The 57671-nt window shown below is 72.6% G+C and carries 48 protein-coding genes and 1 pseudogene (2 of these 49 running past the window's edge); 19 read left to right on the forward strand and 30 right to left on the reverse strand.

Features of this window, described 5'->3' with window-relative positions; translation table 11 throughout:
- Positions 1-445, forward strand: partial view of a molybdopterin-dependent oxidoreductase gene (locus OOK07_RS33795; RefSeq protein ID WP_266685610.1) — the 3' end only. It extends 788 nt beyond the left edge of the window; only the last 445 of its 1233 coding nucleotides appear in the window; its start codon lies off the left edge, out of view; it ends in the stop codon at positions 443-445.
- 316 nt (positions 446-761) lie between these two features.
- On the opposite strand, the gene OOK07_RS33800 is transcribed toward OOK07_RS33795, so the two are convergent.
- From OOK07_RS33800 to OOK07_RS33810, 3 genes are read right to left on the reverse strand one after another with little or no spacing between them, the layout of a single operon-like run.
- Positions 762-1592, reverse strand: coding sequence for a class I SAM-dependent methyltransferase (locus OOK07_RS33800; protein WP_266685611.1), 831 nt, complete (start codon positions 1590-1592; stop codon positions 762-764).
- Between the two features lie 26 nt (positions 1593-1618).
- Entirely contained in the window at positions 1619-2227 is a 609-nt protein-coding gene (locus OOK07_RS33805) for a TIGR04282 family arsenosugar biosynthesis glycosyltransferase (RefSeq protein WP_266685612.1), read from the reverse strand.
- Positions 2224-2967, reverse strand: a complete 744-nt coding sequence (locus tag OOK07_RS33810; protein ID WP_266685613.1) for a glycosyltransferase family 2 protein — start codon at positions 2965-2967, stop codon at positions 2224-2226. Before OOK07_RS33810 ends, OOK07_RS33805 begins: the two co-directional genes overlap by 4 nt.
- 112 nt (positions 2968-3079) lie before the next feature.
- Here OOK07_RS33810 and OOK07_RS33815 point away from each other — a divergent pair, with 112 nt between their 5' ends.
- Together OOK07_RS33815 and OOK07_RS33820 are read left to right on the forward strand one after the other, a co-directional pair.
- Complete coding sequence (locus OOK07_RS33815) at positions 3080-3838, forward strand: response regulator (RefSeq protein ID WP_266800253.1); 759 nt, start codon at positions 3080-3082, stop codon at positions 3836-3838.
- Positions 3839-3843: 5 nt separating this feature from the next.
- Positions 3844-4956 (forward strand): sensor histidine kinase, encoded by a 1113-nt coding sequence (locus OOK07_RS33820; protein ID WP_266685616.1) that lies wholly within the window; start codon positions 3844-3846, stop codon positions 4954-4956.
- Positions 4957-5373: 417 nt separating this feature from the next.
- Here the strand turns inward: OOK07_RS33820 and OOK07_RS33825 are convergent, their stop codons facing one another.
- From OOK07_RS33825 to OOK07_RS33835, 3 genes are all read right to left on the reverse strand, one after another.
- Positions 5374-6375: an NAD-dependent epimerase/dehydratase family protein gene (locus OOK07_RS33825; protein ID WP_266800255.1), complete on the reverse strand. Its 1002-nt coding sequence runs from the start codon at positions 6373-6375 to the stop codon at positions 5374-5376.
- A gap of 94 nt (positions 6376-6469) precedes the next feature.
- Positions 6470-7924 (reverse strand): sensor histidine kinase, encoded by a 1455-nt coding sequence (locus tag OOK07_RS33830; protein ID WP_266800257.1) that lies wholly within the window; start codon positions 7922-7924, stop codon positions 6470-6472.
- Positions 7921-8679, reverse strand: coding sequence for a response regulator transcription factor (locus OOK07_RS33835; protein WP_266685619.1), 759 nt, complete (start codon positions 8677-8679; stop codon positions 7921-7923). Before OOK07_RS33835 ends, OOK07_RS33830 begins: the two co-directional genes overlap by 4 nt.
- 92 nt (positions 8680-8771) lie before the next feature.
- Here OOK07_RS33835 and OOK07_RS33840 point away from each other — a divergent pair, with 92 nt between their 5' ends.
- The 6 genes from OOK07_RS33840 (at position 8772) to OOK07_RS33865 (ending at position 14386) form a co-directional block, all read left to right on the forward strand.
- Positions 8772-10109 carry a ferredoxin reductase family protein gene (locus tag OOK07_RS33840; RefSeq protein WP_266685621.1) on the forward strand — a complete coding sequence of 446 codons (1338 nt, stop codon included), beginning with the start codon at positions 8772-8774 and terminating at the stop codon, positions 10107-10109.
- Between the two features lie 10 nt (positions 10110-10119).
- Positions 10120-10806 carry an FMN-binding protein gene (locus tag OOK07_RS33845; RefSeq protein ID WP_266685622.1) on the forward strand — a complete coding sequence of 229 codons (687 nt, stop codon included), beginning with the start codon at positions 10120-10122 and terminating at the stop codon, positions 10804-10806.
- 4 nt (positions 10807-10810) lie between these two features.
- Positions 10811-11551 (forward strand): FAD:protein FMN transferase, encoded by a 741-nt coding sequence (locus OOK07_RS33850; protein WP_266800258.1) that lies wholly within the window; start codon positions 10811-10813, stop codon positions 11549-11551.
- Between the two features lie 320 nt (positions 11552-11871).
- The gene (locus tag OOK07_RS33855; protein ID WP_266800260.1) at positions 11872-13002 is read left to right on the forward strand and encodes an ABC transporter ATP-binding protein; all 1131 of its coding nucleotides are present in this window, start codon (positions 11872-11874) and stop codon (positions 13000-13002) included.
- Positions 12999-13721: an ABC transporter permease gene (locus OOK07_RS33860; RefSeq protein ID WP_266685626.1), complete on the forward strand. Its 723-nt coding sequence runs from the start codon at positions 12999-13001 to the stop codon at positions 13719-13721. The genes OOK07_RS33855 and OOK07_RS33860 overlap by 4 nt, the downstream gene beginning before the upstream one ends.
- The gene (locus OOK07_RS33865; protein ID WP_266523097.1) at positions 13718-14386 is read left to right on the forward strand and encodes an ABC transporter permease; all 669 of its coding nucleotides are present in this window, start codon (positions 13718-13720) and stop codon (positions 14384-14386) included. Before OOK07_RS33860 ends, OOK07_RS33865 begins: the two co-directional genes overlap by 4 nt.
- Before the next feature lie 70 nt (positions 14387-14456).
- Here OOK07_RS33865 and OOK07_RS33870 read toward each other — a convergent pair whose 3' ends face one another.
- The 4 genes from OOK07_RS33870 to OOK07_RS33885 are packed head-to-tail and all read right to left on the reverse strand — an operon-like array spanning position 14457 to position 19000.
- The gene (locus OOK07_RS33870) at positions 14457-15095 is read right to left on the reverse strand and encodes a GTP-binding protein (protein ID WP_405670520.1); all 639 of its coding nucleotides are present in this window, start codon (positions 15093-15095) and stop codon (positions 14457-14459) included.
- Positions 15082-15498, reverse strand: a complete 417-nt coding sequence (locus OOK07_RS33875) for a DUF742 domain-containing protein (RefSeq protein WP_266685627.1) — start codon at positions 15496-15498, stop codon at positions 15082-15084. The genes OOK07_RS33870 and OOK07_RS33875 overlap by 14 nt, the downstream gene beginning before the upstream one ends.
- 44 nt (positions 15499-15542) lie before the next feature.
- The gene (locus OOK07_RS33880; RefSeq protein WP_266685628.1) at positions 15543-16022 is read right to left on the reverse strand and encodes a roadblock/LC7 domain-containing protein; all 480 of its coding nucleotides are present in this window, start codon (positions 16020-16022) and stop codon (positions 15543-15545) included.
- Positions 16019-19000, reverse strand: coding sequence for an ATP-binding protein (locus OOK07_RS33885; protein ID WP_266800262.1), 2982 nt, complete (start codon positions 18998-19000; stop codon positions 16019-16021). The genes OOK07_RS33880 and OOK07_RS33885 overlap by 4 nt, the downstream gene beginning before the upstream one ends.
- Before the next feature lie 349 nt (positions 19001-19349).
- Here OOK07_RS33885 and OOK07_RS33890 point away from each other — a divergent pair, with 349 nt between their 5' ends.
- Complete coding sequence (locus OOK07_RS33890) at positions 19350-20309, forward strand: ABC transporter substrate-binding protein (protein ID WP_266800263.1); 960 nt, start codon at positions 19350-19352, stop codon at positions 20307-20309.
- A gap of 101 nt (positions 20310-20410) precedes the next feature.
- On the opposite strand, the gene OOK07_RS33895 is transcribed toward OOK07_RS33890, so the two are convergent.
- From OOK07_RS33895 to OOK07_RS33915, 5 genes are all read right to left on the reverse strand, one after another.
- The gene (locus OOK07_RS33895; protein ID WP_266685631.1) at positions 20411-20986 is read right to left on the reverse strand and encodes a GTP-binding protein; all 576 of its coding nucleotides are present in this window, start codon (positions 20984-20986) and stop codon (positions 20411-20413) included.
- Entirely contained in the window at positions 20973-21329 is a 357-nt protein-coding gene (locus tag OOK07_RS33900; RefSeq protein ID WP_266685632.1) for a DUF742 domain-containing protein, read from the reverse strand. Before OOK07_RS33900 ends, OOK07_RS33895 begins: the two co-directional genes overlap by 14 nt.
- Position 21330: 1 nt before the next feature.
- A complete protein-coding gene (locus OOK07_RS33905; protein WP_266685633.1) occupies positions 21331-21762 on the reverse strand; it encodes a roadblock/LC7 domain-containing protein in 432 nt (143 codons plus the stop codon).
- Positions 21763-21777: 15 nt separating this feature from the next.
- Entirely contained in the window at positions 21778-24168 is a 2391-nt protein-coding gene (locus OOK07_RS33910; RefSeq protein ID WP_266800265.1) for a sensor histidine kinase, read from the reverse strand.
- Positions 24169-24329: 161 nt separating this feature from the next.
- Positions 24330-25337 (reverse strand): substrate-binding domain-containing protein, encoded by a 1008-nt coding sequence (locus OOK07_RS33915; RefSeq protein WP_266800267.1) that lies wholly within the window; start codon positions 25335-25337, stop codon positions 24330-24332.
- Between the two features lie 414 nt (positions 25338-25751).
- On the opposite strand from OOK07_RS33915, the gene OOK07_RS33920 reads away from it, so the two are divergent.
- Entirely contained in the window at positions 25752-26375 is a 624-nt protein-coding gene (locus OOK07_RS33920; RefSeq protein WP_266800269.1) for an MFS transporter, read from the forward strand.
- A 270-nt stretch (positions 26376-26645) separates the two neighbouring features.
- On the opposite strand, the gene OOK07_RS33925 is transcribed toward OOK07_RS33920, so the two are convergent.
- From OOK07_RS33925 to OOK07_RS33935, 3 genes are read right to left on the reverse strand one after another with little or no spacing between them, the layout of a single operon-like run.
- Positions 26646-26918, reverse strand: a complete 273-nt coding sequence (locus OOK07_RS33925) for an Lrp/AsnC family transcriptional regulator (RefSeq protein WP_266800271.1) — start codon at positions 26916-26918, stop codon at positions 26646-26648.
- Positions 26919-26961: 43 nt separating this feature from the next.
- Positions 26962-27402 carry a DUF6114 domain-containing protein gene (locus tag OOK07_RS33930; protein ID WP_266800273.1) on the reverse strand — a complete coding sequence of 147 codons (441 nt, stop codon included), beginning with the start codon at positions 27400-27402 and terminating at the stop codon, positions 26962-26964.
- Positions 27402-28073 (reverse strand): DUF6230 family protein, encoded by a 672-nt coding sequence (locus OOK07_RS33935; protein WP_266800275.1) that lies wholly within the window; start codon positions 28071-28073, stop codon positions 27402-27404. The genes OOK07_RS33930 and OOK07_RS33935 overlap by 1 nt, the downstream gene beginning before the upstream one ends.
- Positions 28074-28704: 631 nt before the next feature.
- Here OOK07_RS33935 and OOK07_RS33940 point away from each other — a divergent pair.
- Positions 28705-29358 carry a Tat pathway signal sequence domain protein gene (locus OOK07_RS33940; protein ID WP_266800276.1) on the forward strand — a complete coding sequence of 218 codons (654 nt, stop codon included), beginning with the start codon at positions 28705-28707 and terminating at the stop codon, positions 29356-29358.
- A gap of 18 nt (positions 29359-29376) precedes the next feature.
- Here OOK07_RS33940 and OOK07_RS33945 read toward each other — a convergent pair whose 3' ends face one another.
- Positions 29377-30306, reverse strand: coding sequence for a lytic polysaccharide monooxygenase auxiliary activity family 9 protein (locus OOK07_RS33945; RefSeq protein ID WP_266800278.1), 930 nt, complete (start codon positions 30304-30306; stop codon positions 29377-29379).
- Positions 30307-30592: 286 nt separating this feature from the next.
- Between OOK07_RS33945 and OOK07_RS33950 the strand changes: the two genes are divergently transcribed.
- From OOK07_RS33950 to OOK07_RS33960, 3 genes are all read left to right on the forward strand, one after another.
- On the forward strand, positions 30593-31474 hold the full coding sequence (locus OOK07_RS33950; protein WP_266800280.1) for a ScbA/BarX family gamma-butyrolactone biosynthesis protein: 882 nt from the start codon (positions 30593-30595) through the stop codon (positions 31472-31474).
- Between the two features lie 70 nt (positions 31475-31544).
- Positions 31545-32192 carry a ScbR family autoregulator-binding transcription factor gene (locus tag OOK07_RS33955; protein WP_266800282.1) on the forward strand — a complete coding sequence of 216 codons (648 nt, stop codon included), beginning with the start codon at positions 31545-31547 and terminating at the stop codon, positions 32190-32192.
- Between the two features lie 45 nt (positions 32193-32237).
- A complete protein-coding gene (locus OOK07_RS33960; protein ID WP_266800284.1) occupies positions 32238-33413 on the forward strand; it encodes a damage-control phosphatase ARMT1 family protein in 1176 nt (391 codons plus the stop codon).
- Between the two features lie 91 nt (positions 33414-33504).
- Here the strand turns inward: OOK07_RS33960 and OOK07_RS33965 are convergent.
- A pseudogene (locus OOK07_RS33965) lies at positions 33505-33810 on the reverse strand (cytochrome P450); the annotation flags it as partial.
- A 247-nt stretch (positions 33811-34057) separates the two neighbouring features.
- On the opposite strand from OOK07_RS33965, the gene OOK07_RS33970 reads away from it, so the two are divergent.
- From OOK07_RS33970 to OOK07_RS33985, 4 genes are all read left to right on the forward strand, one after another.
- Positions 34058-36442 (forward strand): GTPase-associated protein 1-related protein, encoded by a 2385-nt coding sequence (locus OOK07_RS33970; protein WP_266800286.1) that lies wholly within the window; start codon positions 34058-34060, stop codon positions 36440-36442.
- Between the two features lie 196 nt (positions 36443-36638).
- Positions 36639-37298, forward strand: a complete 660-nt coding sequence (locus OOK07_RS33975) for a vWA domain-containing protein (RefSeq protein WP_266523837.1) — start codon at positions 36639-36641, stop codon at positions 37296-37298.
- Positions 37295-38188 (forward strand): protein phosphatase 2C domain-containing protein, encoded by an 894-nt coding sequence (locus OOK07_RS33980; protein ID WP_266800288.1) that lies wholly within the window; start codon positions 37295-37297, stop codon positions 38186-38188. Before OOK07_RS33975 ends, OOK07_RS33980 begins: the two co-directional genes overlap by 4 nt.
- A gap of 17 nt (positions 38189-38205) precedes the next feature.
- Positions 38206-39558, forward strand: a complete 1353-nt coding sequence (locus tag OOK07_RS33985) for a protein kinase domain-containing protein (protein WP_266802119.1) — start codon at positions 38206-38208, stop codon at positions 39556-39558.
- 13 nt (positions 39559-39571) lie between these two features.
- Here the strand turns inward: OOK07_RS33985 and OOK07_RS33990 are convergent, their stop codons facing one another.
- From OOK07_RS33990 to OOK07_RS34035, 10 genes are all read right to left on the reverse strand, one after another.
- A complete protein-coding gene (locus OOK07_RS33990; RefSeq protein WP_266800289.1) occupies positions 39572-41668 on the reverse strand; it encodes a hypothetical protein in 2097 nt (698 codons plus the stop codon).
- 53 nt (positions 41669-41721) lie between these two features.
- A complete protein-coding gene (locus OOK07_RS33995; RefSeq protein ID WP_266685642.1) occupies positions 41722-42219 on the reverse strand; it encodes a hypothetical protein in 498 nt (165 codons plus the stop codon).
- On the reverse strand, positions 42216-43505 hold the full coding sequence (locus tag OOK07_RS34000; protein ID WP_266800290.1) for a hypothetical protein: 1290 nt from the start codon (positions 43503-43505) through the stop codon (positions 42216-42218). The genes OOK07_RS33995 and OOK07_RS34000 overlap by 4 nt, the downstream gene beginning before the upstream one ends.
- A 58-nt stretch (positions 43506-43563) precedes the next feature.
- On the reverse strand, positions 43564-45780 hold the full coding sequence (locus tag OOK07_RS34005) for an Hsp70 family protein (protein ID WP_266800292.1): 2217 nt from the start codon (positions 45778-45780) through the stop codon (positions 43564-43566).
- Positions 45777-47921, reverse strand: coding sequence for an Hsp70 family protein (locus OOK07_RS34010; protein ID WP_266685647.1), 2145 nt, complete (start codon positions 47919-47921; stop codon positions 45777-45779). The genes OOK07_RS34005 and OOK07_RS34010 overlap by 4 nt, the downstream gene beginning before the upstream one ends.
- Complete coding sequence (locus tag OOK07_RS34015; RefSeq protein WP_266685648.1) at positions 47918-48388, reverse strand: nucleotide exchange factor GrpE; 471 nt, start codon at positions 48386-48388, stop codon at positions 47918-47920. Before OOK07_RS34015 ends, OOK07_RS34010 begins: the two co-directional genes overlap by 4 nt.
- A gap of 151 nt (positions 48389-48539) precedes the next feature.
- Positions 48540-48878, reverse strand: coding sequence for a hypothetical protein (locus OOK07_RS34020; RefSeq protein WP_266685650.1), 339 nt, complete (start codon positions 48876-48878; stop codon positions 48540-48542).
- Entirely contained in the window at positions 48872-54595 is a 5724-nt protein-coding gene (locus OOK07_RS34025; protein ID WP_266800293.1) for a CHAT domain-containing protein, read from the reverse strand. The genes OOK07_RS34020 and OOK07_RS34025 overlap by 7 nt, the downstream gene beginning before the upstream one ends.
- Entirely contained in the window at positions 54595-57399 is a 2805-nt protein-coding gene (locus OOK07_RS34030; RefSeq protein ID WP_266800294.1) for a hypothetical protein, read from the reverse strand. The genes OOK07_RS34025 and OOK07_RS34030 overlap by 1 nt, the downstream gene beginning before the upstream one ends.
- A gap of 14 nt (positions 57400-57413) precedes the next feature.
- Positions 57414-57671: the 3' portion of a hypothetical protein gene (locus tag OOK07_RS34035; protein ID WP_266800295.1), read on the reverse strand. Its footprint extends 216 nt past the window's final position; only the last 258 of its 474 coding nucleotides appear in the window; the start codon falls outside the window, past its right edge; it ends in the stop codon at positions 57414-57416.

Raw genomic sequence — 57671 nt, forward strand, 5'->3', positions numbered from 1 at the left:
GTACGCCGGGATCACCGCCGCCGACAGGAGCGAGGAGGGCTGGCGCCTGGTGGTGAGGGGGCGCACCGGAACCGTCCGGCTCAGCCGCGCCGAGCTTCTCCGACTCCCGTTGCACAGCTCGGCGTTGCCCATCGCCTGCGTCGAGGGCTGGTCGACCTCGGACCAGTGGTGGCGCGGCGTACGGCTGCGGGACCTCGCGGCCCTCGTCGGCTACGACGGGGATCCGCCCGACGTGTTCGTGGAGTCGCTGCAACGGCACGGCGCCTTCCGCCGGGCCGCCCTGCGCGCCAACCAGGTCGCCGACCCGCGCTCCCTGCTCGCGCTGTTCGTCAACGGTGAGGACCTGACCCCCGACCACGGCCACCCGGCACGGATCATCGTGCCCGCGGCACCCGGCGTGCTCAACACCAAGTGGGTGGCCGCAATGACCTTCGGAGACCTGTGATGAGGCGCCCCGGCTTCCTGCCCCCTGTCGGCAGCCCGCTCCAACTCCTGCTGCTCGCCTGCTCGTTCGCGCTCGCCGGATACGCGGGAGTGCGACTGCTCGCGGGGGACTGGTTCGAGGTGGCCCTGTGGTTCGTGGGGGCGGCGCTGATCCACGACCTGGTGCTGCTGCCGCTGTACGCGGCGGCGGACCGCGCGCTGGTGAAGGCGGCCGGCCCGCGGCGGAGGTGGGTGGGGTACGTCCGCGTGCCGGCCGCGCTGTCACTGCTGCTCCTGCTGGTCTGGTTCCCGCTGATCAGCGGGCAGGTGACGGCGCGCTACGCGTCCGCGACCGGCCTGTCGGCCGACGGTTTCCTTGCGCGTTGGCTGTTGGTGACGGCAGTGCTCTTCGGTGGTTCGGCGGTGCTGTTCGTGCTGCGGTTGCGCAGGGCGACGAAGCAACGGTCGCCGGCTGTCCACTGATCGACGGCACGCCAGCCCGCGCGACGCGCGTGCCGCAGCAGGGCCTGCGTGCCGAGTCTGGCCCAGGGGAAGGGGCTGCCGGCGGCCCCTCGCGCATCGGTGACATGTACCCGGACCCGCTCGTCGACATCCGGCCCGGAAACCGTCTCCGCGATCAACATGCCGCCTGGACACAGGAGTTGGGCCATCCGGGCGAGCAGGGCGCTCGGGTCGCCGCCGATGCCGAGGTTGCCGTCGAGCAGGAGCGCGGTGCCCCAGCGGCCCTCGGCGGGCAGAGCCTCGAAGACGGAGCGGCGCAGTGCCTGTCCGCCCAGCCCGATCGTGCGCGCGACGGCCTCTTCGCTCACGTCGATGCCGAGCACCGGCCATCCGCGCGCGCCGAGTGCCGCGACCAGGCGGCCCGGCCCGCAGCCGACGTCCAGCACCGCGCCCTCGCAGCGCCGCACCACCTCCAGGTCCACCGCGTCGGCCTCGGAGCACCAACGCTCCACCTCCAGCAGCAGCAACCACCCGTCGGCGCGCCGCAGGAACAGCGGGCCCCGACCGGTGCGCAGGGCATGGGCGTAGGGGTCCGCGGACCAGGTGCCGTCGTCGGTGAGGGGGCCGGCACCGACGTGCGTGAAGGTGCCAGTGCCACTGTTGGCGCCGGTACCGGCGCCCGGCTGCCGGCCGATCCACGTCGTCACCTGCCGCTTACCACGCGTCGCGCCACTCACCGGGCCGCCGCCGTGAGCTGTGCCAGGGTCGCTGCGAAGCGTCCGGACGGTGCGGTCCCGGCGACGAGTTCGGCGTCGTGTGCGGTGTCCACATCGCGCAGGCAGGGCAGCTCCCGTACCCGCAGGCCCGCGAGGCGGGCCCGTTGGACGGCGCCCGTGTGGGGCGTCGACATCGGGACGCCGAGCAGGAGTGAAGGGTCGGGTTCGGCCAGCCCGAGAGCCCAGAAGCCGCCGTCCTGCGCGGGGCCGAACCAGGCGTCGCACTCGGAGAAGTCGACCGTGAGGAGGCCGGGAGTCACCTGCGGGGTGTCCATGCCGATGAGGAGGGCCGGCCCTGTGCAGCTCGCGAAGGCGGCGGCCAGCCGTTCGTCGAGCCCGCCCGGGCACTGCCGTACGACCTCGAAGCCGGACGGCAGCCAGGGGCCCGGCGCGCCCTCCAGGACCAGCACCCGGCGGTGCGCGGGGGTCCGCGCCACGACGTCCAGGGTGTCCGCGAGAGCCGCCTCGGCGAGCGCGGCCGCCTCCTGAGGAGTGAACGGCGGTGTCAGCCGGGTCTTCACCCGCCCCGGCACGGGTTCCTTCGCGATGACCAGGAGCGTGGTCATGGGCGGGCTCCTTCCCGCACCGGCAGGTCCACGGGCGGCTCGGCCAGCACCCGGCTCATGTCCCGCACCGCCTGCCACGTCCCGCGCCAGGTGCCGGTCACCTTGGAGGCGCCCGCGCGCGGCCGGTACGGGACGTCGTACTCGGCGATGCGCCAGCCCGCGTCGGCCGCGCGCACGACCATCTGCAGGGGGTAGCCGCTGCGGCGGTCCGAGAGGCCGAGAGCGAGCAGGGGCTCGCGGCGGGCGGCGCGCAGGGGGCCGAGGTCGTGCAGGCGCAGGCCGCAGCGGCGGCGCAGGAGACGGGTGAGGGCGAGGTTGCCGACGCGGGCGTGCGGCGGCCAGGCGCCACGGGAGCGCGGGCGGCGGCGGCCGAGCACCAGATCCGCCTCACCGGCCAGGATCCGGCGCACGAAGGGCACCAGGTCGGCCGGGTCGAGTGAGGCGTCGCAGTCGCAGAAGCAGACGATGTCCGCCGTGGCGGCGGTCAGGCCGGCATGGCAGGCGGCACCGAAGCCGCGCCGCTCCTCGTGCACCACGCGCGCGCCGAGGGCGCGGGCGATGTCCGCCGAGCCGTCGGTGGAGCCGTTGTCCACGACGAGCGCGCGCCAGCCGGCCGGGATGCGTGCCAGCACCCGGGGGAGGGCCTCGGCCTCGTCGAGACAGGGGAGCACGACGTCCACGGACACCGCGACCGGTTCGCGCAGGCCGGATACGTCTTCGTCGGAAGAAGGGGTCGTCACGGCTCTCACCCTACGAGCGCGAAACGGGCAAACCGGGCACTGGCTTCTTACGAAACACGGACGTCGGGGGCCGAGGGCGGCGCTCGCGCGTGCACGGTGCGAGGCTGGCTCCATGGAGCAGCAGCAATACGGACAGACCGGGGCCCGGGTGCTCGTCGTCGACGACGACCCCACCGTCGCCGAGGTCGTCACCGGGTACCTCGACCGGGCCGGATACGTCGTCGACCGGGCGGGCGACGGCCCCGAAGCGCTCGCCCGTGCCGCGGCGCACTGGCCGGACCTCGTCGTCCTGGACCTGATGCTGCCCGGCATGGACGGCCTGGAGGTGTGCCGGCGGATACGGGGACGCGGGCCCGTGCCGGTCATCATGCTCACCGCGCGCGGTGACGAGGACGACCGCATCCTCGGCCTGGAGGTCGGCGCCGACGACTACGTCACCAAGCCGTTCAGCCCGCGCGAACTGGTCCTGCGCGTCGAGTCCGTACTGCGCCGCACCCGTCCGGCCCAGCCGGCGGGAGTCCTCGGCGCCGCCGGCCTCTCGCTGGATCCGGCGGCCCGCCGTGCCCTCAAGGGGGGAGCCGAACTCGCCCTCACCATCCGGGAGTTCGACCTCCTCGCCTTCTTCCTGCGGCACCCGGGCCGTGTCTTCAGCCGCGAGGACCTGATGCGCGAGGTGTGGGGCTGGGACTTCGGCGACCTGTCGACCGTCACCGTCCATGTGCGCCGGCTGCGGGGCAAGGTCGAGGACGACCCGGGCAGACCCCGTCTCATCCAGACCGTGTGGGGCGTCGGCTACCGCTTCGACTCGGAAGGCGGCTTCGACGGCGGCGCAGAAGGCGGCTTCGAACACGGCTCCCGAGCGGAGGCGTGACGGCCATGCGCGACAACCTCCTCATCGCCCTGTTCGCCTTCCTCGGCGCGGCCGCGGCCGGACTGCTCGGCGCCTGTGTGCTGCTGCTGATCCGGCGCCGCTCGCTCGCCCTGCACCTCGGCGTGGTCGCCGCCGTCGCCGTCTCCGCGATGCTCGCGGGCACCCTCGCGGTCGCGCAGGCCATGTTCCTGTCCGGGCACGACCTGAAGGTCGTCACGACCGTCGTCGCGATGGCCGCCGTGGTCTCCCTTGCCACCGCGCTGCTCCTGGGCCGCTGGGTCGCCGCACGCAGCCTCGCCCTCACCCTCGCCGCCCGCTCCTTCGGCGACGGCGGCGACTTCACCTCGCCCGACGGCCCCGCCACCGCCGAACTCTCCGCCCTGAGCCGCGAGTTGGAGGCCACCAGCACCAAACTCGCCGAGTCCAGGGAACGCGAACGCGCCCTGGAGGCCTCCCGCCGTGAGCTGGTCGCCTGGATCTCCCACGACCTGCGCACTCCGCTGGCCGGCCTGCGCGCGATGTCGGAGGCCCTGGAGGACGGCGTCGCCGCCGACCCCGACCGCTATCTCAGACAGATCCGTACGGAGGTGGAGCGCCTGAACGGCATGGTCGGCGACCTCTTCGAACTCTCCCGTATCCACGCGGGAGCGCTGGCGCTGAGCCCGAGCCGGATCTCCCTGTACGACCTCGTCGGCGACGCGCTCGCGGGCGCCGACCCGCTGGCGCGCGAGAACGGCGTACGGCTGGTCGGATACCGGGTCGAGCCGTTGCCGGTCGAGGTGGACGGCAAGGAGATGAGCCGGGTGCTGGGCAATCTGCTGGTCAACGCGATCCGGCGGACCCCGGCCGACGGCACGGTCGCGGTGGCCGCCGAGCGTTCGCCCGAAGGCGTCGTCCTGTCCGTCACGGACGGCTGCGGCGGCATCCCGGACGAGGACCTCCCGCGCGTCTTCGACACCGGCTGGCGCGGCACGCACGCCCGAACCCCTCCTGCGGGGGCGGGACTCGGGCTTGCCATCGTGCGGGGCATCGTGGAGGCCCACCAGGGCACGGCCACCGTACGGAACGTCCCCGGCGGCTGCCGTTTCGAGGTGGTGCTGCCCGCTGCCGCATCGTGAACGCGGGCGCGTCGCCGGTCCGGCGGGTTTCCGCCGGGGGCGGGGCTGTGCTGTGTTGCTCGTATCCGCGGCGGGCGTGTGTTTCGCCTACGTGGAGGCGGGGCGGGTTCGTCGTGGGGGGCAGGTTCGTGGGGGCATATCGGGGTGCGGTCGGCCGTGTGGAATGCCCCGGTGGTTGCCGTTTGAAGGTGTTGCCGCCCGCTGACGCTTCGTGTGTGCGGGCGCGTCGCCGGTCCGGCGGGTTTCGGCGGGGGCTGTGTTGCTCGTGTCCGGGGCGGGTTCGTCGTCGTGCGGGGCATCGTGCAGGCCCACCAGGGCACGGCCACCGTACGGAACGTCCCCGGCGGCTGCCGTTTGAAGGCGGTGCTGCCCGCTGCCGCTTCGTGATTGCGGGCAGCACCACCAGTCCATGGGGGCCTACGGGTTCCGCATCCCCGCGCGCGCGAACTCCCGCATCCCCTCCTCGAAGCCGACCTCCGGCTTCCATCCCGACTCGGCCCGCAGGAGCGCCGAGTCCGCCGTGATGTGCCGTACGTCGCCCAGGCGGTACTCCCCGGTGACGACCGGCTCCGGGCCGCCGTACGCCTGCGCCAGTTCCCGGGCCATCTCGCCGACCGTGTGCGGTTCGCCGCTGCCGGTGTTGTACGCCGTCAGCGTGCCCTCGCGCGAACTCGCCTCCAGCGCCGCCACGTTGGCCGCCGCAACGTCCCGTACATGGATGAAGTCCCGCCGCTGGCACCCGTCTTCGAAGACCCGCGGGGACTCGCCGCGGGCCAGGGCCGAGCGGAAGAAGGAGGCGACGCCGGCGTACGGGGTGTCACGGGGCATGCCCGGCCCGTACACGTTGTGGTAGCGCAGCGAGACGGCAAAGCCGTCCGTGGCGCGGGCCCACGCCGCCGCCAGGTGCTCCTGGGCGAGCTTGGTCGTCGCGTACACGTTGCGCGGGTCGACCGGGGCGTCCTCCGCGACCAGACCCGGGGCCAGGGCCGCGCCGCACACGGGGCACGGCGGTTCGAAGCGGCCCGCGTCCAGGTCGGCCACAGCCCGCGGACCCGGCCGCACGACCCCGTGCCGGGCACAGCGGTAGCGGCCCTCCCCGTACACCACCATGGACCCGGCAAGCACGAGCCGTCGTACGCCCGCCTCGGCCATGGCCGTGAGCAGTACGGCCGTACCGAGGTCGTTGTGCGAGACGTACTCGGCGGCGTCCGCGAAGCCCTCTCCCAGGCCGACCATCGCCGCCTGGTGGCACACGGCGTCCACACCCGACAGGGCGTCGCGCACAGAGCCCGGGTTGCGCACGTCCGATGCCGGATCGGCGCGGACGTCGTAGACGACGGGCTCGTGCCCGCGGGCCGACAGTGCCGTCACGATCTGGGACCCGATGAATCCGGCACCGCCGGTGACCAGTACACGCATGCGCTCACGCTACGGCCGCGAACCGGCGGACCGAGGGGGCCGCGCCCGGCACGTCACCGGTCCGTAAGACCTTCCCGGCCGTCCTGAGGCGTCGTCAGGACTCCCGGGCCCTGCCCCGCAGCGGCAGCGTCACCGTGAACACCGTCGATCCCGGCTCACTGTCCAGCTCGATCGTGCCGCCGTGGGCGCAGATCAGGGAGCCGGCGACCGCGAGACCGAGTCCGCTGCCCCCGCGGTCGCGGCTGCGGGCCTTGTCGACACGGTAGAAGCGGTCGAAGACCCGTTCCCGGTCGGCGGGCGGGATGCCGGGCCCGGCGTCCTCGACGCGCACCACGGCCGTGTCCCGCTCCAGCGCGACCGCCACCGACACCCGCGTACCGGCCGGGGTGTGCACGGCCGCGTTGGTGAGCAGGTTGTCCAGGACCTGCCGGACGCGATGCGGGTCCACGCGCAGTCGCAGCGCGGCCGGGCCGGACGTCACCGTCAGCGGGCGGTCCGGATGGCTCGCCCGGAACGCGGCGGCCGCCTCGCCGACCAGCTCCACCAGATCCGCGTCCTGCATCCGCAGCGGGGCCTCCACCTCCGCCGCGTCCAGCCGGGCGAGCAGCAGCAGGTCGTCCAGGAGCACGCCCATCCGGGCGGCCTCGGCGCGCAACCGGGCCAGGTGCCTGTCGCGTTCCTCGGGGGCGTTGGCGGCGGCGTACTGGAAGAGGTCCGCGTAGCCCCTTACGGACATCAGGGGTGTACGGAGTTCGTGCGAGGCGTCCGCCACGAACCGCCGCAACCGCTGCTCGGCCTCCGCGCGCACGGCGAGGGAGTCGTCGATGTGCTCCAGCATCGTGTTGAACGCGAGGCGCAGCTCCTCTATCTCCGGGCCGCCGCCCCGCTTGTCGGCGCGCAGCGGCAGCCGGGCCGCCGACTCGGTCAGATCGTGCGAGGTGATGCCGTGGGCGGTGGACGCCATGTCGCTCAGCGGGTTCAGGCCCCGGCGCAGCAACCGCCGGCCGAACACCACCAGCGCCAGCAGCGCGAGCCCGAAGGCGACCACCTGCACCGTGATCAGCCGGCGTACCGTGTCGTCGATGTCGGCCATCGGCGCCCCGCTGACCAGCACCACGCCGGGCTTCACCTCGCAGGCGCGCAGCCGGTAGTCGCCGTCGCCGGTGAGGGTCGCGGTACGCACTGTCTCGGTGTCCGTGCTCTCCTGCGCCCTGGCCAGGGACGTCAGGGGGGCGATGTCCTTCGGGAGGTCGCCTGTCTCCTCGGGCTTGCGGAGCACGGCGGCGCCGCCCGACACGTCGTACACCGCGTAGTACCAGCCCCAGTACTTCTTGCCCTGGAGCGTGCCGGTCTCCGCGACGTTCTTGGACTGGGCGACCTGGGCGAGACCCAGCTGGTCGTCGAGCTGGTTCGACAGATAGTCCCGCATATAGGTCGTCAGGGACGTGCCGACGACCGCGAACACCACCAGGGCGAGCACCCCGAGCCCCAGCGCCAGCCGGGTGCCGAGCCGCAGCCGCCGGTACGACCGCAGGAGCCTGCCGGTCACTCGGCGGCCTGCCGGATGACGTACCCGAAGCCCCGTACCGTCTGGATCAGCGGCGTGGTGCCGTCGTCGGGACCGTCCAGCTTGCGGCGCAGCCGGCTGACGACCAGCTCGACGACGTTCGAGCGGCCCCCGAAGCCGTACTCCCACACGTGGTCGAGGATCTGCGCCTTGGTCATCACGGTCGGCGACTTGCGCATCAGGAAGCGCAGCACCTCGTACTCGGTGGGGGTGAGCGTGAGCAGCTTGTCGCCGCGCCGCACCTCGCGGGTGTCCTCGTCCATCGTCAGGTCCGCCACCCGCAGCACCGACCGCTGGAAGGACGGCCCGGCGCTGCGCCGCAGCACCGTCCGCAGCCGCGCCATCAGCTCCTCCACCGCGAACGGCTTGACGAGGTAGTCGTCGCCGCCCCGGGTCAGCCCCGCCACCCGGTCGGCGACGCCGTCCCGCGCGGTCAGGAACACCACCGGCACCATCGTCCCGGAGCGCCGCAGCCGGTCGAGCACGCCGAAGCCGTCCAGGTCGGGCAGCATCAGGTCGAGCACCACGATGTCCGGGCGGAACTCGCCGGCCAGCCGCAACGCCTCCTCACCGGAGTTCGCGGTGGCCGCGTCCCAGCCCTCGTAACGGGCGACGGTCGCGACGAGATCGGCGATGGGCGGGTCGTCGTCCACGACGAGGATGCGTACTTTTTCCACCCGCTCATAGTGCGTCACGCGGCTGGTGACGCCATGGCGCGGGGTTCGCAGCGGGCACATCGATAAGGACTTGTAAGTAGTCCGACAGGTTCTCGACAGCTCCCGCCAGCCAAGCTCGGGTTACCCAGGACCCGATCAAGGAGCTGCCGTCCGTGACGACCGTCCAATCACCCCCTGCGCCCCCCACGGCGATACGCCCCAGGGTGGTGGCCCGCACGGGCCTTTACGCCGTGCTCGCCGCCAACGCGGCCGTGGTCGCCTACTTCTTCGCCGAGGCGGGCTTCGCCTCCAACGCGCTGATCGTCATCGGCCGTCTCTTCGGCCTGTACGGGGCCCTCGTCATGGCCTTCCAGCTGGTTCTGGTCGCCCGGCTGCCCTGGCTCGACCGCCGCATCGGCATGGACCGGCTGACCTCCTGGCACCGCTGGACCGGATTCGCCCTGCTGTGGACGCTGCTCGCGCACGTCGTCTTCATCACCTTCGGGTACGCGAACGGGGCCGGCGTCGGCCCGGTCACCGAGCTGGTCGACCTCGCCGAGACCACCGAGGGCGTGTTCCGCGCGATCGTCGCGTTCGGCATCATCCTCGTGGTCGGCGCCGTCTCGGCCCGCTACGCCCGCCGCCGCCTCGCCTACGAGACCTGGCACTTCATCCACCTCTACACCTACGTCGCCGTGGTGCTCGCCTTCACGCACCAGGTCGCGGTCGGTACGACCTTCACCTCGTCGGCCACCGCGAAGGCGTACTGGTACGGGGTGTGGGGCGTGGCCCTCGGAGCGGTCGTCCTGGGCCGGCTCGTGCTGCCGCTGTGGCGCAACACCCGCCACCAGTTCCGGGTCTCGGCAGTCGTCCCCGAGTCCGACAACGTCGTCTCGGTCCACATCACCGGCCGCGACCTCGACAGGCTGCCCGCGCAGGCCGGCCAGTTCTTCCTGTGGCGGTTCCTCACCCGGGACCGCTGGTGGCAGGCGAACCCCTTCTCCCTGTCCGCCGCCCCCGACGGCCGCACCCTGCGCCTCACCGCCAAGGCGGCCGGCGACGGCAGCGCCGCCCTGCGGCACATCAAGGCCGGCACCCGCGTCTTCGCCGAGGGCCCCTACGGCGCCTTCACCGCGCTGCACCGCACGAAGTCCGAGTCGGTGCTCATCGCGGGCGGCGTGGGCGTGACCCCCATCCGCGCCCTGCTGGAGGACCTGGAGGGCCACGCCGTCGTCATCTACCGGGTCGCCTCCGACCGCGACGCCGTCCTCTACGACGAACTGCGCGACCTCGCCCTCGCCAAGGGCGCCGAGCTGCACCTGGTCACCGGCCCGTCGGTCCCGGACAAGCTGGCGCCGCGCGAGCTGAGGCAGCTGGTGCCGGACATCGGTGACCGGGACGTCTTCCTGTGCGGACCGCCGCCGATGATGAACGCGGTGCTGCGGACCCTGGGTGACCTGGGCGTGCCCAAGCAGCAGATCCACTTCGAGCGTTTCAGCCTGGCGGGATGAGAGAGACATCGTGAAGCGAGCCATACCTGTCGTCGTCCTGAGCATCGCGGGCCTCGTCCCCGTCTGGCGCTACGAGCCGTCGACTCCCGTAACGACGCCCCCCGCCTCCTCGTCCTCGGGCTCCTCCTCCGCCACCGGCGTCAAGGGCACGACGGTCAAGACGGAAAAGGGCCCCGTGCAGGTCCAGGTCACCTTCGACGGCGACAGGATCACCGCCGTGAGGATGCTGCAGCAGCCGAACCATCCGCAGACGACGGCCGCGGTGCCCAAGCTGGTCGCGGAGACGCTGAAGGCGCAGAGCGCGGACATCGACACGGTGTCCGGTGCGACCATCACCAGCGGCGCCTACAGGAAGTCCCTCCAGGCCGCGATCGACGCGAACCACGCGAACCCGAAGGCGTCCACGTCTTCTTCCGGCTCCGCCTCCTCCGCCTCCGGGGAGACCGTGTCGGGTCCGACCGTGAACACCTCCAAGGGCCCCGTGCAGATCCAGGTCACCTTCGACGGGGCCGACGAGATCACCGCCGTGAGGATGCTGCAGCAGCCGAACCATCCGCAGACGACGGCCGCGGTGCCCAAGCTGGTCGCGGAGACGCTGAAGGCGCAGAGCGCGGACATCGACACGGTGTCCGGTGCGACCATCACCAGCGGCGCCTACAGGAAGTCCCTGCAGGCCGCGATCGACTCGCAGGAGTGATCCGATGCACCGCGTCGAACACGTCATGGGCTTCCCCGTCTCCCTCAGGGTCGACGACGAGCACGTTCCGGAGTCGGCCGGCGACGCGGTCTTCGCGTGGCTGCGCGAGGTCGACGCCCGCTTCAGCCCGTTCAAGCCGGACAGCGAGGTGTCCCGCTACGACCGGCGCGAGCTGGGGTCGCACCAGCTCAGCGACGACCTCGTCGAGATCCTCGACCTGTGCGAGCACTACCGGACCGCGACCGGCGGCGCCTTCGACGTACGTCTGCCCGGCCGGCGCCTCGACCCCTGCGCAGTGGTCAAGGGATGGTCGGTGCAGCGGGCGGCGGAGCTGCTGAAGGCGGCCGGCGCGAAGAGGTTCGTCCTGAACGCCGGCGGTGACGTGGCCGCCGCCGGCGGACCCTGGCGGGTCGGCGTACGGCACCCCGAGCACGCCGACAAGCTCTGCACCGTCCTCGAACTCACCGACGGGGCGGTGGCGACCTCAGCGCGCTACGAACGCGGCGACCACATCATCGACGGCCGCACCGGCCTCCCGGCGGCCGGGCTCCTCAGCCTGACCGTCGTGGCCGCCACCCTGACCGAGGCGGACTCGGTCGCGACGGCGGCCTTCGCGATGGGCGTGAAGGGCGTCGAGTGGGCCGCCACGCTGCCGGGCTGCGAGGTGTTCGCCGTGGACGCCGGGGGGCATGTGCTGCGAACGGAGGGGTTTCCGGTCGCCGGGGGATCCGCGAGGGCTGCCTGACTCCCCCAGCCCGACTTCTGTCGAGCGGGGCGACACCTCCATCGCAGCGGGGCCCGCGCCCCTTCAAGGGCGCTGCCGAACCGCAGAAAAGGGCGGGCGCCGTCCGGGGATTCCGGCGGTCCGCCCGCGCTTGGGCAGAGGGTGAGAATCGGGGAACTCACAGGTCGGCCACAGTCCGGGGACGAACGGATTCCGCCAAGCTCTGGTCGTGGCCCCGAAACTCTGGCGGTCTAGACTCTGCCTCCAACGGCCCGCGACCGAGGCCCCAGTGCGGCCCCAGTGCGGTCGGCCTCTGCCACACCCGAAGGGTATTCGGCGTTTTGATACGGATAGATTCAGTCACCAAGCGGTACCCCGACGGTACGGTCGCGGTCGACAACCTCTCCCTGGAGATACCCGACCGCTCGATCACCGTCTTCGTCGGTCCGTCGGGCTGCGGCAAGACGACGACGCTGCGCATGATCAACCGGATGATCGAGCCGAGCGAGGGCACGATCACCCTCGACGGCAAGGACGTCACCCAGCAGCCGGTCAACACGTTGCGCCGGTCCATGGGTTACGTCATCCAGAACGCCGGTCTCTTCCAGCACCGCACGATCATCGACAACATCGCGACCGTGCCCCGCCTGCTCGGCTGGAACAAGGACAAGGCGCGGTCGAGGGCGCGGGAGTTGATGGAGCGGGTCGGGCTCGACGGCGCGCTCGCCAAGCGGTACCCGTACCAGCTCTCCGGCGGCCAGCAGCAGCGCGTCGGTGTCGCGCGGGCGCTCGCCGCGGATCCGCCGGTCCTGCTGATGGACGAGCCGTTCTCCGCCGTCGACCCCGTGGTGCGCAAGGGGCTCCAGGACGAACTCCTGCGAATACAGGACGAGTTGGGCAAGACCATCGTCTTCGTCACGCACGACATCGACGAGGCGGTGAAGATCGGCACAATGGTCGCCGTGATGCGCACCGGCGGTCACCTCGCCCAGTTCGCGCCGCCCGCCGAGCTGCTGTCCGACCCGGCGGACGACTTCGTGGAGGACTTCCTCGGCGCGGACCGCGGCATCCGGCGGCTCTCCTTCTTCTCCTCCGCGGGCCTCGGCCTGCTCACCACCCCGATCGTGGCCGTCGACGCGACCGCCGAGCAGATCGCCGAACGCAGCGCGAACGACGTGCCCTACCTGCTCGTCACCGACGTGGCCGGCAAGCCGCTCGGCTGGAGCGAGCCTGCGGCGCTGACCTCGGGCGCCGTCGACCCCGCGCGACTGCTGCCCTTCGGACGGCCGTTCCGGCAGGGCGAGGAGTCGCTGCGCGCCGCTCTCGACTGCGCCGTGCTCTCGCCCACCGGGTGGGCCGTCGCGGTGGGCGCCGACGGCCGGGTCGCCGGTGTCGTCTCGCAGCAGACCATCGGCGAGGCGATCCGCACGGCCCACGCCCAGGGCCGCGCAGACGAGAGGGCCGCCGGATGAACGGCGGCTTCTTCCACATCCCGAGCGACCTGCAGAACACGTACTGGGGCCTGGTCGCACTGCATCTGCGCCTGGCCCTGGTCCCGGTCGTGTGCGGGCTTCTGGCGGCGCTGCCCATCGCCCAGTTGTGCGTGCGGCTGCGCTGGCTGTACCCGCCCGTGCTGTGGGTGACGACGATCCTGTACGCGGTCCCCTCGCTGGCGTTCTTCGTCGTCCTCATCGACTACACCGGCCAGAGCGAGCTGACCGTGATGATCCCGCTGGGCGTCTACAGCCTCGTGGTGTTCGTCCCGGCGATCGTCGACGGTGTCCGGTCCGTGCCGCAGGAGACGCTCGACGCGGCGACCGCCATGGGCCTCGGCCCCGTACGCCGGTACTTCCAGGTCCAGTTGCCGATCGCGGCACCCGCGATCATCGCCGGGCTCCGGGTCGCGACCGTCTCCAGCATCTCCCTCGTCAGCGTCGGCATGCTGATCGGCAATCAGGGCGGACTCGGCAACCTCCTCAACGACGGCATGATCTACCACCAGCCGCGCCTGGTCTGGCTCTCGGTGATCGGCTCGGCCGTCCTCGCGATCCTCGCGGACGCCCTGCTGGTCCTCGTCCGGGTGCTGGTGACGCCCTGGATGCCGCGCGGCAGCCGCAAGGCCCGCCCCGTCGACGAGCCCGAGGCACGGCCCGTACCGGCCGCCGCCGCACTGGAGGACGCAGTCCGATGAACGTACTCCACTTCATCAACGCCTTCTTCAGCGAGAACGCCCACTGGCACGGCTACGACGGCATCCCCACCCGGCTGCGCGAACACGTCCAGTACTCGCTGATCGCGCTCGCCATCGCCGCCGCCATCGGCCTGCCGGTCGGCCTGCTCACGGGTCACACCGGACGTGGCGGCAACACCGTGGCCTTCGTCGCCACCGCGGGGCGCGCCCTGCCCAGCTTCGGCCTGCTGGTGCTGATGTTCGTGCTGCTCGGGCTCGGTCTGACCCCGGTGATGATCCCGCTGGTCGTCCTCGCCGTCCCGCCGATCCTCGTCACCACCTACGAGGCGGTGCGCACCGTCGACCCGTCCCCGGTGGACGCGGCCCGGGGCATGGGCATGGCCGAGTCGAGGGTCCTCTTCCAGGTCGAACTGCCGGTCGCGCTCCCGCTGATCCTCAGCGGCCTGCGCTCGGCAGCCATCCAGATCGTCTCGACGGCCACCATCGCCGCGTACGTCTCGCTCGGCGGGCTCGGCCGGTACATCGTCGACGGCCTCTACCAGCGCAACTACGAGAAGGTGGTGGGCGGAGCGACCCTGGTGGCCGTCCTCGCCCTGGTGACGCTCGGCTTCTTCTGGGCGGTGGCGCGGTTCACTGTGTCGCCGGGGGTGCGCCGGGGCAACTGACCCCTCCGAAGGCCGCGGGCCCGGGGCGGATCCTCCATCCGCCCCGGGCCCGCTCGCATGCCGGCCGGCCTCAGCTCTCCGTGCGGGCCAGAGCCAGTTCCAGTACGACGAGCAGGGCGTCCCGCACCGAGCCGCGCTCCCGGGCGTCGAACACGATCAGCGGGACGCGCTCGGCGACGTCGAGCGCCCAGCGGACCTCGTCGAGGGCGTGCTCGACCTTCCCGTCGAAGGCGTTGACGGCGACGGCGAACGGGATCTGCCGGTGCTCGAAGTAGTCGACGGCGGCGTAGCAGTCGTCGAGGCGGCGGGTGTCCACGATGACGAGGCCGCCGACCGCGCCCTCCACGATGTCGTCCCACATGAACCCGAACCGCTCCTGGCCGGGCGTGCCGAACAGGTACAGCTTCAGGGTCGGGTCGATGGTGATGCAGCCGAAGTCCATCGCCACGGTGGTCGTGGTCTTGCGCGGGGTGTGGCTGAGGTCGTCCACGCCCGCCGCGACCTCCGTGATGGCGGCCTCGGTGGTCAGCGGCTCGATCTCGGAGATCGAGCCGACGGTGGTGGTCTTGCCCACGCCGAAACCGCCCGCGATCACCATCTTGACCGGCAGCGGCGGTGGTACGACGGCCACCGGGGCGGCCGTGGGGGTCCCTCCCGCGCGCCTCGGCTCGCGCGTGGGCGAGGCGCCGGCCGGTTCAGTCGGAGTCACGCAGTACCCCTTGGGAGTCGGGGATGGCGCGCAGGGCCTCGATCACCCTGCGCAGGACGGAGGCGTCGTGCGTGACGCCGGAATCGGGCACGTGCACCGCCAGATGCCCGGTGGCGCGCAGGTCCTCGGCGAGGACCCGTACGACGTTGAGATGGAGCCGCAGCCGGGCCGCGAGTTCCGCGATGGACTGCGGCTGCCTGCAGGCGGCGACGATGTCGTGGTGCTCGAAGGCGAGCTCGTCGAGCACGGCGAGACCATCGGCGGTGGCCACCACCTGGGTCTCGACCGGCACCGGCCGGCCGGACGCCGTCGGTGCCACCCGGCCGGCGGTGACCAGGAAGGGCCGTACGGCGGGGGCGGGACCGACCGGGTCCGGGCCCGGAGGTGGGGTGCCGTCCGCCATGGGTTACGTCTTCCTCCTCGACCGGGCCTGACAGCGGCGACCGGTCAGCGTGCCGACGCCGCGCCGACGCTGTTCTTGAGCTGGAGCACGAGCTGGGGGTTGAGCGCGCTGCCGGCCCGGTTGGCGAACAGCGTCATCTCGTAGGCGATGTTGCCGAGCTTCGCCTCCTTGTCGGCGACCACGCCGAGGACCGCGCCGCTGCCGATCGCGGAGACGATGACATGTCCGCCCTCAAGGTCGATGATGACCTTGTTGAGCCCGCCGAGGCCGTAGTTGCCGGATGCTCCGGCGGCCAGGCTGGTGATCCCGGAGACGATCGCGGCAAGGCGCTCCGAGTGGGCGCGCTCGTGCAGTTCCGCCACGGCGATGAGCAGCCCGTCGGAGGAGACCGCGATGGCGTCCACGACGCCGGCGGTCTCCGTGGCGAAACGGTTGAGCAGCCAGTTGAAGTCGGCTGCAGCGGCCTGCAGTTCGGCCGGCGTGGTGGCTCCCCTGGGGGGAGTGTCACTTGTCGACGTGCTCACTGCTCGGCTCCTTCCGGGAGGTGGTTCTGGTCATGCGGGTCATTGGTCGCGGGCCGGTGGCCGGCACCGCTGTCGCGGTGTGCCCGCTCCACGGCCGCCTCGAACTCGTCCAGCGCGTCCCGCACGGCAGCAGCGTCGGCGAGCCGCGGGGCCTGCCGTGCCGCCTGCTGGCCGGCGTCGACGGTCGTACGGAGCGTGGCACCGCGGACGCGGCGGCGCAGAGGTCGGGGGGAGTCGTCTCCGGGGGGAGCCGGAGCGGTCCCGGCCTGGGCGGACGGCGTTGTCGCACCTGGCCGGACCTGGGAAGACGATACCGGTTCGGCAAGCCCGTTCTGCCCGGCGGGGGCTGAATCGCCGGACCGACCGTGACTCGGACCCGCGGCGGCCTCGGCACGAGCTTGCGGCACGAAGGGGGTCGCCCCGGCCCCTGACACCCCACCGAAGCCGGCACCCGCGACGGCGCCGGGGGTTTCCGGGGTCGGGCCCGCGGCGGCATCGGCCGTTGTCGGTGTCCGGCGCGCGGTGGTGCCGCGGGCTTCCGGGGCCGGGCCCGTGGTGGTGCCGGCGCGTGCCGGCGCCGGGTCCGGTGTCGCGACGGGGGTTGTCGCGTCCGTGCTCGTGGCCGGGCCCGTGGATGGTGGGTCCGCGGGGGTCTCCCGGCGGGGCACCCGGCGCGGGAGCGGGCTGGGCCGGCCGTCGAGGCCGGTGTCGTGCGGCCACCCGGTGGCCTCCTCGCCGGTGGCGGACGGCCGGGGCCCGGAGACGGGCCCGGTCAGCGGCGAAGCACCAAAACGGTCGGCGCCGGCACCCCAACTTGCCGCCTTCCGCCCCGTGGAACCGGCGGGCTCGGCGAGGTCGGCCGGGTTGTCGTACGCGCCCGCCGAGAACGCGAAGCCGGCCGAGCCGTCCGCACCTCCCGCGGGACCCGTCGGGCCGGGAAGCTCGGAGCGCCTCCCGGCCGCGGGGCCGGCGGAGACGGCCATCGGGCTCATCGCCAGCAGCAGCGACGACGGCACCGTCACCTCCGCCGTCATACCGCCGCCCGGCGTGCGGGACAGTTCGACGGCGATGTCCCAGCGGCGCGCAAGGCTGCCGACCACGAACAGGCCGAGCACCTTCGTCGGCACCACGTCCAGCCGCTCGCGGCGGATCAGTCGCGCGTTCTCCTCGGCGAGCCGCTCGGGGCTCATGCCCAGGCCGTGGTCGGAGACCACGATGGACGCGCCGCCGGCATGCATCGTGTCCGCGCCGGAGGTGTCGCGCACGTACACCTCGACCGGGCTGCCCTCGGGCGAGAACGACACGGCGTTCTCCAGGAGCTCGGCCACCATCAGCGTCAGGTCGCCGATGATGTCGGGCTCCACCATGACCTCGGTGCGGGCGTGCAGCCGCACCCGCTGGAAGCCCTCGATCTGGCCGAGCGCGGCGCGTACGACGTTGGTGAGGGCCGTGGGGCCGGAGTCGAGGACCGTCTCGCGGATGCCGGCGAGCAGCATCAGACTGTCGGCGTTGCGGCGCAGACGGACGGCGATGTGGTCGATCGAGTAGAGGCGCTCCAGCAGCGCGGGGTCGGTCTCGCCGCGCTCCACCGCGTCGATCAACGCGAGTTGACGGGCCGTCAGGTTGCTGACGCGGCGGCCGACGTTGCCGAACATCTCGGCGATGTTGCGGCGGCTGAGCACCTGCCGCTCCAGCAGGGCGACCGCGGTGGTCTGCACCCGGTTGATCACCTCGGCCAGCTCGCCGATCTCGTCGCGCGCGGTGACCGGCATCTCGCGCAGCTTCGGCGCGCTGTCGTCCTCGGCGTCGTCGTCGGCCACCCGCGCCAGCTCGCGCCCCGCCACGTCGGCGACCTCCTGGGCGGCGCCGGTGAGCGCCTGCACCGGCCGCACGACCGAGCGGCGCACCAGCACCGAGAAGGCGAGCCAGAGGACGAACCCGAGCAGGGCCGCGGCCAGCAGCAGGCCCGCGCGCCACCAGGCGCTCGTCGACGCGCTGTCGGCACCGTCGGCGATCTGGTGGATGAGCGACGAGGTGATCTTCAGCCGGCTCTCCGCCTGCTGCGGATAGGCGGGGTAGTCGTTCAGAGCCTGCTGGAAGGCGGCCTTGATCTCCGCCGGCGTGGTCGCCTGCAGGGTGCTGGGAGCGACCTGGAGCTCGGCGTAGGCCTCGGTGATGGCCCGCTGGTAGCTGGTGTGCTCGATGCCGGCGAGTTCGTCTGCCTGCTGCTCGGTGCCGAAGCGGGCGAAGCGCTCGGACTGGCTCATGTAGAGCTGGTACGCGCCCACGGCGGTGGTGAACTCGATCAGCGCGTTGGTGTCGCCGGTCGTCGCGGAGAACACGCCGGTCTCGAAGGAGCCGTGCGCGGCGTCGGCGCGCAGCAGGGAGTCCAGCAGGTTGCCGGTGAAGGTGGCGGCCAGCTCCGCGTTGCGGTCCAGGCCGAGACCGTCGATCACGGTCCTGGTGGCGTTGTCGTAGGCGGGGTCGATGTTGGTCGCGGGCAGATAGCTCTGCTCGACCGTCCCGCGCAGGCTGGTGAGGCCCTCGACCTCCTTCAGCGCCTGCGCCTCGCCGTCCGGCAGGGCGTCGCCGAAGGCGTCGCGCACCTTCGCGATCCGCGCGTCGACCGCGTCCTGGGACTTGCGGTAGGCGGAGAGGGTGGACCTGACACCGCGGCCTCCGGCCTCGTAGCGCACGGAGAGCAGGACCGCCAGCTGGTGCTCGCTCTCCACCTCGTTGACCAGCGACGCCACCTGCTCGCTGTTGCGCACCAGGTCAGCCGCGGACGCCGCGTCCCGCGCCTGGCCCACCTGGTCGGCGATGAGGTAGGAGAGCAGCGTGGCCACGACGGCCAGGGGTACGCCGACCAGGAGGTTCAGCTTGCGCCGGAAGGGCCATCGGTCGGCGAAGCCTCGTATGCCACCCCTGAGTGGCGACGGGGCCGGCCGGGCCGGCGCGTCCACCTCGGTCGTGGACACCGGGCCTCCTTCATGGGGGGTCTCATCGCGCGCGAGCACGCGGATGACCGATTCTGATCGCTGAAAACGGTGGCGCGATGACACCGAGCGGCCCCCGTGTACCGCTATGACCGACGTCAACTGCGGTGAGACTACCGCCTCATTGAACGATCAAGCACGTCGCCCTGCGTCAAGAATCCGTTACAAAGCGACCCCGGATCCGTTCCCTTCTGTTCACACTGAATTCACAACTGATCACGCATTGAGGCCAATTGGTGACCCGGCTGCTCTTGACTGAATAAGAACGCGCTGGATTGGATCAGTGTCAGAGATTGCTTCTCATCTGTCCCCAGAGTCCGGAACGGGAATCGTGACTTCCAAAGCCCCACGCCCCAGGTCCATCAGGAGCTATTCCGCGGCGGCCGTCGCGCTCGTCGCGACCACGGCCCTGCTGGCGGGATGTGGCTCCTCCGACGGCAACAAGTCCTCCGACCCGCTCCAGGGAGGGAAGTCCGACGGCAAGACCGTGGTCGTCGGATCGAACAACTTCGCCGAGAGCATCCTGATCGCCGACATCTACGGCGAGGCCCTGAAGGCCAAGGGAGTCAAGGTCACCTACAAGCCGAACATCGGCAGCCGCGAGACCACGTACGGGCTGCTGAAGAACGGCTCCATCACCGTGCTGCCCGAGTACAACGGCGCGCTGCTGGCCTACCTCGACCCCAAGTCGACGCCGAAGACGGTCGAGGCCACGACGGCCGCGATCGAGGCCAAGCTGGACTCCAAGCTGACGCTCCTCGACCCCGCGTCCGCGCAGAACAAGGACTCGGTCACGCTGAACAAGGCCACGGCCGACAAGTACAAGCTGACCGCCCAGTCCAGCATCGCGGACCTCAAGGACATCGCGAAGGACCTGACCATAGGCGCCTCGCCGGAGTTCCAGACCCGGCAGCAGGGCCTGGTGGGCCTGAAGTCCGTGTACGGCCTGGACTTCGAGAGCTTCAAGCCGCTGGACGCGGGCGGTCCGCTGACCCAGGCGGCGCTGACGAAGAACACCGTGCAGGCCGCGGACCTCTTCACCACCGACCCGACCATCCTCAAGGAGAAGCACGTCGTCCTCCAGGACCCGAAGAACCTCTTCGGCTTCGAGAACGTGCAGCCGCTGGTCTACAAGAGCGGTCTGTCCTCGGAGGGCGTCGCCGCACTGAACGCGGTCTCCGCCAAGCTCGACACCAAGGCCATGCAGGACCTGGACTCCCAGGTGCAGCTGGAGAGCAAGGACCCGCTGGACGTCGCCAAGGCCTGGCTGAAGACGGTGGGCCTCGGCTGATCCGACGTCCCTGGACGATCTCCGGCACACCGGCGCGGGTGCCCCCTCCGTGAGAGGGGGCACCCGCGCCGTCGTTGCCCTGCTCGGTGTCAGGAACCGGTTCAGCCCTGCTGGGCTGCGATCAACTGGTCGATCAGAGCGATCAGCACGTCCCGCGACGACTCCCGCTCGCGCGCGTCGCACAGCAGGACCTGGACGTGGTCCGGGAGGGCGAGGGCCTCGCGGATCTCGTCGGGCGGGTAGGGATGGTCGCCGTAGAAGCCGTTGACGCCGACGACGAAGGGGATGCCCCGGCGTTCGAAGAAGTCGATGGCCGCGAAGCTGGTGTCCGGGCGGCGCACGTCGATGAGGACGACCGCGCCGAGGGCGCCCAGGGCGAGGTCGTTCCACATGAACCAGAACCGCTGCTGGCCGGGGGTGCCGAAGAGATAGAGGACCAGGTCGCGGCTGACGGTGATGCGGCCGAAGTCCAGGGCCACGGTGGTGGCCTGCTTCTCCTCGATGCCGTCGACGTCGTCGACGCCGAGGCCGGCCGCGGTCAGGCGTTCCTCCGTGCGCAGCGGGGCGATTTCGCTGACCGAGCCGACCATGGTGGTCTTGCCGACGCCGAAGCCCCCGGCGATGAGTATCTTCACCGTGTCGGGCGCCGCCCGGGTGATGGCGTCAGAGCCGGTCAAGGCCGTCCCTCACTTTCTGCAGCAGGTCCGGATCCGGATTGCAGGAGACGGGGTGCGGAGGGCGGGCGGTGATGCGGCCCGTCTCCAGGAGATCGCAGAGCATGATCACCACCACGCTCACCGGCAGGTCCAGCAGCGCGGCGAGTTCCGCGACGGCGATCGGCTCGCCGCAGCGGCGCAGGATGCGCTGGTGCTCAGGCTGCGGGCGGGTGGCCGAGGTCGGCGGCGGGTCCACCGCGGTCACCGTCGTGATGAGCGTGAAGTCGGCGCGGCTGGGCCGGGTACGTCCGCCGGTCAGTGCGAACAGTCGTACAAGACGGCCTGCCGTGTCGCCAGAGCTCACCTCACGCGCCGGACTCGGCGGTCGGGCCGAGGCCCGCCCGCGGCGCCGCGCTGAGGTGCTCGCCGATCTTCTTCACCAGCATGTTCATCTGGTACGCCACCACGCCCACGTCCGCGCCCTGGCTGGTGAGGACGACAAGGTGGGCGCCCGGGCCGGCCGAGGTCAGTATCAGATAGCCGTGCGCCATCTCGATCAGCGCCTGGCGCACCGGGCCGCCGCGGAAGTCCATGCTGACGCCCTTGCTCAGGCTCATCAGCCCCGACGCGGTAGCCGCCAGCCGCTCGGCGTCGTCGCGCAGGAACCCGGTGGACCTGCTGACGACCAGTCCGTCCTCGGAGAGCACGACGGCGTGGTTCACCTCGGCGACCCGCTCGACGAGTCCGGTCAGCAGCTGGTCGAGCTGGGTGTGGGTGGCGGGGATGGGGCGTGTCATGGCGGTGTTCCTTCGTCAGCGGTCGGCGGGCGGTGTCGAGGACGGGGGTCCCCCCGCTCTGGCGCGGTCGAGAGCGGGGGAGGTGGTGCCTTCGGTGGGGAGGTGCGCATCCGGTTCCCGAGACACGGGTGCTTCCTCCTGGTCGTTCTGCTTCTCCGCGTCGTCGTCCCGCGCCCGGAGCGTGCCCCGCTGGAAACCGGCGAGCGAGGCCGCGGCCCGTTCCGCGGTGAACTCCTCGGCGTGGCCGTTGTGTTCGTCACCGGCGGGTTCCTCGCGCAGTTCGACGGCCAGACTGGTCTGGGGCACGCGGCGCGGGAGCGGGGCGACACCTTCGCGCCGGGCCGAGGACGCGAGGGTGGGAGCGGGAGCGGGGACGGTGCGGGCGGGGGCGGCTGGGCCCGGCTCCCGCACGGGCTCCGCGGGCTGCTCCCCGGTGGCCGGCTCCGCCGCAGCGGAGGAGTCGCCGGCCGCCGGCGACTCCCGTACGACGATCTCGTGCGGGAGCAGCACGATCGCCGTCGTGCCGCCGTACGGCGACGGGCGCAGTGTGACCGCGATGCCGTGCCGGGTGGCGAGGCGGGCGATCACGAACATGCCGAGCCTGAGGTCGTCGGCCAGCGCCACCACGTCGAACTGCGGCTCCACCGCCAACTGGGCGTTGAAGGAGGCGTAGTCCTCCTCGGACATGCCGAGACCGCGGTCCTCGACCTCCACGGCCAGGCCCTTGGCCACCAGTGCGGCGCGCACCGCGACGGGGGCAGGCGCGGGCGAGTACACGGTCGCGTTGTCGATCAGCTCGGCCAGCAGGTGGATCACGTCGGCCACCGCGGGCGGCGCCACATACACGTCCTCGTCGGTGTGCACCTCGACCCGCTGGTACTCGGCGACCTCGCCGACGGCGCTGCGCAGGATGTCGACCAGCGCGACCGGCTCACGCCAGCTGCGCCTGGGCTGCTCGCCGCTGATGATGACCAGGTTCTCCTCGTAGCGGCGCAACTGGCTGGCCGTGGAGTCCAGTTCGTACAGGCCGCTCAGGACGTCCGGGTCGGAGTGCCGGCGCTCCAGCGCGTCGAGCTTGGTGAGCTGCAGGTTGATCAGGTTCTGGCTCTGCCGGGCGATGCCCAGGATGACCTTCTGGAAACCGCGCCGGGTGTCGGCGAGTTCGACCGCGGTGTGCACCGCCGTGCGCTGCGCCTTGTTGAACGCCCGTGCCACCTGCCCGAGTTCGTCACCGCCGTAGTCCAGCGGCGGGGCCGCGAGGTCCGCGTCGACCGTCTCGCCCCGGTCGAGGCGGGCCACGACGTCCGGCAGCCGTTCCTCGGCCAGGCTCAGGGTGGCCTCCCTGAGGCCGCGCAGCCGCCGGGACAGGGAGCGGGTGATCCGCCAGGACATGCCCACGCACAGCAGCAGGGCGATCAGCCCGCCCGCGCTGAGCGAGGCGGCGGTGAGCAGCAGGTTGTCGGCCTTGTCGGCGCTGTCGTCGAGCAGAGCGGACGTCTGGCCGTCGATCAGCCGCGCGTACTGGTCGCCGACCTTGTCGAACGCGGCGGCCCACGCCCTGCGCCTCTGCGCGTCGGGCAGCGCGACCCTGCCGTCGGTGGCTGACGGCCGGCCAGCGAGCACCTGGTCCTCGATGCCCTGCAGGGTCTGCCACTCCGGGCTCTGCAGAATCCGCGCGGTCTGCGTCTTGGCGCTGCCGCTCAGCGCGGGGACGATCTGGTCCTGGACGAGCCAGCGCCGGGTGTCGACCAGCTGGGCGAACGCGCTCCAATCCTTCTCGCCCAGATGCCCGGACGGCCAGGCCATGGTGAGCTGCGCGTCCTCCTGGGAGACCAGCTCCGCCGCGTGCTCCAGGGCGACCAGCGGGCCGGCCTGCGAGGTGAGGTCGCCGTCGTCGACCTGGGAGAGCTCCTGGAAGGCGTGGATCTGGTCGTCGATGATCGAGCTGTACTGGCCCAGCGCCTGCGCGGCGGTGATGTCGGTGGGGTCGTCCACCTGGCCCCGGTAGTACTCCAGGCTGCCGACCGAACCGAGAACGGAGTACAGCCGGTCCGAGATGCGCGCGGGTGCCTTGTTGATCGCGTCGGTCTGTCCGACCAGCTTCGCGACCGCCTTGTCGGTCTCCTCGCGCTGCGCCTGCAGTGCGGCCCGGGAGCCGTGCGGGTCGGCCAGCCAGGCCGCCGACAGAGTGCGCTCCTGCTGCAGCGCGAGCGTCGCGTCGGTGCCCATGGCGCCGGTCGACCGGCTCAGCTGGGTCTGACCGCGCAGTCGTAGCCCCTCGTCGAACATCTGCTTGGTCGTGATGCCCCACATGGTGGCGAGGGTGACGCCGGGCACCAGGGCCAGCAGGATCAGGGAGAGACGTATGGAGCCGAGACGGCGCCGGGCACCTGTCCGTTCAGACATCGTGGTCCTAGGCGATCAGCGGAAGAAAGGGGGAGAACACCGGGGGCGGGAGCGGGGAGAGAAGGGGTGCACAGGATGCTATCCGTACAAGTGACCGCACGCGCCACAGGTCTCCGAATCTTTCGAGACGTCGGTGTACGAACTGTTGTGCCGTGTCCGGGTCAGCGCGTGCCGCGTGCCGCGAACCTGGCCACCGAGGCCACGTTCGTCCTGGTCACGAACGCCGGGCCGGTGAGCACGGGGGACACACCGCCGCCGCTGACGTTGCCGTTGGTCCGGTACAGCCACAGCGCGTCCACCGCGAGATAGCCCTGCAGATACGGCTGTTGATCTACGGCGAACTGCACGTCACCGCTCTCGACCGCTTTCACCAGCTCCTGGTTCAGGTCGAAGGTGGCGACCCGGGCCCTGCTGCCGGACTGTCTCACCGACTTCACCGCGGTCAGCGCGAATTGGGCACCGAGCGTGACCACTTCGTCGATCGTCGGGTCCTGCCGCAGCCTGGCGGTGATGGCGGCGCCGGTCGCGTTCGCGTCGGTGCCCTCGACGTAGAGGTTCTCGGTGCTGCCGTCGAAGGTCTTCTTCACACCGGCGCAGCGGGCCTCCAGGCCGACGTTGCCGCGTTCGTGGATGACGCACAGTGCGTGCTTGGCCCTGAGGCCGTCCAGCTTGTCGCCGACCGCCCGGCCGGCCAGGCTCTCGTCCTCGCCGAAGAACTCCAGGATTCCCTCGGACCGCCAGGAGTCGATGCCCGAGTTGAGGCCGGCCACGGGTATCGCCGCCGCCTTGGCCGCGGCCACCGGACCCTTCATCGCCTGCGGCTTGGCGAGGGTCAGCGCGATGCCGTCGACCTTCTGCCGGACCGCGTCCCGCACCAGCTCGGCCTGCCCCGCCGAGTCGGGGTCGTTGGCATACGTCAGGTCGATTCCGTCCTTCTCGGCGGCCGCCTCGGCGCCTTTGCGCACCAGGTTCCAGAAGGTGTCGCCGTCCGAGGCGTGCGTGACCAGGGCGACCTTGAGACGGCCGCCGCCCGCCCTGCCGACGGTGTCCGCGGTGGAGTCGCTGCCGCCGGATCCGGAGCAGCCGGCCGCGAGCAGACAGACGACCGCGGCCAGGGCGGCGAGGCGCACGCGTCGGCGGGGGAGGGGAGGTGGGGGAGGAGTGTTCATGAGGGTGCGGTACCTCGCTGTGCGGCCGAGCAAGCGGAACGGCGAGAGAGCGGCCCCGAACGACGTCCGGTACTTCGTACAGCGTCCGGGAAAATCTCGCTGGCCGGAGCCAATCGTGTGTGACCGCCGGTAGTCAAGTGATCAGCAACCTTGAGTGAGTTGTCGGTGCCACATCGTGATGATGCCTCCAGCCTGGTCGGCTGGCGGGCGACGCAAACCACTTGAGCCGCAGCGGTCACCGCCGGGCGTCGGCCCGCGTGTGGGAATCGCGATCGCGAGCGGCATCGATGGAGGAAATCCTCCCCCTCGGGGCTGCGGCTGGGGGCCTCAGGTGCTCGTCGCCGCCGGGTTGTGCCTGATGTCGCTGTTCGCGGTGCACCAGCGCAGGGGGCCGCCGTCGGGCGCAGCCCGCTGGTGGAGCCGAGCCTGTTCGCCCACCGGGGCTTCCCGGCCGCGTTGGTGACGTCCACGTCCTTCTTCGCAGCCACCAACGGCCTGATGACGGTCATCGTGCCCCAGCTCCGACTGGGCCTGGACGCAGATGTGTTGACGGCGGGCCTGGCACCGGCTCCCTGGTCGGTGGGCCTGGCGGTCGCGTCCTGGACCGCAGGCGCGTACCTGGTCGGGCGGTACGGGGCACGACTGATGTCCGTAGGCCTCGCGCTGCTGCTGGGTGCCCTGTCCGCGATCGCGGTGTACGGCACGGCGGGCGCGGACTCCGTTCCGACGCTGCTGCTGCCCGCCCTCGCCGTCGTCGGGACTCGGCGTGGGCCTGTTCATCCCGCCTTCTTCACCCTCGCGCTGAAGCCGCTCCAGCCCCAGGAGGCCGGCTCGGCCGCGGGCCTGCTGAACGCGGTCCAGCAGTGGGGCGCCACGCTGAGGGTCGCCGTCCTGGGCAGCGTCTACCTGAGCAGCCCCCGGCCTGACGGCGTGTCATCGGCCCTCCATGCGGCCCGTCCGGCGAGGTGGGCGGCGGTCGCACTGGTGGCGGTCAGCCATGCGGCGAGCCGAGTGATGGGCGGACGCCGGAGGGGCTGATTCTGATCTTTCAGCCCGTCCGGCGGCTGAGGACGAGGCGGTTCGGGCCGAAGCGGGGACCCGGGAGCGCAGCCCAGGAGGGGACCCTGTCAGGTGCGCTGTGTTCGTGCTCCGGCGCCAGTTCGTCGGACCGCCCGGACAGGTGTGCAGCAGACGGTGCGCGGACACCGCGGTGATGCTGACGGTGCATGGAATGCCGCGCAGGAGGAGGGAGTTGCCCGCATCCGAGTCCGTCCGCGTGTGGATGGCCGACATGATCTCCGTACCGCTTCACCCATGACGTGTCCCGACGGCGCACCAGGGCCTGCGCCACGTCCTGTGCGGACCCCGCCGCCACGGTGAGCCGGACGAGCCACTGCGTTCGCCCCGCCCGATCCGGGTCCGGCAGTCCCACGACCCGCGACGACGCCCCCGTACGCAGCCGCCGGTACGTCGGGCGACCGTCTGCGGCGAGACGTCGAGCGCGGTGGCGATCCGGCTGAAGGGCGCGGGCCCGTCGATGTGCGGCGCGTGGATCAGCGCGCGGTCCAGGTCGTCCGGCATGGACGCATGCTTCAGCTTCTTCCCGTGGCCCGGACCGGCGCCGCTACAGCTCCACCGCTTCCGGTACGTCCTTCGCCGCCGGCGCTTCCTCGCGCCGTTGCCGGCGGCCGCGGCGCGGCTCCTGGTCCGGCAGCCAGCCGAAGGCGAGGCAGCTGCCGACGACTCCCAGGAGCAGGCCGATGAAGAAGCCGCCGAGGTTCGAGGTGAGCCAGCTGCCCAGGGAGCACAGGACGCCGATGATCGAGTAGAACAGGCGTTGAGCCGGGCTGAAGAGGATCAGCAGGCCGCACAGCAGCATGACGGTGGGCAGCAGGTAGCCGGCCAGGCCCTGCATGCCGATGTGCATGATGACCTTCAGCGAGGCCTTCTCGGTGAGCAGGATCTCCGCCCCGCCCAGGGCGAGCAGCAGCCCGCCCAGGAACGGACGGCGGGCCCGCCAATGACGGAAAGCGGGCCGCACGCCTTGTCTCGGGGAGACCGACATCAGCAACCCGAGTCGCTGAAGCTGAGTTTCAGGCCCGGAAGCTTGAACACAGCCGCTGTGGTCGCGTAGTTGGTCTGCCGCAGGTTGTCGATGTGCACGGTGTCGGCCTGCTGGCTGAAGACGCCCGCCTTGCCCTTGACCCCGGCCTTGGTGAGCGTGCTGGCGTCGTTGCCGATCTCGATGTTGTTGAAGGACGCGTCGCCCGTCAGCTCGGTCGAGTCGGTGGTCAGGTTGCTCGCCTTGACCTTCGACGAGCCGCTGCCCGCCTTGATGAGCAGGTTCGTGCCGCCCAAATCGACGCTCTGGCACAGGCTGTCCAGCGTCGCGTTCTTCATGGCGGAGGTGACGATCAGCACCTGACCACCGGTGTCGCCCGCGTTCGGGCTGTCCGGGATCATGCTGTCGAGGTCGCCGAACTGCTCGAATCCGGTGCCGTCGAGCGACTTGGCGGTGACCGTGAACGGCATGCCGGAGATCGAGAACTGCACCCCCAGCGCGCCCTCGGCGGTCATGATCGCGAGGCCGGCAGCGACCGTCACGGCCGGCACAGCCATCACGGCGGCACGGCGCAGCCGGACCCGCCCGCGTCTGGCGGGCTCGGGTGCGGAACCGCTTTCGGGATTCCCCGGGGTGTGGTCGGCGGACGAGGTGACGTCCGAGGACGTGGCCATTTCTGCTCCCATGCATAGTCATTGCGGGGTTGGGCATCAGCGGCACGTTGTCCTGGCGCGGACAGCGGACTACGGCGCACGGCTCCTCGCAACTCCCGGCGGGCGCAAGGGCTTTCTCGTACTCCGCAGTAGCCGACGAGGAAGTTACCCGTGGTTACATTTAAGGGTCAAGGGAGTTGTGGAAAAAGAGTGTCGGTTGTGCCCCACCTGTGCCTCCTTGAGTGGTGTGGGCCCCCCGTCTCACCCTTGAACGATCGTCAACTGCCTTGTGGTGCCTTGACGTTGACTGACACTCAGGTCTACAACTTGCCCTGGCTTCCCCCAGGATCCGTGGCGCCGGATCCGGCCACGCGGCAGTGGTCCGCGTTCCCGGAACCCCTCACGCCCCCACGCCCTCATGCCCCCGACGGTCCCGCACGGGCCACTTCCCCCCTGGCCCGTGCGGACCGCCCCTCCCCGCCCGGTTTCGGCAGACGGCCCTTCCCACGGGTCTTCGGCCGCTCACCGGCCGGTTGCCGTTGCCGGCCCGTCGCGTACGGAGAAGGCGCCACGGACCGGCAGCGGCGGACGCGGACTCGCGTCCTCCCACGCCACTTTCGGCCCCCGCATCTCAGAAAAGAGAGACCCCCGCATGCGTACTCGCACTCTCATCACCCTCATCGGCGCTGTCGCCGCCCTCTCGATCCCCGCCGCCCTGCCCGCCTCGGCGGCCGACACCGCGGTCCTGACCACCGGTTCGGCCGATGGCGCCGCCGTCGCGGTCGGCGACGTCCTCAGCGCGCCACTGGCCGGCGGCACCAGCGCCACCCTCTACTCCAGCGCGACCGGCACCAGCGGCGTCAAGTGCACCTCGTCGACGTTCACCGCGACCGTCGCCGACAACCCCGCCGCGCCGGGCACGGCCACCGAGTCGGTCACCGGGCAGACCTTCGACAGCAGCAGTTGCACCAGCAACGTCGTCGGCGTGCTCGGCGTCAAGAGCATCTCGGTCGACAACCTGCCGTACACCACCACCGTGGCCTCCGGCGGTGCCCTCACCGTGGCTCCGGCCGACGGCTCCACCATCCAGACCACGGTCAAGCTGACCACCCTGCTGGGCAGCATCACCTGCGTCTACCAGGCCCCCAGCCTGACCGGCACGACGAACAACGACGACAACAGCATCAACTTCACCAGCCAGCACTTCACCAAGACGTCCGGCTCGTCGCTGTGCTTCAGCAACGGCTACTTCACCGCCAAGTACGCCCCGGTCACGGACAACGGCGCGGCTGTCTACGTCAACTGACGTAAGAACAAAGGAAGTTCAGCGTCGACGCAGACGCAGCGCCAGGGCGGCGCCGCCGGTGAGCACCAGCACCGCAGCGGCGCCGCCCGCCAGCATGGGCGCGGAGGGCCCCGAGTCGTCGGCGGAGACCGAGGCCACCGGGGTGCTGTCGGGGGCGGAGGTGTCCTTCTGCGGGCTCGCCGCGGTCTCGGTGCTCCGGGACGGAGTCGTACGGCGCTCGGGCGTCGCCGAAGGGCCGGCGCTCGCGCCCTTCTTGCCGCCGCCCGCGGAGGCCGGCGCCTCGGTGCCGCCGCCCGTGCCGCTCCCGGCCGCCGCGAACACCACGTCCGAGCACGAGTAGTAGGTGTCCGTCGTGCTGCTGTTCTGCCAGATCGTGAAGAGCACGTGGTGCCCGGTCCGGTCGGACGGCAGCTTCGCCGTGATGCGGTACGCGCCGTTCGCCAGTGCCGGGTCCTTGACCGCCGCGAACGGCTGCTCCGGGAGTTCGGACCAGGTCAGCGGCTTCCTGGGGTCGTAGCCGGGCTTGGTGAGATAGAGCTTGAACGTGCCGGTGTGCGGGATCGTCGAGGCGTATTTCATCGTCAGCGCCGCGCCCGGCTTCAGCGTCGTCGACGGCCAGTCGGAGCGGGCCAGGTCGAGCCCCTTGTAGGCGCTCAGCCCACCGCTGCACAGCTTTCCGTCGGGGATGACCTGGCGGTCCCGGCCGGCCACGTCCGGCACCCGCAGGTTGTCCCACAGGGTGAAGGGGGCGCCGTTCGCGGCGACGGCCGCCTTGCAGGCCGCCGACCGCGCGTTGCCGCCGCCGTCGGGTGAGCAGGCGTAGACCCGGCTGACGGGATCGGTGGGTGCGCCGTGCGCCTGCGCGGGGCCGGCCGCCCACAGGGGCAGCAGGAGCGGGGTCACGAGGGCGGCCGTCAGGGCGGTGCGGTGTGCGGTCATCCGGGGCATCCGGAACGTCTCCTCGGCCGGCGCGGAACGGTGTGCTTGCGGGGAGTACGGAAAATCGGTGCGGCCCGTTCACCACTGTCCCTGGCCCCACTCAACCGCCGCCCCCGTCAAGGAAGGTGTGGCCGGGATGCCGGGCGGCCCGCCGGCCGTTCACCTGCGCCGGACGCCTCACGACGCCACCGACGTCTCATTGAAAACCAACCGGTCGCCTCGTACTCTGACGGTCACCGGCACGGGCACCGCTCCGTCTGGTCTGTCATCCGCTTTCGGGGACCGAGGGAGCAACATGCCTCAACCGATCCTGACGGCCACCGTGCCCCGTCAGCTCGTCCACCGGGCAGCCGTCGCGGAAACGTTTCTCACCGACTGGCAGCGGACCGGAGCCGACAGGTTCAGGCTGTTCGCGCAGTGGCCCCGAGCACACCAGTTACACGTGTCGCCGGACCGGTCCGCGTACGAGCCACTGCTCGTCGCGGAGACCGTCCGCCAGTGCGGGGCCCTCCTCGCGCACGCCGCGTACGGCGCCCCGCTCGACCACTGCTTCGTCCTCAAGGAACTGCGCCTCAGCACCCGCCCCGAGCATCTCGCCGTGGGTGCCGCACCCGCCGAACCCGTCCTCGACGTCACCGCCTTCGACGTCCGCCACCGCGCGGGGCGCCCCACCGCGCTCCGCTACGACACCGTCGTACGCCTGGGCGGCGAGCGCGTCGCGAGCGCGCACATCGCGGTCAGCTGGACCAGCGAGTCCGTCTACCGCAGACTCCGCGGCGGCCGGACCGCGGCGACCGTCTGCGCAGTGCCGCTCCCGTCGGCCCTGCCCGCCGGCGTCGTGGGCCGCGCCCTGCCCACGGATGTCGTGCTCGCCCCGCCCGACCGCCACGGCCGCCGACAACTGCGGGTAGATACCGCCCATCCTGTTTTCTTCGACCATCCGCTCGACCATGTGCCCGGCATGCTGCTCCTGGAGGCGGCCCGCCAGGCCGCCCGCGCCCGCACCGCCGGCCCGGCCGGGCCCGCGTCCTTCCACGCTGCCTTCCATCAGTATGCCGAGCTGGACAGACCCACCTGGATCGAGGTGACCGAGGGGCACGGGACGGACCTCGAAGTCCGGGGAAGACAGGGCGAGTCGACGGTCTTCGAGTGCCTGGTCGACGCCGCCGCACGGTGAGATATCGTTCACGGGGAGTGAGAAACAAACAGCACGACCCGTTCTTTCCAGCCCCAGGAGTGTTCAGTCGATGGCGAGGCAGTTACGCGCCGAGCAGACCCGCGCGACGATCATCACAGCCGCAGCCGACCTGTTCGACCGTCACGGCTACGAGTCGACCAGCCTCAGCGACATCGTCGATCACGCCCAAGTCACCAAGGGCGCCCTGTACTTCCACTTCGCCGCGAAGGAGGACCTGGCCCACGCGATCATGGAGTTGCAGTCGAAGGCCTGGCACGAGGTGACGAAGGACCTGGACGGCCGGGGCTACTCCTCGCTCGAAAGCCTGATGCGCGCCACCTTCGGCATCGCCCGGCTGTCCGTCGAGGGCCCGGTCCCGCGGGCCGGGCTCCGGCTCGCCACCGGGGGAGTCGCGGTGCGGCCGCCGCTGAAGCACCCGTTCACCGAGTGGCGGGACATGGCCACCCGCAGACTCCTCGGCGCCATCAAGGAGGCCGACGTCCACCCGGACGTCGACGTAGAAGCCGTCGCGCACTCCCTCGTCAGCTTCTTCGTCGGCACCCGCGTCGTGGGCCGCTCCCTCGAACCCGTCGGCCGCCAGCCCCGCAGGCTGGCCGAGATGTGGCACGTCATGATCCGCGGCCTGGTCCCGGTGCCCCGCCGCGCCCGCTACCTGAGCCTCGCCGCCCGCCTGGAGCGGGAGATAAGAACGGGCTGAGGTGGCGACGGAGCCTGCGCGGGCCCAGGCCCTAGGGTGAGGCGCATGCCCGAAACCCCGCCCGCGCCCCTGATCCTCGGCAACGAGCCGGGTTCGTTCCCGCACAGCGTGCTCGCCGAGCGGCATCCCGCGATCATCCGGCAGGTACGGGAGGCCTTCCCGTACGGCCCCGCACAGCACCGCGCACTCGACGCGCTCCTCGCGAACTGCACCGAGGGCGTCGTCGAACCGCTGCCCGCCGAGGCGCACGACCGGGTCCGCTGGGAGTCGTGGGGCAGCACGGAGTACGTCGGCCGCTCCTGGTACGACATCCCCTGGCTATGGTCGGAGAGCTACTTCTACCGCCAGCTCCTCAGCGCCGTCGGCTACTTCGGCACCGGACCCTGGCAGGGCATCGATCCGTTCCGCCCCTTCAAGCTGGCCGAGCTCGACTCCCGGGAGACGGGCCAGGAACTGGCCGCGCTCGACGCCCTGTCCGCCGAGGACCAGGACCGGGCCCTGCTGCACGGCTCCCTGTGGGGCAACCGCGCAGACCTCGGCTTCCGCCTCTCCGCCGCCGGCGCCGAAACAGGCACCCCGGGCGCAGCCCCGGGCCTGGTCGCCGACGACAGCGAGACACTCTGGTCGCTGCTCCCGCCGTCCGGCGCGGGCACGCTGTGCCTGATCGCCGACAACGCGGGCCGCGAGCTCATCCCCGACCTGCTCCTCATCGCCCACCTCCTCGAACGCGGGCGCGTCGGACGTGCCGTCCTGCACGTCAAGCCGTACCCGTACTACGTATCCGACGCCACGACGGCCGATGTCCTCGACGCGCTGCGCAGGCTGACCGGCGCCCAGGGGGCCGCCGCCGAGTACGGCCGCATCCTGTGGTCGGCGATGACGGACGGCCGCCTCATGGTCCGCGCCCACCCCTTCTCCGCCGCACCGCTGCCGTTCGCGGACATGCCCGACGACCTTCGCGCGCAACTCGCGACGGCCACCGTGACCATCGTGAAGGGCGACCTCAACTACCGCCGCCTGGTGGGCGACCGGCTCTGGCCCCCGACCACGCCCTTCGGCGAGGTGACCGCCCGCTTCCCCGGGCCGGTCGCCGCACTGCGCACCCTGAAGTCCGACGTGATCACCGGCCTGGACCCCGGCACGGAGGCCGCGCTCGTGGCGGCCGAGGAGCAGCGGTGGCGGACGGGTGGCACACACGCCCTCATCCAGGTCCGCGGGTGAGCGCCCGCGTCCGCCACTGAGCCTCACATCACCCGTATCGGCAGCGACTTGAGCCCATTGATGAAATTGGAGGTCAGCCGCCTGGCCGGCCCGGCGGGTCCTGATTGAGCATCATGCGCCGGATGAAGGGAAGGTCGGCCGGGTCGGGATCGCGGATCTGGGTCGCGCCGAGGTGTGAGGAGTACGTGGCCGAGTCCTTGAGCACGCGTAAGACGTCCGCGTGCCGGGTCACCGCCCAGAAGCCCGCACCCGCGGGCCACCCCAGCAGCTCCCGCTCCTCCTGCCAGGCCACCGGGTGGTGGTCGCGCAGCACGCGATAGGCGGCGTGGGGCACCCCGGCGGCGTACTGCCGCGGATCGAAGACGTCCGGAACCGGCGGTGCCTCGCGCACGTTCATGAAGCCACCGTGACGTGGTGGACGGGGCTTCGGCAAGGGAGCGCGCTGGGTGGGCCGCCGGGGGCACCCCTGTGGAATTGAGCGGCGCGCCGGAGGGAGCGCGGCAGGTCCGGCCCGGGTCGGCGGGGAGCCGAGGGGAACGGCAGGCCGTGGTCCGGGGGGTGAGGGGCGGCGTCCGCTTCTGTGCGCCCCGTGCCAACTTGCCGGTCCTCCTGCGGTGTTCGGCGCGGATCGCCAGAATCGGGGCATGGCCATCCGTGAACTCAGCTACGTGCTCCTGCGCGACCCCGACTCGGGTGCCGACCGGCTCACCCCCGTCACCGAGGTGCCCGAGGGCGTGCCGGACGACCTGATGCAGCGGATCATCTCGGTCACGCACCGCGCCGCGCCCGCCGTGGGAGCCGCGCTCAGCTACACCCGGCTGCCCCACCGCGCCGGCGGCGGACTCCTGTGCAGCGCACGCCCGGACGAGGAGTCGGACGGGTTGCGCGTCGACGCTCGCTACGAGGCCGACGACGCCGGCGACGCCGACGGCCCACGGCGGCGCTGGCCCGTCGACGCCTGGCGGCCCAGCACCCTGGGCGGGACCGGCGACGAGGCGTTCGCACCGGACACCCGGTGCTGGGACGAGGCGCTGCTGGTGAAGTTCGCCGCCGACCAGGGCCGGCGCGTCGCTCCGTTCCTCGCCGACGTGCGCAGGCTGTTCGCCGACCCCGCCGGCCGCCAGATCGTGGTGGCCGAGCGGGACCAGGAGACCGTGGCCCGCTGGATCGCCCTCGCCTGCGCCTCCCTGCCCGTCCACTACGCGAGGGCGCTGACGTTCACCACCCATTCCGCGGACCCGGGTGTCGCACCCCAGCAGGTCGTCGGCATCGGCCCGGACACGGACGCCGACCTCTTCGACCGGCACGACGTCGCGACCGTCACCCATCTCTTCCGGGTGCACGACGGCCTGGACGGCCGCGGCAGCCCGCCCCTGTCCGACCCCTGGGCGCAGGTGGCCGCCTGGCTCTGGCGGGAAGGAGTCGTCCCACGGCCCGACGAGCCGGTCGAGGGCACCGACGCCGAACGGTCCGGCGCACAGGTCCCGGACACCGGCGCCCCCCAGGATCCCTTCGCCCTCCTCCCTCTCGTCCGCCGGGCCCTCGCCGTCCGCACCTGGCACGCCCTCGGCGACCTCCCCGAGGACGCGCTGCGCGAGATCCTGGCCGCCGCCGTCCGCGCCGCCGAGCACGGCCGCACAGACGACGCGGCCCAGCACCTTGCCGTGATCGCCCGGCGGATCGCCGAGCACCGGCCCGACGCCGTCCAGCCGCTCGCCGCCGCCCTGGCCCGCAGCCGGGTCAGGGCGGCGGACCCGCAGGACGTCGTACCGGCGCTGGAGGCCTGCACGGACCTGCCGCTGGACGAGGGGACCTGGCGCACCCTGCGCTCGGAGCTCGGGCCGCCGCCCGAGGACGAGCTGCGCAAGATGCTGCGCTACCCGTTCGACGCCTGGGAGAAGCCGCTGCGTGCCGTCCTTGCGGGCGGGGGTGACCGGAGTTCCGCCCTGGACGAGGCAGTGGACAAGATCGCGGGCGCCCTGAGCAGCCCCGAGGCCCGGCGCGCCTGTGCCGACGCGGTGGCCCTGCTCGCGGCGGTGAACCACGGCGGGCTGGTCCGCCGGGTCCTGGACCGGCTGGCCCGGGACCTGACGGATCGCCGTGTCCGGGCGTTGCGCGACCTGGCGGCCTCCTACGGCGACTGGCTGCGCCCGTATCTCGACGGGGCACCCCTCGTCATCCGCCTCGCCGTGTCGGCGGCGAACCTCAAACACTTGCACCGCCTGGAGGGGGCCGACCTGTGGGTACAGCTGGCCAAGCGGCATCTGGACGGCCAGGTGTCCGACGGATCCACCCTGCGGATCATGTGGGCGCTGGTCTGGCCGCAGAACGGTTTCCCGCCCAACTCCGACCAGAGCAGGGTCACCGAAGTCTGTCCGCCCCGGCTGATCGTCGAGGAGGCGATGGAGATCCGACTCACCCACTGGCTCAGGCACCCGTCGGCGCCCGACCAGTCCCTCGTCGACTTCGCCCGGGCCAGTGCCCGCTCCCCCCGGTACAACCGCTCGGAGCGGGCCACCGCCCAACTCATCGTACTGACCTGGGACTTCGCACACCGGAACGAGTCCGTGCAGCGCGTGATGGAGCACCTGCCCACGCTGGAACATCAGGCTCGGGGCCTGGGCAGTGTGCTGCAGGACGCGATCGACCGCTGGCTCGCCAGCGGTCTGGCCCAACTCGGCCCCGAAGAGCTGCGCCGTTCCCGCGCGCTGCGCTATCTCGCCACCGGCCATGTGGGGCGGCTGCGCCACTACCGGGCCGCCGTGGCCGACGCCCAGGGCGCGCTGGAACCCGCGGCGCTGTGCGAACCGCGGCGTGTGGCCGCCCTGTTCGTCGTCTGGCGCAGCGACCAGGAGGGCGCCACCGGAGGCTGGCGGGACACGGCCGAGGACCTGCTCCACGACGTCATCGGCTCCGTGCTGCCCCAGTTGGGCGAGCGAGGCAACGACGAGGTGCTCGCCTTCCTCAAACGCGATGTCGGCGAGGACTGGGTACGGGCCTGGACCGAATGGCGCCGTCGCCTGCGGTGACAGGGGGCGCACACGGGGCGCATGTGAAACCGGTGAACACCCCTCTGTCTCCCCTCGTCTCCTCAATCGTCCCAGGCACCAGATCTTCGCCCCCATTCTCAACTAGGCTTGTCCTGAAGGAAGTCCAGGCCGGCCCGGCCTGACCTCGGGGGAGAGGACCAGCGTGAGCGACACCTTCGACCTGCCGGGCGGCAGCATGGCGAGCCGCCCCGTCCATTTCATCTGGCTGCTGGACTGCTCCGGCTCGATGAGCGTGAACGGAAAGATCGCCGAGCTGAACTTCGCCATCCGCGAGGCGATCCCGGAAATGCAGTCGGCCGCCCGGTCCAATCCCGGAGCCACCCTGCTCGTCCGTGCCGTCTCCTTCGCCAGCGGAGCCAGCTGGCACATCAACGACCCGACCCCGGTGGACCAGTTCACCTGGGAGGACCTGCACACCTACGGCGGCACCGACATGGGCGCGGCGTTCCGGCTGGCGGCCGGCGCGCTGCAGACGCCGCCCATGCCGCAGCGCGCCCTGCCCCCGGTCCTCGCGCTGGTCTCCGACGGCCAGCCCACCGACGACTGGCGCTCCGGGCTGCGCTCCATCGACGACACGCCCTGGGGCAAGCGGGCGGTGCGCGTCGCCCTCGCCATCGGCGACGACGCCGACAAGAGCATGCTCAAGGAGTTCCTGGCCAACCCGGAGCTGGAGCCGCTGCAGGCGAAGAACCCGCGCCAGCTGGCCGCCGCCATCCGCTGGATGTCCACCGCGGTGAAGGCCGCCTCCACGCCCAAGACCGACGGCGGCGGCCCGGTCCAGGCCCCGCCGCCCGTCGCCCTGGGCAAGGACGAGGACGAAGACCCCATCTGGTGACCGGCGTCGTGGCACCGGCCGAGCCGTGGGAACTGCTCAAGGGCGAGGTGAAGGGCGCGGCGAAGAAGTACAGCCAGGACCGCTGCGCCGCACGGCACGTGGCCGGCGGCCGCGCCGTCGTGCTCGCCGTCGCCGACGGACACGGCTCGGCACCCCACTTCCGCAGTGACCTCGGAGCCCGCTGGGCCATCGATGAATTCACCGCCTGCGCCCAGGAGTTCGCGGCCGCCGCGGTGCGCTTCGACGACGAGGCCGAACAGCACGACGACCACAGCCCATGGTGGAACTCGCTCGCGGAACTGCGCGCCGAGGCCCGGCGGCTGCCCCAACTGGTCGCCCACCGCTGGTACGAGCGCGCCACCCTGCACGACTGCAATTCCCCGGCCCACGGCGCGCCCCGGCACACGACCAGGGGCCCCGACCTCACCGCCTACGGCAGCACCCTCGTCGGCGCCGTCCTCACCCGGCGCCTGCTGGTGTGCTGGCAACTGGGCGACGGCGACGTCGTCGTCCTGGACGCGGCCGGGACGCCGTACACCCCCCTCTACACCGGGCCCGACCTCGGCGACGAGACGGACTCCCTGTGCGCGCCCGAGTCCTGGCATCGCGCCCGCTGCCACTGGCAGCCGCTGACCAGTGAGGGCCCCTCGGGGGTGCTGCTGTCCACGGACGGGCTGTCCAAGAGCTTCACCGACCACCAGGGCTTCCTCGACTTCGCGGCCGGCGTGCAGGGCCGCGCCCACGAGCTGGGGATGCCCGTGGTGCGCAGCCGGCTGACGGAGTGGCTGAGCCACGCCGCCCAGTACTCCGGCGACGACACGACACTCGTCGGCGCCTTCGAGGCCGCAGGCTCCGCCGCGCCCCGGCGAAACGACGCGCCACACACGTGAGCCACGAGAGGAACCGCATGGTGAACGGCATGCTCGCCCCCGGGCAGACCCTGGTGACCGAGCAGGGGGAGAAGGTCAAGGTCGACGACATGTTCGGCTCCGGTGGCCAGGGCGAGGTCTACCGGGTGCGGACACGCAAGGGCGACCGTGCTCTGAAGTGGTACTACCCGCAGCTCGCGGACAGCCGCCAGCGGCAGATCCTCGAAGGCCTCATCGGCTGCGGCTGGAGCGACGACCGCTTCCTGTGGCCGCAGACCGTCGTCGTGGACGCCGACGGCAAGCTGCCCGGTTTCGGCTACCTCATGGACGTACGGCCCGAGCGCTTCCATGACCTGCCCGCGCTGTTCCGCCGCGATCCCGCGCTCGCCGCGACCACCCAGCGCACCCTCGTCATGGCCGCCCTGCACACCGTCGAGGCCTACCGCGCCCTGCACGGCAGGGGCATCGCCTACCGGGACATCAACTGGGGCAACATCTTCTTCGACCCGCGCACCGGCGACGTCCTCGTCTGCGACAACGACAACGCGGTCTTCGAGGGCGAGACCGCGGGCGTCGCCGGCACGATGGACTTCATGGCGCCGGAGCTGGTCCGCGGCGACCGGGGCGCCCAGCCCGGCATCCAGAGCGACCTGCACTCCCTCGCGGTGCTGCTCTTCCTGCTCCTGATGAACCATCACCCGCTGGAGGGCGCCGAGGCGTTGAAGATCCGCTGCATGGACGAGAACGCCCGGAAGAAGCTGTACGGCACCGACCCGGTCTTCCTCTACGACCCGAACGACAACCGCAACCGCCCGGTCCGCGAGGAACAGCAGACCGTCGTGGCCACGTGGGGCGCGCTTCCGCCGATCCTGCAGCGGCTGTTCGTCGAGACGTTCACCGACGGCCTGAAGAACCCCGTCCGGCGGGTGCGTGAGGGCCAGTGGCGCGACGCGCTCAGCGAGGTCCTCGACACCGTCTGCGTCTGTGCGTCCTGCGGCCGCCAGAACCTCACCGAACCGGACGGTCCCGCCCCGGACTGCTGGGGCTGCGCCCGCCCGGTCAGCCTGCCGCCGCGCCTGCAGCTCACCATCGGCACAGGCACGATGCGCACCAAGCCCAGGTCCGTCCGGCTCGGCCCGCAGGCCCGGCTGTACGCCCACCACCTGGTGGTGGAGGCGGAGCGGCACGACTTCACGGCCGTCGTCGCGGAGGTGACCGAACACCCCAAGCAGCGCGGCCGGTTCGGCATCACCAACCGCTCGCACAACAGCTGGACGGCCCGCCGCTCCGACGGCTCCGTGCACGACGTCGGCCCCGGCCGCACCGTCGCCCTGAGCACCGGCCTGCAGCTGGAACTCGGCGGCGGCGCCGAGGCGGTCGTACGCGACTGACCGCCGAGGGACGTCAGCGGCGGAACGGCCACCACCGGCGCCAGCGGTCCCACCAGAGATACGGAGGCAGCGGGGGAGGAGGCGGCAGCACCCGGGGCGGTGCCGCGACCGCGGGGAGGTCCGCGCGGGCGGCGTCGGCCGGGACCGCCACGGCGTCGGGGCGCGGCACCGCGCAGGCCGTCACCCGGTAGGCGTCCGAGGTCACCGGAAGCTCCATGTGGCCGTCGGCGAGGAAGCGGCTGCGGGCCACCCGGCGCTCCTCGCGGCGGCCGCCGCCCTCCCAGGTGACCAGCACCAGCACGGCGGGCTCCGGCCAGCCGAACCGTACGGCCGCACGATCGGCACTGATGCGATGCACCGTCAGATCCCGTACCGTGCCCGGCCTTTCGACCACCACCGCCGGTCCGGTCAGCACCCGGTCGCCCAGGGTGCTCACGGCCGTCATCCGGACCCGTGACCGCTCGGGGACGGCCACCTCCACGGACGGCTCGGGCACGGACGGGGAGGGCACGGGCGTCAGGTCCGTGCGCCGGGAGACGTCCGTGCCCGGGCGCACCGGCCCGCTCGGCCAGGACAGCACCGTGCCGAGCCCCTGCTCGGGCGGCCGCCAGGTGAACGCCACCCGGTCGCCGCCGCCGACGAGCCGGGCCGCCAGGTCCTCCACCTGATCGGGCCACTCCACGGCACGAGCCGGCACCCTTACGCCCCCGGACCACACCGTCTCACCGCCCGGCCCCGGATAACCGCAGCGGATCTCATACGTGTACTCCCCCGCGGGCAGCCGCTCGTCCCGCAGTTCCTCCCGCTCGCACTCCACCAGCTCCGGCCATCCGGTCCCCGTTCCTTCCGCGCGGCGTTCCACCTCCACGTGCGTACAGGCCGGATCCACCCGCCAGCGCAGCCGCAGCCCCTCGGGCACCAGCGAGACGGCGGCCCCGGTCACGTCCGGCGCGATCACGAGGGCGGTCGTCGCCAGGGGCACCCCGGCGATCACGTCCTGACGCAGCGGTACGACGGCGTAGCGCACGGGCCGGCCGACGGGGGCGTCCGAGTCGGTGTGCCGCAGGGGGCCTCCCGGCGGTCCGTCCGCGGCGCCGAGCACCGCCAGCTCCGTCACGTCCCCCGGTGCGCCGTCCGGGAAGCGCACCACGCTGAACGAGACCGGCGTCGCGCCGGGCAGCGCGGTCGGCCAGGACAGACGTACCGTCCGCTCGTCCAGCACCGCATCCAGGTACGGGCCCGGAACGGCACCGGCCACGTCCGCCGCCCGCGCCGCCGCACCGAGCAGACCCGCCTGAACCGCCGGGTCGTCCACGGCCCGGCGCACGGCCTCGAACCGGGCCTTGGCCGCGGCCCGCACCGAACCGCCCGCCTCCAGCCGGGCGGCCTTGTCGATCAGTTGATGAACCTCGGTGCGCTGCGCGCGCAACTCGCCCAGAAGCTGCGCCAGTACATGGTCCCGGCCGCTGTCCGGCACCTGCGCGGCCACCTTCTCGGCGTGACGCAGCCGCCTGCTCGGCCATACGTCGCCCAGCAGTTCGGCCGACTCCCGGGCCGGCCCGGCGTCGGGAAAGCCCAGGGCCACCCCCGCCGCCAGATACCCCGCCTCGTCCGGGTGCACCCCGAGGCCGGCGGCCGCCCCCTCGGTCGGCCCGGCGGAGCCGTCGCGCAGCAGACAGCCCAGCTGCCACAGCAGCAGCCGGCGCAGCCCCATCGGGTCGTGCCGGACGAACGCCTCCAATATGTCCACGACGCCCACCGCCCCGGCGGCCCGCGGATCGCCGGAGGCGGACCAGCCGTCCCGGGCCTGCCGGACGTACTCCTCGTCGGCCCGCGCCCACCGTATGCCGCGGCCGCGGAACCACAGCCCGTCCAGGACCCGGAAGCCGTCGTCGTTCCCGGGACGGCCGAAGGCCGGGTGCGCGGCCGGCGCGGGCGGGCGCAGAGCGTCCGCCACATGCCGGAAGCCCAGCGCGTCGAGGTCCTCGCGCAGCCTGGTGTAACCGTGCATCGCGGGGAAGCAGGGCAGATCGGGCAACGGCGGCCGGGCGGCCGCCCCCTCGCCCGACTCGTCCCATACCGCCCGCTGCCCGGGCCGCCACTGTGCCACGCCGCCTGGTCCTTCCCTCGTGTCCGGTGGTGTGCGCGTGACCTGCCCGCCGCCTACTCGCTGAGCTGCGTGTAGAAGTACACGCGCACCAGCGCCGTGTCGGGCCGCTCGCTGAGGTCGTGGAAGTCGTCCGTCGCCATCCGCTTGCCGAACATGCCCGGCTGCGCCCTGGAGAGCAGCTTGTTGACGCTGTGCGCGTACACCGTCCCGCTCTGCCCGCCGCCGAACGTCAGCACCAGGGCCGCCGTACGGCCCTTCCACTTGGAGGTGCCGGAGCGGATCTGGCGCTCCAGGCCGCCCTTGTCCGTGCCGTGCACCCGGAACTGCTCCGGCGAACGCGACACACCCTGGGGCCCGGTCGGCGTCGGGGTCGGGGACGGCGATGTGGAGCCCGACGCGCTCGGAGACGGCTTGGGGCGGGCGTTGGCCAGCGGGTCCGGGCGGTCGGCCATCGACACCAGCGCCAGTACCAGCAGCAGGTCGGCGAAGAGCCAGCCCGCGAGCACGACGACGCCCGGACGTCGGGTGCGGCGTCCGGGGCGTGCGCTCACGCGTCACCGCCCTCGTGGCGTTCGTGTCCGACGCCGTGGCGCAACTGCATCGTGCCCTGCGTCCCGAGCGCGCCGTTGTTCGGGCCGGGGATGCCGCCGTTCTGCCGTGCGGTCAGGGCGCGGACCGCCTGGTCCAGCCGTGCCGCCGCGTCCTGCCAGTGGGCGGCCGCCGCGTCCCAGCGCTCGGTCGCCTCCCGCATGCCGTCGACGACGTCGTTGGTCCGTCCGGCGCCCGCGGCGATCGCCCGGGCCGCCTGCTCCGCCGCCTGCGCCGTCGCCCCGGACGTGGACGCGAGCGCCTTCTGCTCGGCGATCAGCGAGGAGAACGCGGACTGCACCTCGCCCGCGGCCGACTGCAGCTTGTCCGCGATGATCCGGGCCGACTCCTTGCTGTCCTGCCGCACCTGGTCCGTGGCGCTCGTACCGGCCGTCACGGCGGCCTCGACGCGGTCGGCCGCCGTCGCGAGACGCGGCACCTCGGCCGACAGCGTCCCGGCCGCCTGCTGCAGCGCGTCAGTGGCCTTGGCGACCGCGTCCGCGCCGTCCGCCAGCCGCTTGTGACTGCCGTTGGCCTTCTGCAGCAGAGCCTGCAACTGCTGGGCGGCACGGGTCAGTTCCTTGGAGAACTGGTCCGGAGAGGCGGCCCTGTGCGGAGCGAGGCACAGCTGCACCCGGCTCAGCAGCGAGGCCAGCGAACCGAGCAGCCGCTCGTCGCCGTCGTGCCGGCTCTCCTCCTCCCGCTCGGCCCGCGTCCGGGCGTGCGCGTGCCACACCGACAGCAGCACCAGCAACGTGATCAGTACGACGGCCATCAGGGCGACGTTCTCGAACCGGCCCACCGCCGCCAGATGGCCGTCGAAGCCCGTCTGCCACAGCTGCAGGAAGGGACGGGTCGCCTGCTTGGGGTCCTCCCGGCTCAACTCCCCGTAGGCGCGCACCGCTTCGCGCAGCCCGAACCAGGTGACCAGCAGCGGCACGAACACCAGCACACCGAGCACGGCCTCCAGCACGCCGTCCCGAGGAGCCCGCCGCCACCAGGGTGTGCCGGACGGGGAGCCCAGGGGCGGGGCCGTGAGGCTCTCCGGGCGTACGAAGGTCTCGACGAGGGCGAGTTCGGCCCACGACTGGAGCCTGTTGCCCTGTTCGAGATCGTCGGCGAGAGTCGCCAACTCCGGTCGGCGGGCGGCGAGTCGGTCGGGATGCCTGTCGAGCAATGCCGTCAGTTCCCTGCTCAGCACCTTGGGGTCCAGGAAACTCGGTTCGAGGGGTTTGGCTGCGGTGGGCAAGCGGGTTCTCCTGACTCAGCACCGGTACCTCCGGTGCTCCTGCGATCTGCCGGGCTCCTCAGCGGGGGACGCCGCCTCTGTCCCGGTGGTTCCTGCCACGGCGGCTGATTCGTTCCAACAGGGCTTGTGCGGACGCGTGTTCGGGATTCCAGGTCAGACACTGGTGCAGTGCCTCCACGGCGTCGTCCCGCCGCCCGCGTCCGGCCAGCCGCTCCGCGTGCCGGAACGTGCGCTCGGCGAGCAGCTCGCGCACCCGGGCGTTGGTGGGGTCGTGGCCGTAGGCGCAGCGCAGCCAGCGCTCGGCGTCGGTGAAGTGCTCGGGGGAGAAGTCGGCCATCGCCGCCGCGCAGTGCACGGCGATCATCGCGTCCAGCACATCGGCGCCCGTCGTCCCGTCCCCGGCGGCCTGCCAGGCGGCATGCGAGGCCTGCACCGCCTCCTCGTACCGCCCCTCCGTCAACAGATCCCGCGCCACGGTCAGCCGCCGCACGGCTTTGAGATCGGCCCAGTGCTCGGCATCGGTGGGTTCGGGGCCGGCGGGCCCGGGGTCGGCGGGCCCGACATCACGGGGGGCGGCCACCTTGGGTTTCCGGTCCGGGGGGCCGGGTGTGTGCGCGGTGGTTGAAGCATCCGGGTCCCGGTCCGGGGCCGAGTACGGGTCCGGGCGCGGTGTTCCGGTGGTCTGCCCGGGGGCCGGCCTCGTCGGCTCCGAGCCGGGTACGACGGGTGTGTGCCCAAAAGGCGCACCCGCTGCGGTCCCGCCCCCGGCCGCTCGCGGGTCCGGGCCGACGGCTCCGGTGGATGTCTCCGTCTTTGTTTCCTTCTCTGCTCCTGTCGCCGCCGAGCCCGAGTCCGGCGCGGCCACCCTGCGCCCGGCCGTCGGCACCGCTCCTCCGGTGGCGGACCCGGCAGCCGCCGATTCGTCGGCCGCGCTCCCCGCCGGTGCCGATTCCGAGGCTGTGTCCGTGTGTTCATCAGCCGGCTGGGCCGCCGCGCCAAGCCCGGCGTCAGCCAGCGACACGAGCAGCCCCCGTGCCTCCGCCAGGATCGTCTCCAGCAGCGTCCTCGCCTCTTCCACCCGTCCCTGCTCCGCCAGCCTGCGGGCCAGGCCGACATCCAGGGACGCGGCAGGGGCGGGAGGCGACAGAAGGGTGACCGACAGGTGCGGTGCCTCCGCCAGGGTGTCCTCGGAGGAGTCCGAGGGCTCCACGGCCAGGCCCTCCAGGGGCGAGGACGGTATGCCGGCGAGTTGCGAGGCATGCAGCAGCGCGCCCGTGGCCAGGAGGTCTGCCGGCGCCGGAACCGTCTCGCGGGCAAGCCCCCGCACCCCTGACCGGACCGCTTCCAGACGGGTGCCGCCACCCACCAGCAGCAACGTGTCGACGTCCCGCCGGTCCATCGCCGACTGGTCAAGCAGCGTTCCCGCGCGGGCGAGCGTACGGCGCACATGGCGCTCCAGATACGCCGCCAACACCTCGCGGTCGTACTGGAGTTGTGCCGGTATGCCGCCACCGAGGTCCAGTTCGAGGAGTGCGCCGCCGGCCCCGTCGGACGCGCACAGCTCCTCCCGGATCCGCTCCACCCGCGCCCGCAGCCGCAGCCAGTCCGCCTCGTCCAGGCGGGCCGGGTTCGCCCGCCGCCGGGCGGCCCGCAGCATGCCGGTCAGCGCCGCGTCGTCGAACGCCCGCCCCCCGGTCGACGACGCCGACGCGTGCCCGAGCGCCCGGTACCGCCCCCGCGCCCCCCGTATCAGCCCGAGCTCGAACCCGCCGTACCCCAGCCCGTAGACGAGGCACGTCGTACTGCCCCGTCCCTCCGTGTGCCCGACGACGGCGGCCATCGCGTCGCCGATCAGCCGTACCGAGTCGAGCCCCGCCGTACGCGCCGCGTCCAGCAACGCCGTCCGCTGGGCCGACCCGTAGCTCACCGGGACGCTGACGACGGTCAGGGTGACCCGGCCGCCGGCCTCCGTCTCGGCCCGCTCCCGCGCCTCACGCAGCAGCCCGGCCACCACCTCCTCCGGCGCCGTCGGCACCCCGTCGACGAGGATCGGCCGGCCACTGCCGAGGCGGCTCTTGAGGCTCGGGAACGTCACCGGCAGCTGCCCGGTCACCGACGGCTCGCACAGCAGCCACGGCCATCGCGTGCCGGACAGCGTGAACCGCCGCACCGGCCCGCCGGGCCGTCCGAACGCCGCCCGCAGCCCCGTACTGCCGAAATCGAGCCCGAGCCCCAGCTCGTGCCCCGGCCCGTGAGGGCCGTGCGACGCCGTCACGTGTCGGCCGCGTCGTCGGGGACCCGCAGGATCCCGTCGAAGCGTTCCGTGTCGCGCAACGCCGAGACCCGGCGCGCGTCATACGCCTGCGCCACCAGGTTGGCGAGATTGCGGGCCTGCTGGGCGGCCATCAGACGGTTGCCCTCCGCGTGCGCCTGCTTCACATAGCCGACCGTCTCGTTGATCAGCCCCGCCGTCTCCGGGGGCGCCCCGTCCGCGGCCTCCTCGGCGTGCAGGAACTGACTGGCAAACCCGCAGTTGTGGTACATGTCGTCGACCAGCAGCTCGGTGAGCCGCTTGTACTCGCCGCTCTCGCCCTGCCGCAGCACCTGCTCGGCCTGCTGCAGGTCCCGGCGGACCTTCATCTCCTGCAGGTCCTCGACGAAACCGCCGTAGCGCTGCAGGAACTTCTCCGCGTCCCGCTTGGCCCACTCCAGGCGCTGGCGCAGCGTGGCGCTGTCCGGCTCGAAGGTCGGCGCCGGCGGCTGGGTGCGGGGCTTCTCGCGCTTGGGCGGGGCAGGAGGCATGTACATGTTGGTGCCGGGCACGTTGATCGACACCGTGATGGTGCGGTCGGCGTCGTAGTTGAACGACACGTCCACGCGCTGGTTGAGTTCGATCTCCTGCTCCAGTTCGAACTCCACTACGCCCTGTTCCTGGTTCTTGCTCGCCACCGGGCTGTTGCCCTCGTACACCGGCACCCTGATGACCCGGGTGTCGGTCGCCTGGAACACCTTGGTGCACGGCTCCGGCAGCGGATACGCGGTGCCGCTCTCGATGATCGGCACGAAGACGTCGCGCTGCGAGCCGCGCACGGCGGAGATTCCCATGGCCACGCCCGTCACTTCGTACAGGCCGGTGGAACCGACCGAACGACCGCTGGCCAGGCTGGCGCCGCAGGCCGAACAGGTCACCGCCGCCTCGTCGTTGACGGTCCTGCAGTCCTTGGCCGGGCACTCCACCCCGTCCAGCGTCCCGGCCAGGATGCCCGCGCCGAGCGCCACGCACTCCATGGGGTTGATGGTGCGGCGGACCTTCTCCTTGCCGAAGTACGCCTCCACCGTCTCGTACACCGAACGCGTCAGCGTGCCGCCGCCGACCAGCAGCACGTCCGTGATCTGGGCGGTGGTCAGCCCGTCCTGTTCGAGGGTCTCGCGGACCAGGCTCATGGTGCGCTGCACCAGCGGGTCCGTCAGCTCCCTGAACTCGGCCTGGGTGATCGGCATGTAGACATCGACCACCACGCCGTCGCCGCGGAATCCGGCCGGGATGTTGATGACGGTCTCGGGCATGTCGTTGAGTTCGCGCTTGGCCTGCTCCGCGTACTTCTTCGCGGTGAACCGGAACTGCTTGTCGTCGGACGGGTCGATGCCGCACTCCTGCTTGACCCACTCCGCGATCCGCTCCACGACCGCCAGGTCGAAGTCGTCGCCGCCGAGCCAGTCGTCGCCCGAGAACTTCCGCACGGCGAACTGGGCTGTCCCGTCACGCCCCTTGGTCGAGTCCAGGACCGAGATGTCGAAGGTGCCCCCGCCCAGGTCGTAGACGAGGATGCGGCTGCGCTCGCCGCCCCGCTTGTCCATGCCGAAGGCGATCGCGGCCGCCGTCGGCTCGTCGATGACCTTCTTGACGGTGACCCCGGCGATCTGCGCCGCCTCCCGGGTCGCGGCCCGCTGCGCGTCACCGAAGTGCGCCGGGACCGTGATCACCGCATGCGTCACCTCCTCGTTGAGGTTGCGGGAGGCATCCTTGACCAGCTTGCCGAGGATCGCGCTGGAGACCTCCGCCGGTGTGGTGGTGCGACCGCCGAAGACGACATGGGCGCGCGGGTCGTCGTCCTTGCCCGGCACGATCCCGTAGTTGAGCTTCTCCCGGGCCCGGGCCACCTTGGCGTCCGTGAAGTCGCGGCCCATCAGCCGCTTCACCGACAGCACCGTGTCCTGCGGCTGCCGGTCGGCCCAGTTGAGCGCGTGCTGCCCGACGAGCAGCGACTCGGAGCCCTCCCGGCGCATCATGCCCACCACCGACGGCGTCAGATTGCTCGCCTCGCCGTTGCGGACCACCTGGGCCTCACCGCGGTCCGGGTCGTAGCGCGCCACCACGCTGTTGGTGGTGCCGAGGTCGATACCGATCGCCGTCATTCCTGCTCCCCCTCGCTTTCCTTCTCGGTCAACTGCCGTTCCCCGGCGTGCCGTTCACCCTCCGGTACGGCGACCGCCACGCGCGCCGGCCGCAGAACCCTGCCCTCGTGGCCGTACCCGCGCTGCAGTACCTCGACGACCTCGTCCTCGGCGGCCGACACGGACGGCCGGACCTCGACCACGTGGTGGGTGGCCGGGTCCGCCCTCTCACCGGTGACACCGATCGGTTCCAGGCCCTCGCCGCGCAGCGCGGTCTCGAAGCGCTCGGCGATCAGCCGCAGGCTGCCGCGGTACGCCTCGCCGTCCCGCGCCGGACCGGCGGCCAGCAGCCGGTCGAAGTCGTCGAGGGTGTCGCCGCACAGCAGCAACAGCCGCTCCAGGTGCGCCCGGTGCGCGGCCTCGCGCGCCGCGAGCTGTCTGGCGTGGTCGTAACCGAGCCGGGCGGCCGCCATGTCTGCGTCGGTCATCGGACTCCCCAACAAGTCGAACGGACTCGGCGACGGTGCCGCAGTGCCCCGACAGGGCGCGGGGCTGTTTCCCGGTACGGTTCCGCCGCGCGGGCGCCACGGCCACGACGTGACCGCGGACGACCGTCGGCATGCCCGGCGCCACGGCCGCTCACCGGTCGAACCGGATCAGGTCGTCCAGCAGCCTGGCCGCCCACACCGGCGGTGGTCCCGCGGGCCGCTCCGGATCCCCGCGCCCGGCCGGCGCCTCCTCGGCGCCCGGCGCGTCACCGATGTCGTACAGGAACAGATCGGCCAGCAGTCGGCGGCGGGTGCTGCGCAGGTCGTTCCACGCCTGCTGGGTCTGGGGCGACATCAGGCCCCTGCCCAGCAGTTCGAAGGCCACGTCCTGCATCTCTTCGTGTGTCGTCCACGGTGTGACGCCCACCGGGGCCAGCGCCGCGTAGGGCGACGTACGGGCCGGGCCGCCGGCCGGATCCTCGATCAGCATGTGCCGTCCTCCTCGTGCCCCGGGCCCCGCAGGGTGTCGCGCCAGCCATGGACCGCCTTCAGCAGGAAGCCACGGATCCGCTCCGAGGACGGATCCGTGCGGACCGCGTGGATCAGCAGGTGCACGGCCACCGCCGGGTCGCCCTGCTGCTCCCGCTTGTGCCGCGCCCGCTCCACGAGGTTCTCCGCCAGCGCGGCGGGATCGGTTTCGTTCTCCGGCTTGTCGTGGTGCGTGGCACGTATCAGCTCGGCCAGTCCGTCGATGCCGATCCGCAGCGCCACCAGCCGTTCCAGCGCGTTCAGCGCCTCGGCGAGCGTCTCCCGGTAGTTGTGCGCCAGCTGCTGCCGAAGTCCGGTGTGCAGCAGGCCGATCGCCTCCTCCAGCAGCCCCAACTGCTCCACGGGGTCACTGGTGCGCTCGTCCAGCGTGTACACCAGGGCCCGGACCAGATTGCCGCGTGCGTGGCCCGACTCCGGGTTCAGCTCCAGCGCCCGCCGCAGGTCGGCCTCACCGGCCGGAGCGTCCAGGGGCAGGCCGTACCGCGCGCGCGTGGAGGCGCGCCACACGCCGCGCATCGACAGGATCAGCGACAACTGGGCGTCCAGCTGGGCCGCCAACTCCCGGGCGAGCGGCTGCAGCACCGGCTTGACCTGTTCGATCAGCGCCACCGCCTCGTCCAGGGCGGCGTCCCGTTGCTCGCCCGGCGTGTCGATCAGCGCCTCGACACGGCCGAGCACCATCTGGACGACCGCTCCCGTGATACGGCCCTGCATCCCGGCGTTCGTCGCCGCAGTCACCGCCTGCCCCCAGTGCTCCACGGCCCGGCTGAGCCCGCCCAGGCCGCTGGTGAGGGCCGCCTGGGCCAGCGCGAGCCGGGCATGCACCGCGAGCGCCGCACCGTCCTGCACGAACCGCGCCCGCCTGCGCGGCAGTTGGAGATACGCCGGGTCGCCGCGCACGAAGCCCTCGCAGTGACCGCAGCCCTCGATGTGCGTCCCCGGCGCCACGCCCGGGCCCGCGCAGTCCTGGGGGAGATCGGGAAGCGCGGCCAGCTCGGGCAGCGCCCCGAGCGCCTCCTCGAACCGGTGCGCCTCCGCCAGCGCGTACGCCCCGGCCAGCGCCGAGAACGCCCAGCGCAGTCGGCGTACGGTGAACTCGCCCGGATCGTGGCCGTGTTGGGCGGCCGTGCTCAGCTCGGCCACCCGCTCGGCCAGCGGCACCTCCAGCCGCAGCATGTGCAGGTACTGGGGCCCGCAGGCGAGCGCGACGGCCGTACCCGGCACCGTCGGCAGCCCGCCGACCTCCTTGAGAACCCGCGCCCCGCCCAGCTCCGCCTCGAACAGCGTGGTCAACCGCCGGTATGCGGCGGCCTGTTCGGGCCGGTCCTGGTCGGTGTGTGTCTCCTCGCCCGCCGCCAGCCGGTCGGACAGCCGCAGGCTGAGGTCCCGGCGCAGCCGCGCCAGGTCGTCGGGCGACACGGCGCGCTGGTAGCAGCCAGCGCGTTCGGTGCGCCAGCCGTCCCAGTAGCCCTCGTCGCTCAGCAGCGCGGCCCAGTACGCGAGCGCCTGCTCCCAGGCCCGAACCGCGTGCTCCCAGGCGCCGCTGTGCTCCAGCTCCCGCGCCTGCCACAGCCGGGCCACGGCCAGCCCGTGCACCACCGCCATGTCGCCGGGCGTGCCCGTCAGCCGCTCCTCCCAGGCCGTCACGGCCGCCTCCCGGCCGCGGGCGAGCAGAAGCAGCAGCGGGGCGTCCCTCGGGAACCGCTCGCAGAGGGCCACGAGCGGGTCGGGCCCGTCGCCCGGTGCGAGGTGCGCGACCGCCTCGCGGACCGCGGCCGGGGCGTGCCACCGGTACAGCAGCGCGTCCAGCTCCAGCCGCCGCGCGGGCACCCGCAGCCGGTCCCAGGCCACCCGCTCCGGCCAGGTCCAGCTCGTGTCCTGGCGCTCCATCAGCGTGAACGACACCTCGTTCACCACGTCCATCGACGAGCCGGGGCCCACGCCCGCGTCCCGCAGGGCCAGATACGGGAACGTCTCGTCCTGCAGCGCGAACGGATCCGCCACCAGCGGCTCGCCGATCGCGCCGTCGACCCAGGCCAGCCGCAGCACCCCGCGCAGCCGCGCCGCCTGCGCACGGGCCCCCTCGTGAGCCCCGCCGGCCCGCTCGTACGCCTCGGCGGCCGCCGCGAACCGGCCCTGCTCCTCCAGCAGCCGGCCCTCGCCGTGGGCGAGCCGCGCCTCGGCGTCCCGGTAGGGCCCGCTCGCGCGGAAGGCGTCCACCGCCCGGTGCCAGTCCCGCCGGCTCTCCGTCAGCCGGCCCCGCGCATAGGCGGCGACCCGGGGCGCGTCGGCGTGAGCGCGCAGCGCGTCGGCACTGCGGCACGCCTCCTCCCAGTCGCCCTCGGCCTCGGCGAGCCGGGCCCGCGCGTACTGGGCGCGTACCGCGGCGTCGGCGAAACCGCCGTCGTCGGCGAAGGCGTCCGCCAGCTCCCCGTACGCCTCCCGGACGGCCCGCCACTGCTCGGCGCCCTCGGCGACCGCCTCCGCGACCCGCGCCTCGGCGTAGCGGCAGCGCGGCGCCACATCGGCATGGCTCCCGGGCAGCGCACGGTAGGCGGCCAGCGCCTCCCGCCACGCCTCGTCGCGCTCGTGCAGCCGCGCCAGCACATAGCCGTGCAGCCGCGCGAACTCCTCGTCGTCCTCGGAATACGGCTCGAACAGGCCCCGGGCACGCTCCAGTTCGGCCTGGCTCAGTGCGTGCAGCCCGGTCGCCTTGCGGCGCAGCAGGCCCACCGCCCCGTCCAGTGCCTCGTCCGGTACGTCGTCCAGGTGGCCAAGCACCGACGTCCAGGTGTCCTCCCTGGCAGCCTCCTGCAGTTCGGCGAGCCGTGCGCGCGCGTACCTGCGCCGGTGGCCGACATCGCCGTCCGCGTGGCTGTCCGGCAGCCCGCCGAAGTCCTCGACGACGGCTCTCCAGTCGCCGCGCGCGGCGGCCGACCGGCCCTGTGCGTACAGCCGCAGCGCGGCGGCCGGCTCGGGGAAGTCGTGGATACGGTCCGGGACTTCGGCGAAGTGCTCCTGAGCCGTGTCCCACTCCTGGCACAGGGCCGAGGACCGTCCGAGGGCGTAGTGCCGCCGGGCGGGCGCGTCGGGGTGCAGCGCGTCGTCGTACGCCGCGGCCGCCGCGTCCCACTCGCCGGCCGCCTCCGCGACCCGGCCCTCGGCGAACCGGCACTGGGCCCTGGTGTCCTCGTACGTGTCCGGCAACAGCCGCAGACACTCCAGCGCCCGAGCCCACTCACCCGACTCCGCGGCGACGGCCGCACTTTCGCGCACCCGCTCCCGCAACTCCGGGATCCAGGACCCGGGATCCGGCAGACCGTCCGCCGGCCCGGCCGGCATGTCCGCCTCTTCGGCCTCCACTCGCAGCCCGGCGGCCGCCTCCATACAAGCCAGTGCCTCGGGCCAGACACCGTCCTTGGCGGCCGCGCGGCCACGGGCGTGATGGGCCCGCAGGAGGGCGTCGTCGAAGCCGACGGCCACGGAGAACCCCTCGGCCGCCTCCTCCCATCTCTCCTGGACCTCGGCGACGCGCGCGGCGGCGTAGGCGAGCCAGGCGGGAAGGCCGGGGCAGTGCAGGCGCGACGGGGCGCCGGCGCTCACCCCGTGGGCGACGGCCGCGCTGGGCTGCGCGTGCCCGTTCACGCCTCCGGCCGTCGCGTCCCGCCGTACGTCCGGAGCCGTCGCGGCGGCGTCCGCGTACCGCGTCGTCGCCTCCTCGAACGCCTCGTGGGCCGTGCCCCAGTCGCCGGCCAGGGCAGCCGCCCGGCCGCGGGCGTGGGACGCACGGGCCGCGGCGTCGTACAGCTGCGGGCAGCGCGCGTAGGCGTCCGCCGCGGCGGACCAGTCACCGGCCTTCTCCGCGGTGCGGCCCTGCACGTAGGCCGCTCCCGCCAGCGCCGGACCGTGATCGTGCCGCAGGCCGAGGGCCTGACCGTAGGCGACGGACGCGATCGCCCAGTCGCCCCCTTCGCACGCCGTGGTCGCGCGTTCGCACGCGTCGGCCAGCGCCAGCTCGTTGGTGGCCGCGTCGCGCAGCCGTACGGCGTCACCGAACCCGGCGGGCCGCTCGGCCAGGACCTCCTCGCACAGGGCGAGGGTGCCGGCCCAGTCCGCTGCCCGCACCGCCGCGTGAGCCTGCTGCAACAGCGCGGTGAGCCGGGCGAGTTCCAGCACCTCCAGGTCCAGGACGGGCAGCCAGGCCTGCTCGCCGTGCGGCAGCGCGGCCCGGACCCCGGCCAGCGCATGCTGCGCCGCCGGGGCTTCCTCCGCCGTGAGCAGCTCGCACAGTCCCTGCACCTTCGCCCAGGCCAGCTCGTACGCGGCCTCCTGCCGCAACAGCTCCTGCTCCTCGCGGAACAGCCGGGTGTCGGTGGCGAGGATGTTGCGCACCCCCTCCCACTCCCGGCACAGCCGCTGGAAACGGGCCGCCTCGATCAGCTGGGCCGAATCCACGTCTCCGAAGGGGTCGTTGAAGGCCTTCAGCGCCTCGGCGCCCTGCCGCAGCGGATCGTGCGCCGCACGCTCGCCGTCGCGTACCCCCTTCGCCTTGAACAGCCAGCCGTGCCGGCACTCCTCGTGCAGGAACAGCGCCGGAACCGCCCACTCGGTGGCGGTGTGCCCGGACTGGTACGAGATGCTGCGGCGGGCATACGCCATCGCCTCGTCGATCGTCTGGTTGGCTGCGATCTTCTTGAGCAGCGCGGGTCCGAAGAGCCCCGCCGACCGGTCGCTCACCCGCCCGTGCATCGCCACCACGGCCGGCACCCCGCCACCTATCAGCGCCTGGGCGAGCCCCGAGAACGGCTCCGTGTGCGAACTGTCCGCCCCCGAACAGAGGTTGAGCACCGCCAGACGCAGCCGGGGCGCCCTCAGCAGCATGCCGCTGAGCAGGTCGGAGGGCACGTGGTCGGTGCGGCCGTCCGGAGTCTCAAGGTGCACCATGCCCTTGCCGAGCCCGGTGTCGTACGAACCGTGGGCGATCAGCAAAACGGCCGTCGGCAGATCCGAGCGCTCGCCCAGCGCGCTCTCCAGACGGTCCCGAGTGGCCCGACGCACCAAGGTCGTCTCCACGGCCACCTGCGGCAACTCCCGTAAAAGATGGGCGACTTCGTCTTCGCCGACCGGCAGTTCCCCGCCGTCCGGCGAGGCGTGCACGACCAGGAGCCGGATCTTGCTCGGCGCGTCCTCCGGGTCGGGCAGCCGTCGGCCGATCGGACCGCCCGGCAGCGAGCGCACCAGCGACAGACCGTCGTGCAGGGCCGTCGACTGGCCCGGCCGGGCGGCGGGCGCGCACAGCGCCTCCAGCGGCAGCGACCGCAGGGCGGGCGGCAGATCGAAGCGCAGCCGCAGTCCGCGCGCCGGCTGCATGCGCCGCACCTGCGTGTGTGCCGCGTCCAAGCACTCCGCGGCCCGCCTGCCCAGCAGCAGACCGAAGACGTCCCGTCCCAGGTCGCGCAGTCGGGACGCGGTGTCCTGGTCGCCCAGGGGCGCGAGGCCGAGCTCGGCCTCGATCAGCTGCTCCAGCCGCTCGCGGTACGCCTCGGGCCGGTCGCCCACCGCCAGCACCTCCGCGGCGCCGCCTGCCCCGCTGACCGTCAGCACATGACGATGTACGCCCGTCTGGCGCACCCGGAAGCGCAGTTCCTCGTACTCCATCACTGCGGCAGTCCCCCGATCCGCCCCTGCTCCAACTCCGAGTGAACCAGGGCGAGATCGGATTCCACCAGATCCCGTAGCCGAGTGAGTTCAGGATCCCCGGGAAAGTGCGCCAACGCGGCCGTGACCTGGTCCAGCGCCTCCTGCAGCCTGTTCCTGCACCCCACGAGGCTTCCCGACCACCGCATGCGTGCGCCGAGGATGCGGAGTACGACGCCCAGGTTGGCCTGCGCCCTGTGCAGATGCGGGTTGAGCTCGACCGCACGACGCAGGTCTCTGGCCGGGCCTTCCAGCCGGCTCATGTCACGGTTGGCCTGCGTGATGCCCCGGTCGGTCAGCACGCGCGCCAACTGCCCTTTCAAGCGGTCGGGTTGACTGTCCCTGAGCAGGGTGTACGCGGCCTCCAGCGTCGCGCCCGCCGCGACGATGTCGCCGGCCCGGTGCAGCGCCTTGGCCGCGCCGAGCGCCGTGTCGGCGACGATCCCCTCGACCTCGGCGCCCTGCCCGATGGCCTCGGCATGCACGAGCGCCTTCTGCCAACCGGCCTCGGCCCTGCGGACGTCGGGCCTGGCCGGGGTCAACGCCGCCCGCGCCTGCGCCAGTCGTGCCGCCAGCGCCAGTGCCCGCCCGTCCCGCAGCAACAGCGCGTGCCTGCCGGCCTGTCCGACGTAGGCCGGGTTGCGCCGGTCGAAGTGAACGCAGTCGGGTTCACAGACGGGGGCACGGGCGGGCCGGCTCCGAGCGGACCCGGAGGGCGCCGGAGTGTGCCCCGGGACGGCGGCGGGCGTGCTGTCGGGCTGCTCGCCCGCGTGCGTCCCGGTGATTTGTGCGGGGTGGGTCGTGGGTCCTCCCGTGGCGGCGGGGACGCGGTTCGGCTGTTCGGCGCCGTGCTGCCTGCCGTCGGCGCCGCTTCTTCCCCGGACTCGGCAACTCGGGCAGCGGAGGCCGGACAGGGCGTCCAGCGCTTCCCCGGGGCGGTCGAGACGGAGCAGGGCCTGAGCGAAGCCGATATGGGAGAAGGACTGACGCAGCGCCGGTGCCGCCTCGCCCGCCGCAGCGACGAACGCGCCCAGCTCCGGTTCCCTGCCCAGCTCCACGATCCGTAACGGCCCGCAGACCAGGGGCGCGGAACGGGTCGCGAGCGGCAGCCCGCCGGACTCCGCCAGCAGGCGCGCCGCCTCGATCTCGCGATTCAGCAGCGCCTCGGGGGAGGTCCGGTCACCGGCCTCCGGCGCGGGCATTCGGGCTTCGAGTCGGGCCTGGAGGTCGGCCCGGAGCGCGGCGAGGGTCTTGTCGTCGACGCTCACTCCATACCGCTGCGCCGCTTCGCCGCGCCGGTGCTCCCAGAAGACGGCGTCGTGCAAGAGGCCGGCCCACGCCGCGACACACCGCGCCCAGGCGTGGGCCACGTCCACACCACTGCCGCCGTTGCCACCGCCGACACCGGACGCACCAGGTATCCGGAGGGTCCGGCTGCCTGCTTCGCGCGGACTGCCTGCGCTGCCTGTGCTGCCCGCGCTGCTTGTGCCGGCTGCGCGAGGCGCGCCGGCTGTGCGGACTTCGTCGGCCCTTCGTCGCGGCCCGGTCACACCGGTCGATGAGGTGTGCTCACCGTCTCCGGTGCCGGTACCTGCCGCGCCGTTCTCGCTCGGCCCGCCCGCCGGCGCCACCGTGTCGCCCACGCCCCCTGTCCCGCCCCTGTCGGCGCCGCCGTGCCCGTCTGCGTCGGGGGCCGGTGCCTGCCAGGCCATCACCGCCAAGGTGTGGGCGAGGTGACGGTCGGTGGGCGCGGAGCGCGACGCGGTGGCGAGTATCGCGAGCCCGTCCTCGCGGCGGCCGCTCAGACAGAGGGCCACCGCGTGGGGTACGGCGAACTCCCTTTCACCAGGGTCGAGTTGGCGCGCCCGGTCGAGGAGCGCCACGGCTCGGCTCCAGTCGGCGGCAGCCCGGGAGCGCCCCTGCGGCCCGGTGGCCCGGGCACGCTCCATGGCGGAGCGTGCAGCCGCGCCCAGCAGCCGGGCGACGTCATGCGCCGTGGCCCCGGACAGGGCAGCCAGCACCCAGCGGGCCTCCGCGTCCAAGGCGCCGACGCGCTCAGCGGACCGTAAGTCGGCGAGCGCGTCGGCGGGGCGGCCGAGCCGTACGCGGACATAGGCACGCTGCACGAGCGCCGGACCGTCCCCGTCCCACCGCTCCACGACCTCCGTGAACCTCAACTCGGCCAGCTCGTAGGCACCTTGCTGATGCGCGCCCCGGTGAGCGGCCGAACAGCCCAGCCAGTACAGCGGATCCCGGTCCACCGGTCGCAACCGCGCCGCCCGCCTGAACTCCTTCTCAGCCCACCCGGTTTCCCCCGCATCGAGCAACAGCCGCCCCAGCCCGACATGCGCCCGCGCGGCCAGCCGATCGGGAGAGCCATCGGTCTCCCTTTCCGGGCTGCCGTCTACCGGCGTCCCGTCGTCCGCCGGTACGGCGTCAGGCCAGGTCCGCTCGGCTGAGGCCGCGTCTCCTTCGCTCCCCGGCTCGGGGTTGCCGTCCTCCGGCGTCCCGGGGCCCGCCGGCCCCGCACCAGGCAAAGCCTGCCCCGCTGCGGCCGCATCTGCCGTGGCCCCTGGCTCCGGGCTGGCGTCCTCCAGCGGGCCGACCCGCTCCAGGACCGCGCGGAAGGCATGTTCCGCTCCCGTCAGGTCCCCGGTGGACAGAAGGGCCTCGCCCTGGTCGCAGTCCTGTCGGAGCCGGTTCAGTTCGCCGGGCTGCATCTGGTTCTCGGCCCCCGATCCGTGGTGCACCTCGTCGCAGGCCATGTCGTCGCCGCGCCTCAGCCCGCCGCCTCGTCCAGCTCGGACCGCCACCTGCCGAGCGCGCGGTCGTAGTGGAGGGGCCCGACGGCGAACCGGCTCAGATCGAGCGCCGCCAACTGCTCGTACGCGCCCTGCGGCAGATCCGCCTCCAGGACGATCCGCAGCCTGGTCCGCTCGTCGTGCAGCACCAGTGGGCGGGGGGCCTGAACCAGCGCGGCGTCGTCGCGCCCGGCCAGGCGCCCCACGAGGCCCTTCAGCGCCCGGTAGCCGTCCTT

The organism is Streptomyces sp. NBC_00078, from assembly GCF_026343335.1.
Classification (GTDB): Bacteria; Actinomycetota; Actinomycetes; order Streptomycetales; family Streptomycetaceae; genus Streptomyces.

Excerpts from the sequence above, each read along its gene's own strand:
- OOK07_RS33805 (WP_266685612.1), bottom strand. The coding sequence starts at position 2,227 with ATGACCACGCTCCTGGTCATCGCGAAGGAACCCGTGCCGGGGCGGGTG.
- OOK07_RS33815 (WP_266800253.1), top strand. The coding sequence starts at position 3,080 with ATGGAGCAGCAGCAATACGGACAGACCGGGGCCCGGGTGCTCGTCGTC.
- OOK07_RS33820 (WP_266685616.1), top strand. The coding sequence starts at position 3,844 with ATGCGCGACAACCTCCTCATCGCCCTGTTCGCCTTCCTCGGCGCGGCC.
- OOK07_RS33825 (WP_266800255.1), bottom strand. The coding sequence starts at position 6,375 with ATGCGTGTACTGGTCACCGGCGGTGCCGGATTCATCGGGTCCCAGATC.
- OOK07_RS33835 (WP_266685619.1), bottom strand. The coding sequence starts at position 8,679 with ATGTGCCCGCTGCGAACCCCGCGCCATGGCGTCACCAGCCGCGTGACG.
- OOK07_RS33850 (WP_266800258.1), top strand. The coding sequence starts at position 10,811 with ATGCACCGCGTCGAACACGTCATGGGCTTCCCCGTCTCCCTCAGGGTC.
- OOK07_RS33860 (WP_266685626.1), top strand. The coding sequence starts at position 12,999 with ATGAACGGCGGCTTCTTCCACATCCCGAGCGACCTGCAGAACACGTAC.
- OOK07_RS33865 (WP_266523097.1), top strand. The coding sequence starts at position 13,718 with ATGAACGTACTCCACTTCATCAACGCCTTCTTCAGCGAGAACGCCCAC.
- OOK07_RS33875 (WP_266685627.1), bottom strand. The coding sequence starts at position 15,498 with ATGGCGGACGGCACCCCACCTCCGGGCCCGGACCCGGTCGGTCCCGCC.
- OOK07_RS33905 (WP_266685633.1), bottom strand. The coding sequence starts at position 21,762 with ATGACACGCCCCATCCCCGCCACCCACACCCAGCTCGACCAGCTGCTG.
- OOK07_RS33910 (WP_266800265.1), bottom strand. The coding sequence starts at position 24,168 with ATGTCTGAACGGACAGGTGCCCGGCGCCGTCTCGGCTCCATACGTCTC.
- OOK07_RS33915 (WP_266800267.1), bottom strand. The coding sequence starts at position 25,337 with ATGAACACTCCTCCCCCACCTCCCCTCCCCCGCCGACGCGTGCGCCTC.
- OOK07_RS33925 (WP_266800271.1), bottom strand. The coding sequence starts at position 26,918 with ATGCCGGACGACCTGGACCGCGCGCTGATCCACGCGCCGCACATCGAC.
- OOK07_RS33930 (WP_266800273.1), bottom strand. The coding sequence starts at position 27,402 with ATGTCGGTCTCCCCGAGACAAGGCGTGCGGCCCGCTTTCCGTCATTGG.
- OOK07_RS33935 (WP_266800275.1), bottom strand. The coding sequence starts at position 28,073 with ATGGCCACGTCCTCGGACGTCACCTCGTCCGCCGACCACACCCCGGGG.
- OOK07_RS33940 (WP_266800276.1), top strand. The coding sequence starts at position 28,705 with ATGCGTACTCGCACTCTCATCACCCTCATCGGCGCTGTCGCCGCCCTC.
- OOK07_RS33945 (WP_266800278.1), bottom strand. The coding sequence starts at position 30,306 with ATGCCCCGGATGACCGCACACCGCACCGCCCTGACGGCCGCCCTCGTG.
- OOK07_RS33950 (WP_266800280.1), top strand. The coding sequence starts at position 30,593 with ATGCCTCAACCGATCCTGACGGCCACCGTGCCCCGTCAGCTCGTCCAC.
- OOK07_RS33955 (WP_266800282.1), top strand. The coding sequence starts at position 31,545 with ATGGCGAGGCAGTTACGCGCCGAGCAGACCCGCGCGACGATCATCACA.
- OOK07_RS33960 (WP_266800284.1), top strand. The coding sequence starts at position 32,238 with ATGCCCGAAACCCCGCCCGCGCCCCTGATCCTCGGCAACGAGCCGGGT.
- OOK07_RS33970 (WP_266800286.1), top strand. The coding sequence starts at position 34,058 with ATGGCCATCCGTGAACTCAGCTACGTGCTCCTGCGCGACCCCGACTCG.
- OOK07_RS33975 (WP_266523837.1), top strand. The coding sequence starts at position 36,639 with ATGGCGAGCCGCCCCGTCCATTTCATCTGGCTGCTGGACTGCTCCGGC.
- OOK07_RS33985 (WP_266802119.1), top strand. The coding sequence starts at position 38,206 with ATGGTGAACGGCATGCTCGCCCCCGGGCAGACCCTGGTGACCGAGCAG.
- OOK07_RS34010 (WP_266685647.1), bottom strand. The coding sequence starts at position 47,921 with ATGACGGCGATCGGTATCGACCTCGGCACCACCAACAGCGTGGTGGCG.
- OOK07_RS34015 (WP_266685648.1), bottom strand. The coding sequence starts at position 48,388 with ATGACCGACGCAGACATGGCGGCCGCCCGGCTCGGTTACGACCACGCC.
- OOK07_RS34020 (WP_266685650.1), bottom strand. The coding sequence starts at position 48,878 with ATGCTGATCGAGGATCCGGCCGGCGGCCCGGCCCGTACGTCGCCCTAC.
- OOK07_RS34025 (WP_266800293.1), bottom strand. The coding sequence starts at position 54,595 with ATGGAGTACGAGGAACTGCGCTTCCGGGTGCGCCAGACGGGCGTACAT.
- OOK07_RS34030 (WP_266800294.1), bottom strand. The coding sequence starts at position 57,399 with ATGGCCTGCGACGAGGTGCACCACGGATCGGGGGCCGAGAACCAGATG.